The following is a 43,885-nucleotide window of genomic DNA, read 5'->3' as shown; positions in this document are numbered from 1 at the left end:
AGTACTGGACCTACCGGGAGTACTGGACCTACCGGGAGTACTGGTTCAATCGTTACAACAAACTCTATGTTCGCTAATAATACATCAGGTGGTTCTGTTTCAGTCGTATTAGGAGGAACAAACATTCCACTTGCAAATAACCAAAGTCTCGGTAATTTTACAGTTAACGCTTCAAATGACGTATTTACAATTCCTGTAACTGGAAGATATCATTTAACCTATCAAGTTAATACGACAACCGCTCTACTTGCTGGAACTAGACTACTATTAAACGCTTCTACGCCAATTCCTGGCTCTATTTTTTCTCCCACTTTATCCACTTCAAATTATAGTAATAACTTAATTACTAATTTAAATGCTGGTAATACAATCTCACTACAATTATTTGGTATATTATCCGTCGTGAATTTAGTTGGAGGCGGATCAACAGGTGCCTCTCTTACAATTATACGAATTGATTAAAAAAATGATTCATTCTTTTTATAATAACAATCTAAATACTCAATTGATAAATATTACGATAGTGATTAAGTAATAAAAATAAATTTTACTATATCCATAGTAGAAAACATCTATACTAAATTTTCCGTATATATATTATCAATTTACACTTCACCCATGTCGATGTTACATTAAAGATGAAGATTGTTTCTTCTTTACAGACCATCTCAATATGTATTTGAGGAACATCTCCAATCCTATACGCGAGAGCAATACTATATTGACACTCAATTGAGTGTCTTTTTTTATATTCAAAAAATAAAACCATCTCTTATAGATGGTTTTAACAATACATATTTACTTTTACTCTTTATATTATTGCCAGCTTATAAAGCTGGATAATAAATAGTCATACTTAACCGAGTTAATGTTCTTCCTGAATTAGTATAAGTATGCGGTCTATCCGCCTTAAAGCGAATTGAGTCTCCATTATTTAACGTATATTGACAATCATTTATGTCAATTGTCAATTTCCCTTCAAATACCGTTATAAACTCTTCTGTTCCTTCTTTATGCGCTTCTGAACTTAATTTCCCTTCTGTATCAATTTCAACCATATAGATTTCAAAATTCCTATCATCTTGGAAAGGAAATGAGGGATACACCTTATATCTCCCATTGTCTTCAGACAATACTTGAACATCATTTCGTAAAACTACTTTCGTATCAGGCTGTGGATTATTAATTAAAGAGGTAAATGATACTTTCAAACCATTAGCAATTTTCCATATTGTTGTTAGTGTCGGGCTTGAATCTCCTCTTTCTATCTGTCCAATCATTGTTTTACTTACACCTGTTAATTGAGAGACCTTTTCTAAACTTAATTTTTCTTTTTCACGTATTGATTTTAAATTTTTTGCCAGAATAAGTTGAATTTCTTCCATAAAAAACACTCCTACACTGTATACAATATAACGACCGTTATGTATAATAAAAAGCACACGTTATATTGTTCTTTTTGGTCATTATAACACACAAAAAATAGGGGGTTTTGAAATGCCTATATTTTCTTTTTTGTTATTTGTATTTATAAGTAGCTTCACACCTGGTCCCAACAATTTCTTAGCTATGACATACGCAAATCAACATGGATTAAAGAGAAGCATAAACTTTTGCTTCGGAGTAGCTTTTGGTTTTTTCATCCTCACTTCTTTATGTAGTTTTTTAAATATTGTATTAATTAATATTATCCCTTTAATTGAATTTCCTTTAAAAATTTTAGGTGTCGCGTATATGCTATATTTAGCCTTTAAAATAATTACTAGTAAAGGCGGTGCAGATCACAATGAAAAAAATAATAAAAACTTATTTACAGTGGGTATTTTCATTCAATTTGTTAATCCAAAAGGAATATTATTCGGACTCACAGTAGTCTCTACTTTTATACTCCCCTACTACAATTCATATTCAAGTTTTCTGCTTTTCTCATTATTTCTAGGTATAGTCGGTTTACTGAGTACATTTAGTTGGAGTTTATTTGGTTCAATATTCCAAAAATTATTAGTAAAACATAACCAATTATTCAACATGATTATGGCTGTTTTATTAGTTTTCAGTGCCGTTTCAATCGTTATACACTAATTCGATGCTCATTTTAGATTTTGTACTTTTTAATACCACTCTTTATCAATCAGACTACTTTATATACTAATCCATCCACATACCCTATGTGGTTTAAAACTTTTAAGAGGAAACCTTCTAACAATAGGTTTCCTTCCATATCATATTAAATAAGAAGCAGGTTAAATACGGAGGTGATTTTGATTAAGACTACTTTAATTTCTCATTTTTACAATGAAGAATATTTACTTCCATGGTGGTTAATGCACCATACAAAGCTATTTGATCATGGCATTCTTATTAATCGTGGATCCACTGATCGTTCAGTTGAAATCTGTAAAACATTCGCTCCTAATTGGGAAATACGAAACTCAAAATCACTCGAATTTGATGCTTATTTAGTTGATCAAGAAGTTATGGAAATTGAAAGAGAAATTCCAGGATGGAAAATGGTATTGAATACGACAGAATTCCTGTGCTGTTATAATAAAGAACAATTTTTTAAATCACTTAGCACTATGGGCGGCAATATGTTTTCAATAAGAATGATTATGATGATTGATGAACCGACTTATGGCTACACTAATCCAAGATATAGTTCTCCGCTTGTTAAACAACGTTATCACGGCATAATAATTCAACCTAATCCAAATCAACTATATCTTAACGGTAGATTAATTCACAATAATTCGCACGGGAACTATAGAGTCGGGAGACATGGTTCGCATTATCCTTATAGCATTTACATGGAACCTGCTTTTATTTTTAAATTTTTTTACAGTCCATGGAACGATCCAATGAAAAAACGAAAATTACAAATTGGGCCGACTCTTTCTCAACATAGTGTACGACGTGGATTAGGTTCTCATCACTTAACAACAATTGAAAAATTAGAAAAAAAATACAAATACTATGCAACCTTAACTACGGATCTCCGGTTATTCCCAGAATACCAAATTATATTTCCTGATCTTTGTCCTTAATGTCATGAATATTTAGTTTCGACATCTATCCGTTTTTTATTAACATACCAACTCCAACTAAATACTTTTCTCTAGTAGAAATCTGAGCTAGAACTCTTGCAGCACGCAAATTCCTCTTATTTAATCTCGTATCACTAGCCTATAATCTTTCATACCATTTCATTAAGCACTTGATGTTGGATCAGAAATAAAAAATGGTAATTCATTTGGAAAATTTTCAAATTCAGATTATATACCTTCTAAAACAAAGAATTCAAACAATAGAACCTAAACTAATGTTTTAAGTTATGGCTTTATTTTTTTATTATTCACTTTAAAATCTTTTTATAATAATATTGAAAAATACGGTATAATATAAATTACTGTGCTTTAGGAGGATTACAATGGCTGATAAGTATAAATTTTTCATTCTCATTGTTACCGCATTTTTTTCATTCTTTTCTTTAATAAAAGATTTTCGCAACACTTCAAAAAGTTTCTTTTGGGGTAGTTTTATCATTCTTACAAGCTTCATGATACTATTAATACATGCTCTAGATTTAACTCAAATACTTTTTTATCCAAAGCAAATTGCGCTTGAATTTATTACAATACCACGGAAATTATTTTTACCATCTGTCACTGAGGCCGCCAGTCTCCCTCCAACACTAAGATAATAATTTGATTAAGAGCTCTTTCTAAAAGCGCTCTCTTTTTTTTACATAAACATACCATATACAAAATCCAACCTTAACCACTTAATTACTTATAAGAACCTAACTTATAAAACGCATAATAATTATACTTATTTACTAGTATACAAGCCGTATCTCTTAGTAGAAGCACAGCATATTATACGATACAGGACAAAACTTTCAAAACACTTGTCCGAGTTAATTTTCAAAAAGGGGTGAACATAAATGCCTATCGTTAAACCTTTTATAGCTGGAAGACGATTTGTAAGTACAGCCGCAACAGGAACTGCTGCTGGTGCAGATTTAACTTTTGCTAACACAGACTTCACTGATGACACTGGTGCTGTAACAACATTCCCTGCTTCTTATGCCTTTTTAACACTTTATATTAATGGTGTTATTCAAACAGGTGATACTATTACTGGTGTAACTACTACAGCTGCTACTATTGTAGGAGGAGCAGTCCTAGATGGAGGCACTCCTATCGCAATTGAATTTACTATAACGTAAATTTAGTTTTCTTTTTAGAGGTTTCATTGAAAGAAACCTCTAATTTTAAAAATTCACATCAATTTTAGTAGCAACTACATAATACAGTGCACATACTAGATAGAATGATAGAATTTTATACTCACTCTCAAAAAGAGCACTTATCTATAGCGATCTTTTATATAGCGCAATAATTTTTCGCCTATTTGCTCTTGGAGAACCGACTAAGCAGTTAGTTAAATTAGCTAACTGCTTTTTCCATATAGTATTTATTATTATTCATAGCTTTATCCGTAATAGTAATGCTTGTGCACTATCTACTATAAATTTTCATATATTGTATTATGCTTGTCCAAAATGTGAAGTTAATACTCACGAAATCTAAATACAAGAAAGGAGTGAAAATATGCGCTCATCCATTTGTAAATTCGCTAATTTTAATTGTGAAGCACAAGCACCTAGTTCACTACCTGCCCTAGGTTTTGCCTTCAATGCTACTTCACCTCAATTTGCAACATTATTTACACCACTACTATTACCTAGTACAGGCCCAAATCCTAACATTACTGTCCCTGTAATTAATGATACAATTAGTACTGGAACTGGTATTAAAATTCAGGTAGCTGGTATTTATCAAATTAGCTATACATTAACGATTAGCCTTGATAACGTTCCATTAGCCCCGGAAGCAGCTCGCTTTTTCTTGACATTAAATTCATCGACTAATATTATTGCAGGATCCGGATCCGCAGTCCGTTCTAATATTATTGGAACTGGTGAAGTCGATGTATCAAGTGGGGTCATTCTAATTAACTTAAACCCTGGTGATTTAATTCAAATTGTCCCCGTTGAAGTAATAGGTACAGTAGATATTCGTTCTGCAGCGTTAACAGTTGTGCAAATTCGTTAATAAAGTGAAACTTTAATCAGCCCTCACCTAACTTCTTTGCTTCCGCTGAATTTTAAGGTGGGGGTCTTACTGTCCGGCAAATAGCAGGATAAAAACAAAAGACTTAGCTAATTAACATTTATTGTTCCTTATACACAATATCTTTTTATAGATTTGACACACATTTATATTAAACAAGCATATTTTATTGTATGACTATATAGTCATACAAATCTAAAGCGTTCATAAAAGCACACTTATATGTGTGCTTTATTTTTAATTAAAACCTACAACATTCTCACACAATATCCATATATTATCTTGATTCCTCTCTAAATGTATGGTTTGTCTCAGAGCGCTTTTAACAGCGCTCTTTTTATTTAAACTCCGATTTTTAAAGTTCGATTTTATGATTTACGTTATTATACACATGCCACGCTACTTTTGAAACAAGGTATACATCCAAAGACTGTAAGTGAACACTTCAGTTATAAAGATATGTTCATAACATTAAATCGCTATTCACATGTTTTGCCTGGAATGCAGGTGGATGCTGTTAAAATATGTAGTGAAAGACCATTTGGATAGTAATATTTGTAAATATAAAAAATGCGGTTTCTCCTCTCAAGAGAAACCGCAACATATCAATGCTTTTACTATATTTTAAACTGACTCGTATACAAATCAAAATAAAACCCTCTATCTTCCATGAGAGATTCATGATTCCCTCTTTCTAAAATATTTCCATCTTTTATAACAAGAATTTGATCTGCTTTTTCAATTGTTTTAAGTCGATGAGCGATCACAAAACTTGTGCGACCTCTCATTAAATTATTTAGTCCTGCTTGTATTTGTAATTCTGTTCTTGTATCAATATTTGATGTCGCTTCATCGAGAATTAATATATCTGCATCTGCTAAAATTGCTCGTGCAATCGCTAGAAGTTGTTTTTGCCCTTGACTTAAATTCGATCCTTCTGAAGCAATTTCTGTTTCATATTGATTTGGCAAATGCTTAATAAAAGAATGTGCAGATGCTGCCTTAGCTGCAGTGATAACTTCTTCATCAGTAGCATCTAAGCGTCCATAACGGATATTATCCATAATCGAACCAGCAAATAAATACGTATCCTGTAAAACTACTCCTATTTTACTTCGTAAAGAATTAATATCATAATCTTTTATATCTTTTCCATCAATATGAATTTGTCCTTGCTGTATATCGTAAAAGCGAGTTAACAAATTAATGATTGTTGTTTTCCCTGATCCAGTCGGACCAACTAAAGCAATTGTCTCTCCTGGCTGCGCTTTAAGACTCACTTCTTTTAAAATCGTTTTATTTTCTGCGTAGCCAAATGAAACATTCTCAAGTGCAACATGCCCTTGTAAATTTTGTACAACGAATGCGTCTTTTTTATTTTGAATTTCTGGTACCTCATCCATAATTTCAAAAACACGTTCTCCACCAGCAACTGCCGCTTGAATTGTATTCATTAAAGTCGCAAATTGACTTAGCGGTCTTGAGAATTGACGAGAATAATTAATAAAAGCCGCAATAACTCCTACTGTTGTCATTCCGTTTAAGACCATAACTGATCCAGTCCCAATGACAAGGCCCATACCTAAATTATTAATAAAGTTCATACTTGGAAAAATAAAAGCTGAAAATGTATCAGCCTTCGTAGCTGAAACTCTTAGCTGTTCATTAATTTTATTGAAATTTTGTACAGTTTCTTTTTCTTTTCCGTACAACGTTGTAACATCCGCACCTGTAATTGCTTCCTCAATAAATCCATTTAATTCACCTAAATCTTTTTGACGCTTCGCAAAGTTTTTACCACTATATGCAACTAGTTTTTTTGTAACGTAAAACATAATAGGTACTGTAATTAAAGTTACAATTGCTAAAATCCAATTTAAGGCGAACATTGCAATCGTTACACCTATAAAAGTTAATGCTGATGAAATAATTTGTACAACGCTTTGTGTCAAAGCTTGATTCAAATTATCTATATCATTTGTCACACGGCTCATTAAATCACCTTGAGAACGCACATCAAAGAACCGTAAAGAAAGCGTTTGGATTTTCTCAAAAATATCTTGTCGTATTTTTTGAATTGTTTTTAATGCAACGTTAATCATGACAAACGTTTGTAACCATGTTAAAAGTACAGTTACACCATAAATCGCGATAAGTAACATACACATTCTTGCTGTACCACTTAAATCTTTCGGTACAATATATTGATCTATAATGACTCCCATAAAATAGGGACCTAATAATCCAAGTAATGTAGTAACAACGACTAGAAATATAACAAACATAAGAGCAGCTTTTTGATAGCCCATATAGTTCCATACCCGCATTACAGTTCCTTGAGCATTTTTAGCTTTTCCCATCTTTGGGGTGTTTCGTCCACCTTTATTAGCAAATTGCCCTTGAAAATTACGCATGTTCTTCCCCACCTTCTTTATCTAAATTACCACCTTGGGAAAGATAAATTTCCTGATAAACCTCACTTTGTTCTAACAATTGTTCATGTGTACCATTGCCAACTAATTCACCATTATCTAATACAAGTATTTTATCCGCATCCATTATGGAAGAAATTTTAGACGCAATTAATAAAGTTGTTGTGCCTGTATATTTTGTTTTTAAAGCTATTTGAATATTAGCCTCTGATTTTGCATCAACTGCTGATGTAGAATCATCTAATATGAGAATCGGTGGCTTTCTCACAAGTGCCCTTGCAATTGATACACGTTGTTTTTGTCCACCTGATAGATTTGTCGCGCCTTGTGTTAAATTATATTGATAAGATTCTTCCAGCTTATTGATAAACTCAGTCGCACAAGCTGATGCAGCTGCTACTTCCAGCTCGTCATGTGTTGCATCTTCTTTACCATAACGTAAATTTTCTTCTATACTGCCTGAGAACAACAACGCCTTCTGAGGTACAAACCCTATTGAAGCACGGAGTTTTTGCAAATCATATTTTTTAACATCTATTCCATCTATACATATTTCACCATGATCCACATCATATAGACGTGGTAACAGTTTCGCTAAGGTAGATTTACCACTTCCAGTTGATCCAATAATCCCTACTTTTTCACCTTTTTGTATGCTAAACGAAATATCTTTTAAAACGTATTCATTATTTTTCGTATAGCTATAACTAACATTTTTAAATTCGATATTTCCTTCAATTTTCTCAGGTTCGATCGCATACGCTTCGCTTATAATATCAACCTCGGTATTTAACACTTGCTGTACACGATCCGCAGATGGAAAAGCTCGCGCGATTTGAATAAATACCATGCTAATCGACATAAGTGACATTAAAATGATATTCAAGTAATTAATAAATGCCAAAATCGCTCCTACTTGAAGCGTTCCATCGAATACTTTTTCTCCACCAATCCATAATGTTGCGACAATCCCGCCACTTACAACTAGCATAATGATTGGCATCATTAAAGAAATAAGTTGCACAGCTCGAATATTTATCTTCGTTAAATTTGTATTTACATTTCCAAATTGAGCGATTTCGTATTTTTGTCTTACATACGCTTTTATAACACGCACACCAGATAAATTTTCTTGTAGCTTTGTATTCACTTTGTCTAATGCCTCTTGCACCTTTTTAAATGTACCACTTGCTTTACTTGCAATTAAAATAATCGCAAGTAATAAAATCGGAACAACTACAAGTAATATTGGAAATAACTCTCGCGCTGTTACAAAAACAATAATTATACTTCCGATAAATAACAGTGGACCACGAACGAGAACACGTAATGTCATCGTCATTGCCGATTGAATGGAAGTGATATCATTTGTCACGATCGTTAATAATTTACCTGTTCCAAATGAGTCCCGATTATTACTAGAAAATGTTTCTATTTTCGCAAACACATCTTTTCGTATGTCTGTAGCGAAATTAACAGCTGCTTTTGTAGAATACATCATACACCCAAGCCCTCCAACTAAACCGAGTGCTGCTGCTCCTATCATAAGAAGCCCCATTTTTATTACATAATTTAAATCCCGATTTGCAATCCCAACATCAATGATATGTTGCATAATAGTCGGTTGAATTAAGTCCATCGCAACCTCAAGTACCATAAATAGCGGCCCAATAATAGCGAAGAACATGTATGGTTTTAAATACTGTAATAACTTACGAAATGATTTCATACATAATCTCCTTTTCCCATGAAATTACCACTGAATAATTCATATCCCTCCTTATTTAAGCTATATATTTTGTAATTTCTTTATTACTTCTATTATATTATGTAAATTAATATTTAACATTATTAAATGATAAGTATTAATGACTTTGTAGTCAATAAATGTGCTTTATATTATATAAATACAAAAACCGTATTCTTAATGAAAAGAATACGGTTTTTCATCTATATTTCTTCAATTGTAAAATGTAAAAACTCAGTCTCAAATCCCTTATTTTTAGAAGGACTACACGTGTAAAAACCTATTTTAACAGGCTCCTTCCCTATATCCTCCATTAAATGAGCGATTCTTATTTGTTCCCATTGATGGCCCTTTTTCACATATATTGTGTAATCACCGCTTTTTCGAATAATTCGAAAACGAAGTTGTTGCTTAGCTGCTTCAGTTGGATAATTTTGCGTTGACCAGTCAGAATATCCATTATTCGTTACGACAGCACCTAAGTGAGATGGCCCTTCAGGGATATATTCTAAAGATGTTTTTAGCCAACAGTTCTCCGAAATCATAACAAAAAGACCTGCTTGATCGAATTTTGAATTTGGATTCATACGTAACTGAACTTCAGCTTGAAAGTCTGTCATCATCTCATTATAAAATACATGACCATTCATTACTTCAAAACCATAATGTGTTTTAAGCCAAAAATCAGTTTCTGCTTTCGAACGGACAATAAACGCATGATTATCATTAATTTTATAGTATTCAGGTACATTCATTATAGTGAGTTGCTCAATATGTTCTGGTATATACGATATATTCATAGCTCCTCCATAATAAAGCATTTATATAGACATTTAAAACTCCGCTAATACTGGGAATTTATAACCTTTAAAATCTAACTCTTTATCACTTCGAACCATTAAATACTTGCTAGACTGTACTTCTGTAAACTGTACATCCTCAACCCCTAATTGATCCGGAGAAAAATAAAATTCGATTTCCGTAAACCTTTCATTGATTTCTCCACATAATTCATCTAAAACCGGAAGTACTGGCGCAAATACTCCAAATAATTTCAACTTTTCATTTTCTACTTCATAAACGATTAGAGCATCTAGTTTCTCTGAATAATACAATTTCTCATTCCATTCCGAATCATACATATTCAAATAAAATGAAGGATGGAAGTTTAAAGTTGAAAAACTATTTGAAAGTCTTTGGCTACTATCAATAGTTTCATGTATTAACTGTCTATTCTCTATATTATAGTAATCTAACTTTTTAAGTAGTGAATCGTTATTATTAATATTTTTATCATATGGTATAGTCATCAAATATTCCTGCACAACTTTAAATCCAAATGCTGTATATAGTTCAGGGTTTTCCGTAAACAATAATGCACATTCACATTTCTTATCGATTTCTTCTATCATTTTATCCATTAATTGTGTCATTAACCCTTGTCTACGGAAATTAGGGTGTGTCATTACTGATTGAATACCCGCCGCATTTATTTTTTCACCATTAATTAATAATGGGAGTGAAAATGCCGCAACATTTGCAATCACTTTATCTTCTTGTAAAAACGATAAAGCTTTATATGTATCATCCCAATATCCTTTATCCGAAAAATCATTCAATGTTTGAGTTTTAATTCCAAACACTTCTTCAAATAAAGGAAATAACTGCTCTCTTTTCGGTTCTTCTATTAGAATACTTGCCAATTTTTCAACATTCCCCATGTTGTACCTCCAAATGTTAAATTCCATTAAATTAGATATACTTATATGACCTACTCTTAAAAATAGAGGTCTTACCAATCAATATACTATCATAAAACATAAAAAAAAAGTCTAATTAATTTTATGTTTTGACTATTTGAAAATAAGTCGAATAAAACAATATTAAGATTTCTGGATATTAATTAGTTTATTATATAAAAATAGCGCCTTCTAATTAGCTTTTACTAATAGAAATACACTATTTATAATAAAATATTTTTATTCTTTTATCCCTTCAAGTCTTTCCTTCGTATTAATTTCTTCTCCACTTATACGCTTTTCAAAAGACTTTCTCCAACTACTTGAAAGTGCATTTACTTCTAATATTCTTTTTACCCCTTCAATATTTTGTTTTTCCTTATGCATGATACGATTAGCAAACGCTATTGAAACACCTTTCGGATCAGACTGTAGACTTTTTAATGTATCGACTGATGATACCCATCCTTCTTTTAATACACGAAAATAAAATCCTGTATATCCTGTTTCTTGAAAATATAGTGGTAACTTTGGAATATTATATTTTTTTGCTAATTTAAAACAAGGTTGCCTTGGTTGTGTTACCTGTACGATTGCCTCTCCGAGCTCAAACGTATCACCAATACAAACATCCTCTTCGCGCATACCACTAACTGTTATATTTTCTCCGAAAGCCCCATATACAAGATCTTGATTCAATTCTTTTTCCCAGTATGGATAGTGATCACCAGTATAAACACAAACTGCTTTATCTACTCCTCCATGATGAACTAAGTCCGCCTGTCCATCTCCATTAAATTTTACAAAGGATAAATATACCGGTTCCTTTACTTGTTTCTTATTTATGCCTGTATGAATTACTTTTCCGCCGTATATAACCTCTTTTGGTAATCCTATATTTAAAGATAATAATTGATATTCATTAGCCATTCTATTTCCTCCTTTAAAGGTGTTACATGTATTTTCTCTCGATTAATTTTTACAACCCTCTCTGTTACATAAAGATGATTATAAAACCTCTAAAATCATTGTTCAATTCAATTATTTATATAATAATGATAGGTATAACCTATCATTATACTTGAGGTGATTCCAATCGAATTACGACAACTTGAATACTTTTTAGCTGTTTCAAAAGAATTACATTTCACAAAAGCAGCTGAAAAATTAAATATTTCACAGCCTTCACTAAGTCAACAAATACGTGCATTAGAGCATGAAGTAGGAATGCCACTTTTCGATCGAATTGGTAAAAAAATATCATTAACTGAAGCAGGGAAGATTTTATTATCACATAGTAAAACCATTTTTCATGAAGTCGAACAAGCTCGTTCAGCTATTCAAGACCTAAACGGATTACAGCAAGGTTCCTTAACAATAGGGGCTTTGTTAACCGTCGTAAATTATTTACTACCAACAGCTATTTTAAATTTTAATAATTTATATCCTAATATAGAGCTTTCTGTATTAGGGCTTCGTACAGGAGATATTCGTGAAAAATTATTACAAAACGAACTAGATATTGGAATTACATTTCTCCCGGTGCAAGATAAAGAGATTATCTCCATCCCTCTATACAAAAGCAATCTTACATTGGTCGTGCCCGCTGGTCATCGATTAGCTGAACGTAATCATGTATCTATTGCTGAATTACAGAACTACCCTTTAATTCTTTTACCTAAAAATTTCTTTTTAACCGAACTAATTACATCTCATTGTCAAAAGTTAAACTTTAAACCAAGGCCAATTTTAGAAATTAGTACGATGGAATCTTTAATCCAAATGGTTTCCAAAGGAATGGGAATTACAGTGTTACCCAAACCATATATAGACTTTTTACAAAATAAAAACATTCAAGCTATTAAAATAGAAAACCCTACTCCAATAATTGAAATAGGGCTAATTTATAGAAAAGATAAATATATGTGTGCTGCAACTCGAGAATTTATTGAGCAACTAAAAATCACAGTACGTTCTTTCCAAAACTAAACAAAAGAGATTATCCTATGAAACCGTTTCACAACAATTTAGTAGAATAATCTCTTTTCAAAACAAAGTAAACATTATATTTAACTCTTATAAACTTTAATGTACCTTTTTAGATATTGGAATATATTTAGTAAAATATGCACCAACTAGCAATAATACAATTGAAAATAACCAAGTAAAAGCACCGCCAAAATGAAACCAATATGCAAACATATTTAAGATTGCAAGTGAAAAGAAGCAAATAGAAGTTACCGCACTTTTCAATCCTTTTATCCCAGACTTTTTTCTCTTTTGATAAGCAATATACATCGCAATGACAAGAAAAAAGATAAGAACAAATGGTAACATAACTTTTAGTATTGATAATCCCTCCAGTATAAATGCACTCTTTACATCACCATCTTATCCCATTTATCTTTTAGGTATCAATTCATTCTTATCTTCCTTCCAAAAGTCAGTATAAGTTTTATTTTTAAAGTTCACGTTCACCTCAGAAAACGGCATACTTCCTCCAACTTTCAATGAATACCAGTCGTTTAAAAGTGGTGATCCGAAACAAATCTTCATTGTACGATCATGTAAATCGAATAATACAGAATGTAAAGTTCCAAACCATTCTTCATAGTTATGCACAGTAAGTCCAGCAGGATATTCTTCTTCTACTAACTTTTTTAAAGACTCTATGCTTACTTGTTCACATCTATTTAAATGCTCATGTAAAAGGTGATATCTCTTTGTTGATTGTTCTAATTTCCTATTATTTAATTTCTGAATTGATGAACTAACTGCATGGTTTGTTGATACAATAAAAGCTTGTTTTTCACCATCAATCGTTATTGTGGATTTATGACCGTCAAATATTTCAATATATGCTGCATTTAAAGGATCAGCTATTATTAAATTAATATTACTAGCAATTGGGATTTCTTCTATTAGTAACTTAGCTTCCTGCACATTTTTACATTTCTCCAACAACAATCGAATTACCGCAAAACATTGTAAACCACTCACCATTGGCTTTCTTAAACCTGCAATATTTCCTACTGGTTGACCACATGATGAAAATGTAACAGCTAATCCATGCTCGTTTATCCCTTCCGTTCGGCCAAAATATTGAGTAGAAAAGCCACTATGTGCATACGCACCTTCAACATGAGTTGAACAAAAACGCATATCATCTATTACTGGTGACAAATCATAATTCCTTAATACATATGTGTGCTCTAAATCGGTCTTTTTAGGTAATACTGCACAATGACTACAACCTGCTTTCAATAGTGTTTGATAGTAATACATCATATTTTTTGAAGGGATTTTTAACACTTCACAAAACCCCTCAATTTCTTCATTTATGCCTGGACAATGTTTGTTTAGTATATTTCTCGATTCTGTCCAATGGTTATTAGATATTACATTTTCTTCGTGTATAAATTGCGGGATGAGATACGGATTTTGTTTCACGAATTCCCCTTGTTGCTTTCCAATCTCATAATAACTTCCTTTTAATGATGAAAAATACCCCTTTACTTGATACATCAAACTCCCCCTCACATTGGATATATCCATATCGTACCAAATGAATTTCATTCATCCTTGATGTTTTTTACTATCTTTCTTTAACACCATCCCATTTTAATATCTCCACTAATAATTATTTACTAGACAATTAAAGTTTTGTTAATATTGCTGTAATAGCTTTATTTCAAAATAAAGTAGTTTGGATATCAAATGAGCAAAATACTTTGTTAAACCCACTTATAAGCAATCATCTAATTCATGAAATCAAAAAACTTATTTATCAAAATAAAAGGAGAATTTATGTATGAGTAGTTGCAAACCAATTGATAAATTAACTATTGAGGACCTAAAACAAAACCCCATTTGGGAATGGGCAATAGATGAAGAGGAAAACGAAGAACATGACGAAACATGGGTAAAACCAGCGGCAACTACTAATTTTACAGAAGAATTAAACGGTTCAATCGTACTAGGCGAATTATTCTTACATAATGGTAAAAAATTCCCTATGATGTGTGAAATTGATATTGAAGGTGACGAGGCCGTAATTCGTTCTGTTGTTTATTATAAGGAAGCAAAAAATGAGTATATTGCTATAGAAGATATTGTGAAAACGGTCGAAATGCCGTTATCGATTATTATTAATCTTACAATTCATGCAGAATCCAAAACCTTACGCTTCACTGCACATAAAGTAGATATTTATAAAAATTCAATAACGACTAATTTTAATTAAAGTCGGCCGAAATAAAGAAAACAATTATGAAATACAAACTGGGGAGTCATTAACGATTCCCCAGTTTTTTAAACTATATTAAAGTATCCCCTTTTCCACTAAAGTCTCTGCGATTTGAACTGAATTCCAAGCCGCACCTTTTAATAGGTTATCGGAAACAATCCAGAGGTGGAATCCGTTTGGCGTATCAGGATCTTTACGTATTCTTCCGACAAATGTATCTATTTTCCCTTCTGCATATAATGGCATTGGATACAGCTGTTCACTAGGGTTATCCTGCAAAATAACACCTGGTGCATCCATTAGTATTCCCTTGATTTCCGCAACGCTTGCTTCTTTTTCCAGTTCTATATAAACCGATTCTGAATGCCCCGATACAACTGGAACACGTACACAAGTAGCTGCCATTTTCAAGTTTTCATCTTCTAATATTTTCTTCGTTTCTTGAATCATTTTGACTTCTTCAAAAGTAAAATCATTGTCTGTAAATATATCTACTTGAGGCAGTACATTAAATGCTATTGGATAATGTTTTTTATCTTTTTTCACCGGTAATATATCACTCTTCACTTCTTCACCTGCAAGTATAGACTTAGCCTGCTCTTGTAATTCATGAATCGCATGAATGCCAGAACCCGATACAGCTTGATATGTTGAAACGATAATTCTTTCTAAACCAAATGATTTTCGAATCGGCTGAAGTGCTGTTACCATCTGTAATGCTGAACAATTTGGAACTGCAATGATACCTTTATGCTGTTTTAAAGTGTGCGCATTCACTTCCGGAACAACGAGCGGTACACCTTGTGCCATTCGGTACTCACTTGTGTTATCAATTACAATCGCACCACTAGAAACTGCATGAGTTACAAATTGTCTAGATACTTCTCCCCCAGCGCTAAAAAAGGCAATATCTACACCTTCAAAGCTAGTTGTTTTTGCCTCTTGTATAATTATCTCTCGTCCTTTGAATCTTACTTTCTTACCAGCGGATCGTTTTGACGAAAGCAATGTAACTTCAACTATATTAAACTTCATTTCATTCTCTAACAGTTCAATAATTTTTTGCCCTACCGCACCTGTAGCCCCAACAACAGCTACATGATAGCCCTTTTTGATCATCTTTTCTCCTCCAATATCACCTGAATGAATATTTCTACAATTTCATTTTATACAGAATTTAATCATTTGGAAAATTAAAATACATGATATAATCATTCACAAATCATGATAATAAAAGAGGGATCGCTTATGGAAATGAGACATGTTAAAACATTTTGCGCCATTGTGAAGTATGGTAATTTTTCTAAAGCTGCGCACGCGCTAGGTTATGCGCAATCTACTGTTACAGCACATATGAAAGCTTTAGAGAACGATTTACATATTCCTCTTTTCGATCGGTTAGGGAAAAAAGTGCTACTTACAAAAGCAGGTCATCAATTTCATCCTTATGCATTAGAATTACTTTCAATATATGAAAAAGCGCAAGAAATCCCCCAAAATACAGATTATTTAGAAGGTACATTAAGTATTACATCTAATGAATCATTAGCGGTATACCGATTACCACAATTATTACGTACTTACAAACAGAAAAATCCGAAAGTAAATATCGTACTTGAAACAAACACAAATGAACAAGCATTACAAAAATTACGTGAAGGAGAAACAGACGTTGTCTTCATAATTGGAGAAAGTATAGAACATAATGATTTTATTACGCGTACTTTTAGTAATGAAACATTTGGATGGATTTTACCACCTTATTCCGCTGCACATACAAATCCATTCCAGTTATTACAGGAAACTCAGTTCATTTTTACAGAACAAAGTTGCGGCTATAGGACAATGGTAGATCGTTTTTTACGTCAAAGCGGAAATATTCCAGCTAAAACATTTGAAACTTCCAATGTTGAAGTCATTAAACAATCCGTCATGTGTGAGTTAGGCATTTCAATTCTTCCTTATATCGTTGTACAGGAAAGTTGTCAAAAAGAACAACTATGTTTTCAGCCTATCGAAACTCCATCCGTTATTCAAAGTCATGTAATCTATCATAAATCCAGATGGATTTCCCCGGTGTTACAGTCGTTTCTTTCCTTACTTGAACGAGATTAAGATATTAAGAAGTACATATAAAAAGAGTAATTGCCTAATAAGCAATTACTCTCTTACATTAATTAGTATATTATTTATTAGTCTGTCCGCCACCTGCAATTAATTTACTCCCTGAATATGTACCTTTGTTCATAAACACTTGATTAATTAATTCTTTTTGCTCAGCTTCCGACATTACTCCTTTTCCTTCTCCTAAATTCCCACTTTGTAATTTCCAAATCTTATTGTGATCCCCATCAACCTTTTCATATTTCCCTTGTTTCCATCGTTCTAAAATTTCTACATATGTACTTCCCTGTACAAGATCATTACTCTTTACAATATCAATTAAGCTTTCAATCCGCTCTTGTGTAATAAAAATATAACCCCACTTTTGATCAGCTTTCGCTTTTTGATGTGCCATTTCATGTAATGCTGTCTGTATGTTCTCATCTGTCCATTTAAAATTTTTATTAAAACCACTATTCGGCAATGAATAATTGCCATTTTCTAAAAGCTTTGCATCTTCTGCTTTTACGTTACTATCAGCTAGTACTTCTACTGCTGGAGCAGCTGGTGATGCCTTTTTCGCAGCTGGTTTACTATTATTTAAATAATGCAGCATACCATATGTTAAACCTACTCCGATTACCGCCATACCAGCTAGAATACCGATTATTTTAAATAGTGTTTTCATCGCGCTTGTTTCCTCCCAAATATCTCTGTTCTGACTACCTAATTATTTTTTATATAAAAACTGTTACTTCATTTAAAATATCGCATCCCATCCCCTATCATATTATTTATATATACTTTCTCATATTGTATTTCTTTTTCTTTAAAATTGAAAGATTATTCTGTTAAATATTGAAAGTATTCTACAAATTTTTCCTTTATATTTATAAAAAAGCAAAAAAAACAACGAGCGCGTTCTACAACGCTCGTTGTTTTTACTTTATGCACGATTTTCTTTTAACCACTTCGTAATAGCATCTAACCTCGAAACATCAAAACGTCTTTCTTCACACACGTTCAAATTTTTTGAGTTTCTCACTATTTCTAATTCATTATTTCTTACACTTTTCGCCTCAATTAATTTACAATACCCATCTGTAACAGTATTTAAATTTTCATAATAACGCTGAAACGATTTTGATATATGTAAATGTTTTTCAAAGTTTCTCCTTCTTTTCGTTTCATCATATACTTTCCGCTTTCTAAGTTCTTCATCGTTCGTATATAAATAAAAATATTGATCCGGAAAACCAATTTCCCTATTTAACATCTTTTCTTTATAAAAATTTTCTATTAAAGATAATGGCTGATTAAATATATCAAAATGAAAACACCAATTATAACTAAGTGGCTGAAATATATCACCATCGAGTATTACTAATTCATATTGCTCTGACTTCTGAACAGCTATATTCCAGCGCTCAACTTGTTTTTCAAAATACCATGTTCTATGTTCATTTTTTGGCCTTTCAAATAAAGAATTCACTTCAGGTATTATATAAGCACCATAATTCTTTTCTAATTCACGGCACGTGGTACTTTTACCAACAGCGCTTGCTCCCTCAAATGCTATTATCCCCATAGTTTCTCCCTCTTTCATTAACTAAAATTTCGTTGTTTCACTTTTCTTCCCCATAACTTTCTCCATAAAACAATTGAAGCAATAGCGAGCATGATTGTTGTAATGATACTACCTTCAATTCCAAACGTGCCTCCATGAAGGAATACGGGGCCATTTGTTGCAGGTTTAAATAACGGCGTTGAATATATGGTCATCCCGCTAACTGCAAAACCGTAGACGTTATATTGTGCCCAATTCCAAATGGAATGCCATGCGCAAATCCCCCACAGACTACTGTCTTTTAAAACGTAAAAAGCTGCAAATACACCAACTAATATTATATTCGATATTGAAAGAATTGTAATACCTGGATTAAGTAAATGAAGAAAACCAAATAAGAAAGACGTCACAACAATCCCAACCCATATACGACTTCTAACAGAAAGAACCGGGAATAACCAACCTCGTACAATAATTTCTTCTGTTGCCCCTTGTATTAAAAATGCGACTAAAGAACCTACAATACCCAATATAGCGGTTACTGTAATTTTTTGTATTTGTAATGTTACAACTCCTGCTAATAGGAGTAAAATTACTGGTATTGAAATGAAAACAAATCCTATTAATGCACCTCTCAAATATTTTCTTATCCATTGATTCCCCCAAAAACCAATGGATGAAAATGATCTTTTCTCTACAAATCTAATCCATAAAAACACAAAAAATATTGCGCCGCCAAACGTTAATATCATCTCAATGTCGCTATAAATCGCCTTCATAAAAGTTGTTTCTGCTTTCGGTAAAATCAGCATAAACAACATAAATAATTCACCTAAAGTTAAAAATATAATCGCGAGTATGACAGCAAAAACAGGATGAACTTTTCTTCTTCCTTCTTTTGCTGCTTCAATTATTTTAAATTGTTTATTTTGCAATATTCTATCCTCCTAATTATGGTACTCATCAGCAATATTAAAATAATATTTAGCCTTTTATTTAAACTTATTTTTTCATATAAATGATTTTTGTTTGGAATAAATTTAAATTAGGAATAATATATAAATAAAAGAGATGCCTTTGTGCCTTTACTATTATCACCCAGATTAGTCAGTGGTATTACCAGCACTTGCTATTTCCCACCATTTGTTGTAAGATAGTAATTAAGGTCAATTTAACACTATATTTTCTTTGCATATTATCAAGTATCAATCAGGGACATTTTGTACTCCTTATGGGTTTTTGATAATATGTGAACTTTTATTTTCATTCAAATAAGGCCGATCATATTGTAATTTTTCTACTTTTAGGAGGCATTACCATGACATTAACAGGTAAAGTAAAATGGTTTAACAGCGAAAAAGGTTTCGGTTTCATCGAAGTTGCAGACGGTAACGACGTATTCGTTCACTTCTCAGCTATCACTGGCGACGGCTTCAAGTCTCTTGACGAAGGTCAAGAAGTTAGCTTCGAAGTTGAAGAAGGTAACCGCGGACCTCAAGCTAAAAACGTTGTAAAGCTATAATTCAAACAATAAAAAGGTTGTTACCAGCAAGGTTAACAACCTTTTTAATATATAACTAAAATTTTTTACATAAAAGGAGTGGTTACATGTATCGCAATCGAAAGAACGATGTAGCAGAAGTACCACCAGAACAAACCCCTGTTTGGGAATGTGAATCAGAGGATTGTTTAGGATGGATGAGAAAGAACTTTTCATTTGAAGAAGAGCCTAAATGCCCTTTATGTAAAAGTAGCATGAAAAGCGGAGAACGTTTATTACCTAAATTAGGTTAATTTATAATAAAAAAAACCTCTTTTAATTAAGAGGTTTTTTTTATTATAAATTTATGTCCTCAATATCAGTTCGCACTATAGAATACAATAATGCATCGTGTTGCTTATTTCCTTGATGAATATATCCGCGCAATAGACCTTCTTTTTGAAAGCCGATTTTAGATAACATTCTACAAGAAGTAACATTTTCAGGATATGTAATAGCTCCAATTCTAAACAAACCCAAATCTTTAAACCCATAATCAATAATTTCTCGAGCCGCTTCTGACGCATAACCATTTCCCCAATAACGAGGATGCAGGTCATATCCAATCTCAGATCGTTTACTCCATAATTGTAAATTGTTTAGTCCAATTGTTCCTATTAAAACGTTCGTTTCTTTTAACACAATTCCCCATCGTATTGCCTTTTTCTCAAAGTAATTTTTCGAAAAAGATTCGATCATACGTGAAGCTTGTCCAAACTCCGTAAAAGAATTCATACCGTAATAACACGTTACTTCATCCAATGAAAAGATTTCATATATTTTTTGACAATAAGATTGTTCTATTTCAACTAAACGTAAGCGTTCTGTTTCTAATATAGGAAATGCCATAGGATCACTCCTTTCTCTCTACTCATTCATTATATCAGAAAAAATATTTATAATTACTAAAGTCCTTATTGTTCCATAAATCAAACATTTCTAATGACGCATTCCCTCTTTATTCTATATACACGAATTGGATACCTTCTGATTACTACTCAAACATTACGCTATAATTTCCATAAATCGAATTTCAAATTATCAAGAACTGTAAAAAAATTGTTTCTTCATTTTCTCCTTCCAAACAACCACCCTACCCCATACATTTATGGTAAAATATAGTTAATATATTATTTTATTGTGGAGGTGTAAATTTCCTATGTATATATTCATCGGCTTATCCCTCTTACTCATATTACTTATTTTTTTATTCGCAAAAAAATTCACACCAAACTCTTTCATGATGACTAACTTTAAAGGCAATAGCTTTAAGACATTTTCAATCGGTATTTTAATCGCTGCCATACTCTCACTTTCATATGGAACTTATCATGCAGTAACATATCAACCTAGTTATTTAGATATTAAATTAAAAAATCAAAACTACACTGTTTTCGGTAATGTAGGCGAATTCGGTTATTTCTCCGAAGAATTATTAAAAAAAGATACAGAAGTTCAACTATATTTCGTCTCTTGGAAAAAAATGCAGTTAAAAAATCCGGTAATACTTATAGAATATCCTTCAGGAAAACAAGAAACATGGAAGCCAAATATCGTATTAATACCGATAAGTAAATTACAAGAAAAACATGATATAAAAGATATTTATCAACTATCACCGTATTCATTTAAAGAATCTGGAGAAATAACATTAACAATAAAAGAAAACAATGTAAAAAACAATAAAATTTCCATTCAAATAAAATAAAATAAATAAAAACTGTTCCTTCATTTTGCTGAAGGAACAGTTTTTATTTATTCTACAGTATTATTTATTTAATGTAGCCATTATTTCATTGGCAATATTCTTTCCATTTCCAATACACGCACCAATTCCAACACCGTAATATGAGGCACCAGCTAAATATACATTTGGATAAAGATTTGTCATTTTTTCTTGCAATGCTTGAACCGCTTGATTATGTTCTAAATGATATTTCGGCATTAAATCTTTCCAATTTGTAACTTCAACTACTTCTGGTTCACCTTTAATTCCGAGACTCTTTTCAATATCATATAAAGCTACTCGTACTAATTCTTCTTCACTGTAATCCTTGATTGTTTCATATACCGGATTGGTACTCTTATAAAACATTCTAACTAATAATTTTTGTTTACCCGATGTATGTTTCCACTTTCGACTTGTCCATGTACAAGCATCACAATGTAAATCACTGTTTTCCGTTACAATAAACCCCGTACCGTCAGCTGGTAGTTGTTCATCTAGTATGTCAAATCCTAAATAAATACTAATAAGAGATGAGTTTTTAAATGTATTAAACTGCTCATTTAACTCATTAGACTGTAATAAAGTTTGCGCTATATCATGTGGAGCTGCTAAAACAACATAATCTGCTTGTATTGTTTCATGATTTGCAAAAGAAATCTCATATCGATCTTCTTGTTTACTTACAGCCGTCGTTATAGCACCTTTTTTTACGACAGTTTCAGTCAGCACTTCTTCTAAGCGATTAATTATCGTAGATAGTCCACCTTTAAATGATACGAATTTTTTATTTCCTGCTGATTGAAATTGTTTTTTATTCTCTTCAAAACCTTTAATAATACTTCCATACTTATTTTTATAATCCAGTAAATACGGTAATGTAGATGCCATTGTAAGCTCATTCAATTTACCAGAATATACGCCTGAAAGCACAGGAGCAATTTGTCTTTCCACTAACTCTTTCCCTAAAAAGCTTTCTAAAAATAGAGCAAGTGATGTATCTTTCGTAAACTCTTTATTTTTCGTTATGAAATCTTTTAAAGCTACGATTTTCCCCTTCGTTGAGACTAGCGTACTGCTAAACAACGACCGGGCACTCATCGGTATCCCAAATATAGTATCAGAAGGAATTGGATGTAACATGTTTTCAGAATATATGTAAGAAATACCCGTTTCATTATATACCATTTCATTTTCTAAATTTAAATCTTTTACAAGTGGCATAACGTGTTCATTACGAGCAACGATTGAATCCGCCCCTGACTCCATAATGAAATCCTTTTCTTCCACACTATGGATTTTACCACCTAAATACTCTTCTTTCTCAATAAGAATTAAATTTAAATCGATATTATAATCCTTTTTTAATTTTTCTAAATAAAACATAGTAGAAAGTCCCGTTATACCTCCACCGATAACAACAACTGTTTTCATATGTGCTGCGCTCCTAACCGATACAATTAATAATTCCTTTTTATTATAACCAAAAGTCCTTATATTCGACTAGCAAGTTGCGCATTCTGTAAGAAATTAGACAATATATTTTAATATATTTTCAAATTACCTAATAAAAAAGAACTATAACATTTACAAACCCCGTCATAGTTCTCTTTATTTTAAAAACATAAAGTAATTGATTAATTTGTCTAGTTCTTGACTCAATGCCAATACTTTTTCATGTTGAATTCCATAATCCGATACTAAATATAAAAGTTCTTCTTTTTTTATTTCAATTACTTTTTCCAATTTCGCTAGTTCCATGTCGTTTTACATCTCTCCAAAAATAAAATGTATGTATTTCAGTATAGCCTACTTACATAATTAGTAAAAGTAAAATACGCATGTAAAATCTTACATATTTGAAAAAATAATATACTACTAACAAAAAAGAAACTAGATTAAACTTCCTTTTACAGATCATTAACGTTCATTAAGAATTAATAACATAACGGAATTTTTCTAATGTGATATCTTTATAATTTGGAGCTCTCTGTATATGATTAAAATAACTATATGAGAATTTAAATACATGACCAAAATCCCAATCGAATTCACTATAGTCTTTTATCCAAAATATATTTTCAGTTGGTAAAATATTTGCACGTTTAGATTGAATTAAAGGTAATCGATCTATAGGTGAGTGTAAAGTTATTTCCGTATTCAGCTTGAGCTTTTGGCTAGCTCTTAGTACGTATACTAGTTTTAACAGCGGACGTATCCCTCGTTGAAATATATCTATATGTCCTAAATCGTACATTATATTAATTGCGTGGGAGTATGTAAGCAAATGCCCAATTAAATCATGATGTGATTCCGCTCGATAAATACTATTAAATTTCGATAACTCATTTAAAACGAATCGAGATACTTGTGTTGGATTACTCAATTCACTTTGTATCTCATCTTCAAACCTTAATTGTTTTACTTCTTTCGTCGTATAACCAATCCACGATCTACCTGGAATTGTTTTTCGAAATGATAAAATAAGAGTAGTAATCCCTTCAATTGCTTGATTATCACCCCATTTTTGTAGCTCTTTCATAGCTAATAAACTCAATGACGCATAAATGACGTTATGCCCCACCCAATGAAGTTCATCAATCGTTTGTTCTAAAGATTTTATAATCATATTCTCCGCAATTTGAAAATTCATTTCTTTTTTATCATCAATCATCTCACCAATTTTTTTCTTGCTTAGCATCATCCTTGTTTGCGAATACATATTACGAGCTGTTTCTTCATCAATATTATTATCTTTCATAAAAAAATAACTAGCAATTGCAGCTGCTCCAAAATGCGCATGCCAAATATCATTTGTTTCTTTTTTACATTGAGAAATAATTGAAAGGCCGCCTTTTAAAATACTATTGTTTTCCATTTTCTTCCTCCCCTAATAAAAATCACTATATTTTCATCCTAAAGATGGTGTCAGGACAAATAAAATGTGATTCGATTCATCACTTTTATTCAAAAATCGATGCTTCACATTCGGTGGAATACGTACAACATCGCCTTCTTCTAAAAAATATTCTTTTCCCTCCAATTCCACATACACTTCCCCTTTCATAATAACAGCAATCTCTTCCTTATCTTCATGGGAATAATGGCTTTCTGTTGTGTTTGCTTGTTTATTTAAATCCATCATTAGCATTTCAATACGTGCTTTCATAAAATCAGGTGTTAATACATCATATACAATGTGATCATTGTTTTCCCGATATACTTTTTTTCGATCTTTTTTCTTAGAAATGAGTGAATCTGTATCAATATCGTTAATAAAAAGTGTAAACAGCGGTACATTTAATGCTTTTGCAATTAATTCCAAAACATTTAAAGAAGGATTAGCATGTCCTCTTTCAATTTGGCTAATTAACGACGTACTAATCCCTGCATAACCAGCGAATTCACGAATTGTCATATTATTTTTCTTACGATAACTTAATACCGTTTGTCCAAGCCTATCATGTATCACAGTAAAACTTCCTTTCGTCCATCATAATGCATGTTTCGTTGTCTTTGTGCTGACATACTAAACAAAGGCAAATAACCCTTCCCTATTATCTCCGGGACTTATATACTTACTTTTGTACATTATATCGTATTAAGTTTATTATAATAAACATTCTATCGGAGGGACAAACTTTGAAATCACCTATTCTTTCATATTGCATCTTATTTTTTGGTGTATTCGCCTTATCAACTTCAGCTATTTTTGTAAAATTGGCAGATGCTCCTGCGACAATCATTGCTTTTTACCGATTATTCTTTGCCACACTAATTCTGTTACCGTTATTACTATTTAATAAAAATAGTCGAAATGAGCTAAAAACTTTAACGAAAAAACAATGGGCACTTGGATTCGTATCTGGGCTATTTTTAGCTGCACATTATGTACTATGGTTTGAATCATTACAATATACTTCTGTAGCAAGCTCTACAGTTATCGTAACGTTACAACCTTTGTTCTCAATGATTGGTGGTTATTTTTTATTTAAGGAGAGATTTACGAAAGGAGCAGTTATTGGTTGCCTCATCGCTATTTCAGGTAGTATCATCATTGGCTGGCAAGATTTCCAAATTAGTGGAGAAGCTTTATATGGAGATATTTTAGCACTTATCGCTGCCGGTATCATTACTGCTTATTTTTTCATTAGCCAACACGTTCGTAAAGATTTGTCACTTATACCATATTCGGTAATTAGTTATGGAAGTAGTGCTGGCTTTCTTGGCATATTTGCTTTCACACAACAAGAATCTTTCATCCATTACTCTACACAAACTTGGTTGTGCTTTATTGGATTAGCTTTCATCGCTACAATTTTAGGACAAACCATTTTTAATTGGTTATTAAAATGGATAAGTGCTACTGTAATTTCAATGAGTATTTTAGGTGAAACAATTGGCACTTGTATACTAGCGTACTTTATATTACATGAGACCATTTCTTTACAACAAGGACTAGGAATTACCGTTATTTTTATTGGTTTAGTATTATTTTTAATACAGCCAAATTCTAATAAAAAAGCATGACAGTATACTGTCATGCTTTTAACTACTAATTATGTACAATTAAACCATCCGGTCTAAAACGACTCATCATAATTTCATTAATAAACTTTCCGTGAGCTTTCAAATTCCCTATCTTTACTCCCTCTTCTACAAATCCAAATTTTTCATATAAAGCTTTTCCTTTTGGATTCGTTTCTAACACACCTAGTTCTACTCTCTCTAACATTAACCAATTATCAGCCAAATCAAGCATCTTCGTAAGAAGTGCTTTCCCAATTCCTTTATTATGATATTCACTATCAACCCCAATGAATAAATCGCCTGAATGAGATCTTCGGCCCGGACTTTGTGTTAAACCTACAAATCCAACAATTTCTCCATCATATTCTGCAACAAATTCAAATTGATTTGGTGCTAAATTTCGAATTCTATTTTCCATAGCTTCTACACGCATGCTAGGTAAGAAAACCATATACGGTAAAACGTCATCCTGCATACATATACGATGAATTGCTCTAGCATCTTGTATTTCTACTGCTCTAACATTGATCTCCATCTTTCTCTCCTCCATATAAATAACAATATATTTGTGTGTATTCTAGAAACGTTCATGAATGACCTTCTCGTCCGTATTTCTTTATGTCATTTTTACATAATTATTTCGATATAATACTTAATTTCCAAAAAGATTATAATAACTATATCTATATGGTTAACTTTTCACTTTATTATATAAATTAAGCAAATTTTCGATCAGAATACCATTTAGTTTCATGCCGACTATATCACAATTTTCTATTTCAATATTTTTCAGATTACTATTACTTATGGTGCTACCTTCCAAATCACATTTATCGAATAAAATAGGTTCCTTCTCATCTCCGAGACTTGTATTTTTAAATTGCACTCCACCTAAAGTCACCAAATTAAATTTACTACCAGAAAGATTTAAATCTGCATATGATGACCATCTAAAATTTATATTTCTAAACTTTGATTGACTTACATTACAATTACTCATATTCGTATTCATTATATTGCTACCAACAAATGAACTGTTTTTTAAATTCACTTGATAATACTCTGTATTTGCTAAATTACAGTTTTCGTATTGACTATTTTTCATATCTTTATTTGTAACTACACTCTCTTTATTTGAGCTTGTTTTTATTCTTTTCACGTAACAATACTCATCTTCCGATTCAAAAATCATTTGGTAGCCCATCTTTTTATAAAAGTGATGATTATTAATTTGTCTACTAGATGTTTCGAGATCCCAAATCTTTATGTTTGGATATTCCTTTTCTATTAATTTCATAACATGTGATCCAATGCCTTTTCCTTGATAAACAGGATTTACAAAAATACGATCAATTCGACCGTACGACTTACCAGAAATCGTAACTATTATCCCTCCGATTATTTCTTTATCCATTACAACTTTGAAAGAATCCAATTCTTCAATGGAATATTCCATCATTTCAACTGAAGAATATCCTGGCGGTTGAATGTTATAATCAATGACATCATCTTGGCCGTATAGCCATTGTTTTGCTTCTGCATCAAATGTTCTTTTCATTATTTCTGTTAATTTCTCAGCATCTAAAATTGTAGCTTTTTCTATAGATATCATTGTTGTTTTCCCCTTCATTATTACAAACCAATAATTTTTGTGAATGCCATAATTATCAATTCACTTTTGTTTTTAATGCTTTTCCCATTATTACATATGGAACATCATTTTTACTTGGATGAAATGGCTCCAATACATTTATCCAATCTAATCTTTCATATAACGAACGTGCTTTTTCATTGTTTATTTGTGTTGTTAAAACACTCGTTCTATTTGAAACTCCTTCTAGTAATTTATTATGTAATTTCGTTCCAAGACCTTTATTTTGATATTGTGGGTGAACTGCTAACTCTACAAATTCAAAACAATCTTGCAACCATTCGTCTACTTGCTCTAGATGTAACGCTTCTCTCATTAATTGATTATAGTACTGTCCCTCCATTGAGCGATAACCATAAGTAAAACCAACTACTTCATTTTCATCATTTATTGCTACTATACCTTTAAAACCTGTATATTCTATATGCCTATTCATTCGCTTGATCATTTCATTGAAATTTGTTTTCTCAAATACTTTACAATACAAATTTGCCATATTCCCAATTAGGATCTCCTCTTTTACAATGCTTACAAATTTCACTTTACTCCCCCCTATTAAAACATTTATATCCTTTTTAAAAACTAAGAAAATTAACACTAATCACTCTCTTTACTATTAAACTACAAATCACCCTATATTTTCCACAGTTACTTAGTATTAATGAATAATAAAAAGAGACCATGTAATATAAACATGTTCTCTTCTTTTATTCATTTTTAATTTTATCCCGCTATTTGCCTGGCAGTAAGACCCCCACCTCAAAATTCAGCGAAAGCAAAGAAGTTAGGTGGGGGATCAATTGCCCGTAAAATCCCGATTGGTGAGGGCTGAACCCCCCCACTGATTAAAGTTTCACTTTATATAATTAAAAATTAGATATTACTTAAGCCACTCGTTGCAAGTATTACTTAACTGCTGTAAATCTTCTATAAATTTACTCGCATCATATCCATCACAAACCGAATGATGTACTTGCAATGAAACTGGTAGCATAACCTTGTTTCCTTCGTTAAAATATTTCCCACAAGTTATAATTGGCAATAGAAAATTTTCATCATTATTAATATTAAGATTAAATCCAGTAAAACTAGTCCAAGGTATGCTAGAAATCGGAAATACATTAGGCGGAATATTTTCTTTCGTGAAAAGACCATGAACACTAGCATAGTATCTCATATCATCTTCATACTTTTTATAGAAAGTGCGGAAATCACTTGAATAATCCGTCCATATACTTGAAAAAGACTTATCATCTTTATGAAAGATTGTATAACTCGGTATCATTTCCTCCCAATAGCCTAAAACTCCTTCATCGTTAAAACATGTTCGAAATTTTTTATGATTATTTACTACTCTAGAAATTAAATATATAAAAACGGGATAAAATTTTATTCCCTTTTGATATACTTCCTCTAATAACATCGTGATATCAACATTCACAGTCATACTAAATGTACATTTCAACTTTAAATAATGCCCAAAATACCGCTCTCTATTCCAATCTTCTCTATCAATTACATGAAACTTCATTCTAATAGCCTCCTAAAATTTTCTTTTTATTTTAGAAGGCTAATTCCCTTGCTCTCACCATACTTGTTCACTCCTAACAGTTTACAATTCACCCTAATTATTCATTTAATTATATAACATATGTAAGAATCAATTCACATATTTCTGGAAATCCATCCACATACTATAGATAAATCAAATGAAATTTGGAGGATACATACATGAATAACAAAAATATGAATAAAAAAGAACATGTTACTGAAAACACTACATCTATTCAAAATAATAATACTGCAAATCTTACTATCGAAGAACAAGCAATGAACGGCTTATATGGAATGCCCGAAACAACAATTGAAGATGCTGATCACGCTGCAGCTGATGATTTGACTTCAAAAAATTAATTAACTACATTGAAAAAAGCCAAGGAAAATATCCTTGGCTTTTTTAACTATGCATCCACCTTTTGTATTTCTTCACTCTTTCTTGAAAGTTTACCTGGCCAAAAAGCAAATCGGCCTAAAACTACTGTAATCGCGGGTACAAGTAACGGTCTTACGATAAACGTATCTAGTAATACGCCAATTGCAGTTACAATACCAAATTGAACTAATACTTGAATTGGAAGTGTACCTAACACTGCAAAAGTTCCTGCTAAAATTAAACCAGCCGATGTAATAACACTACCTGTTTGTATTACACCATTTTTTACTGCATCCAAGTGATTTTGTGTCTTTCTGTTTTTCCATATTTCTGAAACCATAAAGATATTATAATCTTCACCTAAAGCAACTAAAAATACGAATGCGTACAACGGTATCGCACCTTGAATGGCCGGCGCACCCATACCGTAATGAAGTAATATCCATCCTGCTCCTAACGCTGAGAAGAATGATAAAACGACAGTTACAATTAAATAAATCATCGCAACAACCGATCGTAAGTAGACAAGTAATAGTAAAGCGATAATGCTAATCATTACTGGAATAATTACTGATTCATCACGTTCCGTAATTTGCTTTGTATCATATAATGAAGCTGTTTCCCCACCAATCCATAATTGATCTTTAGCATTACTAATCCCAGCATCTTTTAATACTTTTTCTATACTACTTTTCAATTTAGGAATTTGATCTAACGCTTCAATTGAGTATGGATTTTCCGCTAAAGAAACTTCATACATTTGTATTTGCTTATTTTCTTTTCCCTCTTTTGGCTCTTTCACTGTATTTACGAAAGAAAATTTCTCTAGTTCTTGTTTAATAGGAAGCTCTTTGCCTTTCGTATCAACAACAACTTTTATTGGTGCTAGTTCACCAGCTGAGAAATGATCACTAATTAACGTAAACCCTTCACGAGAAGGCATATCCTTTGGAAACGACTCTAATAAGTCATATGTGTATTGAATACGTGGTACGAATGAAGCCAATCCGCCTAATACAAATACAGTTAGCATAATTATTGTCCACGGTCTTCGTACTACAATATCTCCAAGTTTTTTACTAAAGGAGCCTTTTGATTTTTCAACTTTTACAGCCCTCTTTTTCTTTCTTGCAAACTCCTCATTCATTGAAGTTGTTCTCGGTATAAACGGGAAAAATGCAATCCTACCGAATATTAATAATAGTGCTGGTAAAATCGTTAAAGCAGCGATTCCCATTATAAATACAGCAACACTAAATGGTACTGCAAATCGATGAAAGGCTCCATAATGAGCAAGTAGTAATGTTCCTAATCCAAGTACAACAGTTAATGCACTCATTATAATTGCACCGCCAGAAGCTTTGATCGCAAGTTGTAATGCTTTATATTTACTTTCTTCTTCTAACAAGTACTCTCTATATCTCGAAATTAAAAATAGACAATAGTCCGTTCCAGCGCCAAACAATAATACTGTCATAATTGATATCGCTTGGGCATCTACTTTAATCCATCCGTGATCAGCTAAAAAACCGAGTGTAGGACTAATAATACCGTATGCAAAGCCAACAACAAGTATAGGTAAAATCGCTAAAATTGGTGAACGATACAGTAAAATTAACAAAACTAACACTAGTAGTACAGTAGCCACTAACAATTTCACATCTGCTTGACTAAATAAACTAACTGCATCCGTTTGAATACCTACAGGTCCTGATAATCGAACATGTAAACCAGATTCACTTATTTTTTGTTTAAATGGATCTTCATCCACCTTACTATTCACTATTTTTCTAAACTCTTCAAGATTTCCTTTTAATATATCTGTACCAGCAGATTTATTAAAAAATACCGGTGTAACAAATGATGTACCATCTTTTGATGCACTTTTTGATAATACTTGCTCTGGGATTGTATCAAATGGTGGTAACGTTGATTGTTCTTTTAAAGGACTAGCTTTTAACTCCTTATAAACATCTTGTATGAGTTTATAATCCTGTGACTGTAATCCACCATCTCTATACCATACTACTAACAACGGATTCCCTGCATTATTCGGAAACTCTTTTTTCATAAGCGCTTCCGCTTGCTGTGACATAGCTGTTTCAGGTAAATTTTTCGGATTCGGTTCTTTCGTACTGTTTACTTGTGGTAACGTAAATGAAAGTAATAATGTAATAAGAATCCACACCGATAAAGTGATCCACTGCGTATTTCTCCCTGCTACAAGCCTCCCTAACATATGTAACGGGTGCTTTTTCATAAAAACCCACCTTCCTTTTTTCCTCCATTATTAATTATATATACTGGTCGGTTAATTAATCAAGAATGATTGAAAATTATGTTATAATTATCTCAATCATAAATGTCAGGAGCGAATGTATTTGGAACAAAAACAACGTCCTCTCGGAAGGCCGCGTCAAAATAAAAATACAAAATCTACAAAAGAAACCATTTTAGAAGTAGCAACCCGCTTATTTCTTACACAAAATTATCAAGTCGTTTCTATGGATGAGGTCGCAAAAGTTTGTGGTGTTACGAAAGCAACTGTCTACTATTACTATTCAACAAAAGCCGATTTATTTACTGCTACTATGATCAAAATGATGGTACGTATACGTGAGAATATGTTTCAAATACTCTCTACAAACAAAACGTTAGAAGAAAGATTATTAGACTTCGCTAAAGTTTACTTACACGCAACGATGGATATTGATATGAAAAATTTTATGAAAGATGCAAAACTGTCGTTATCTGAAGAACAATTGAAAGAATTAAAAAATGCTGAAGATAATATGTATGAAGTACTAGAAAAAGCACTCGATAATGCGATGCACATCGGCGAAATCCCGAAAGGAAACGCTAAATTTGCGGCTCATGCTTTCGTATCTTTATTATCAATTGGGAATTTTAAAGATGAAAATCACAATCCTATTCTTGCAAATATAGATGAATTATCACAAGAAATCGTTTCTTTTTATTGGAACGGATTAGGTCATTCATATTAAACTGATTTGCTTTAATAAAAGAGCATGTTTGAATTTTTTCAAACATGCTCTTTTATCATTTAAGTGTTTTATTTATATACCTTTAGCATCCATTATTAAAAAATTATTATCTTTACCTTTTACAAATTTTGAAGTTGAATCTTTATATTCCGCTTACTTAATCCCCCATGGTAACAAACTACAGATTCAATATGTAAATTTAAATACTTCTTCAAAGACTGCCGTGCTTCCATAATATTTAAAGTTGTTGGGGCATGAATTCCTCCTAACACTCCATTCACACTATACATCGAGTCTCCAGCGACAAGAATTTTGCTTTGTTTCAAATATAAACTAATATGACCCGGAGTATGCCCTGGAGTATGAAGAATTAGTATTCCACCGCAATACGGAAGTTCTTGCCCGTCAATCACAGTATCACTCACTTTTCCTTTTGGTCGGTTCTCTATATTTCCGTCCTTCAATAAAGGTAAATCCCCCTCGATATATGGCTTATCTAGTTCGTGCGCATAAACTTTAATATTACTTCGACAGCGCTGCAACAACTCCGGAAGACTACCTATATGATCAATATCCTGATGCGTCAAAATCACGACTTTTAACTTATCAAATGATACCCCAACCTTTTCCATCTCTACTTGTATATCTTCAATTTGTCCTGGGAAACCCGTATCTATTAATACTACCATTTCATCATCCCATAAAAGAATTGGATGAATAACAAATTCTTGAAATTCAAGTTGTAACATTTCTATCCCTTTAGCAATCTCCATACAGCCACTCTCCTTTATGTTGAAGTTTGAAAATATGTACGAGTAAACTGAAAATATAAAGTGAAACTTTAATCAGTGGGGGTTTTACTGCCCGGCAAATAGCGTGATAAAGCTCCTCTATCTTATAATATGTTTTGTCATACCAATAGAGAATGCCTCAAACCCTATAGATTCATAGTAAGATTGCAATTTTTCTACACACATAAGTTGTGGAATAACCTTGTTTTGTTCACAGTGCTGGATTAATCGTTCCACTATTTCTTTTCCGATGCCACTAGACTGATATTTTGGCAATACACCAACTCCACAAATAATGCCTGTTATGACTCCATCTGATATGACACGCCCCATCCCTACTAACCTCTTATCATCAAAAACATAAATTGCATACCAACTTTGCTTACACATTCGTTCTAACTCGTTAACCGTTAATTTAAGAGAATTCCATCCTAAAGATTCGTATAAGGATAATAATCCATTAAAATCTGTAGGATGTTCACTTGTGTAGCGTATACTATTTTCCATGTAAATACTCCCTATTCTCTGGCTTGTTTATATTTCATAAAATTCCCTTTACACAAATCTGATTGATGTAAAAATAACTAGAACAAACTTCAATAAGAAAGATAGAATTCCTTCTCAATATAAAGTAAAAAGAAGTTATCTCACTTAAGATAACTTCTTTTATATAAGACTCTCATTATATTATCAACCAAAAAATATACAACTGCATACGATTAGCACAAACAAAACTAATAAACCATTTGAGAAATAACCCATAGAATACTACCCCTTTATTTCATTATGTAAAAGATTTTATCATAAAATTATTTACAACATAATAACCGAAAAAGACATTGTATTCATTAGTTATATATGTTAAGTAATATTTTATTTTCGGGTATATTCTGCTTAACTTAAACCACTTCCCATTCCCTTATACTTAAGTTCTGGTAACTTCAGAACAATACATAAAGAAGACCTCAACTTATTGACGTCTTCTTTTCAACTACACTAATAGCTAATTCACGTTTTTTTTCGAATATATATAGACCCTTCACTAACAGAGACATATATGAAATGTATTCCCACTACATAAACATCTATAATCTGATTATCAACATCCTTATAACCTTTAAATCTCATCCTCGGTTATTCTAATAGCTCTCTTGTTCGAAAAGATATTTTTAAAAATTCCTACTCCCACAATTAATAAACCTATACCAACTAATTTATTTATTTGTAATGGAATGCTCTCCATTCCAAATAATCCAAATGTATCAATACATAACGCAACGACCAATTGAGTAATAAGACTAATTAGCACCGTATATGCTGGACCTAAACTCTTTATTGCACCCATTATACAAATAATTAACCCGATGCCAAACAGTCCACTTACATAAAACAAATAATTTGCAGTATACACTTTAATGCTAATACTGTTTTCTGTAATGATATAAAATAGAATAGAACTAATGAGACCTATTCCAAGGACACATGTAGTCGTTAACCACTGTCCTACATTTTCATTTACTTTTGCATTAAAAACAGATTGTAAGCTAATTAATATTCCTGCTAATATAGCTAAACTAAATCCAATCAAAATCTTCCTCTCCCTTTCATTGCTCATATATATTATCTTTAGCGACTTCCTTCATTCTAGAAAAATCTTTAATGACAATAACTCCATTACTTTTTTCAATTAATTTTTCATTATAAAATCTTTGTAATACCCGAATTACGTGCCTATAACTTACCCCTATAAAGCCTGCAATACTCGTTACCGATGTCGTATCCAAATCCCCTTTGTACATATTTCCGTTACTATCTGTTGAAATTGAAAGTAAATAACTAGCTACACGTACTTCTACAGGATAAAGTAAATTAAGAGCAGTAAAACGAGTCGATATTTTTAACGTGTTCGCAATGTTTTCAAGTAAGAATTTCATAAATATAGGATCATGTAATAACTTGTTTCTAATAACCGTATTAGAAATGGAAATCGCTACAACATCTGAACAAGCTTCAACGACATTATGTGCTTTGCTATTTTGAATTAATTCAATATCACCAACAATTGCGAGTGGATTAATAAAGCGAAGGATTAGTTTCTTCCCTTCAGGTGTAATCGTATAAACTTTTACTTTACCTTTAACAACAAAATATAAACGATTCATTTCGTCATCTATATTGCAAATAAGCTCGCCTTTTTCAAAATGATTTAATTGAAAATATGCTGTATCTATTTTGGAAAAAATCTCGAGCGTTTTATTGATTTTCAAATAATGCGTAATTAAACTTGATCTATTCTCCATATTCATTTCCTCCTTTCATTTACATATTAAATACAACAATACCTATAATCATTACTATTGTTCCCACAATATGATATCTCTCCATCTGTATCTTTTTTATATGAAACAGTCCTTTCATTTCAATAACTGTTGCCGTTAACAATTGAGCAACCATTAGTGTGCCAGCTGTCAATGTAACTCCTAGTGAATATATCGCCATAGTTTCTGCACAAATAATGAATCCACCAAATGCACCCGCTACTAAATATATTTTTTTTACACTCTTTAAATCCGTTACTTTCTCTTCTTTCTTTAACAAAAATACAGTTGTTGCAATAATGAATCCAATTAAATGGGTTATAATACTCGTCGACCATATACCGATATGTGAACTAAGTTTCGCATTAAAGGTTCCTTGAAGTGTTATAAATATCCCCGCAAAAACAGCAAATAGAATACCTTTCAAAAAATCATCTCCTCATCCTTTATTTCTGACTTAATTAAAAACCATCATCCTATAATGGCAAAAGGACAAATGTCACATCACTATGAAAATAACTTGGAATGAAAAAAAACACACCTCAAAAATACGAGATGTGTTTTATAATTATTTATATATAATGTTTTATAAATAAAAATTACGCTACATTAAAAGATTTCTTTTTCATAACAAATTTTGCAAATAAGAAACGTACAAGCGGTCCCATAATAATTAATTGTAATGGATATGCCATTATGAAATTTTTAATAAAAATCGAAAAATAAATTGAAACAAATGAATCTCCTTGTAGTCCACCATGTAAATGCATCATAGCCATACCGAAAAATGACATAAAGAACACCATTCCGATTACCATAGTTGTCGCCATTGCAACGATAATATTTATTTTCTTAGATTTATCAAATGGCAACATGAATACAATTTTTTTCGCACAAGGTCCAACTATACTTATTTCAATTAATAGCGCAATAATAAAGCCAATTAATAGTTCTAATGCAATCTCTTTAATATAAATTGGTCCTCCTGTTTCATTCATTAGTAAATTGGAAAACGTCATTACGATAACCATTCCAAAGCACATCATCATGCCAAATTGGAAGTTTTCCTTTCTTGTTGTTGGCAAATTTCATCATCCTCTCTCTTTGAGTCTTTGTCATTATATCGACATTGGAAACCCCTTCGTAAGTGAACATTTTGTGAACAAATTTAAAACGTTTTCATATATTTTCTTTACTTTCAACTCAAATTCTCACTTTTACTTATAAAGGTTTTATATATTTCAATGTTGAATTACTAAATTTAACATTGCATTACACTATTACTAGGAGGATAACCATGAATGAAGCAGAATTTTACGCATATCACATCATAACAAGGAAAAGAATGCATATCAGACAAATGATTCCTTTTAACAAAAATCAACACAATACTCTATATCACTTCTTTTTTGAAAGAGAACAATTAAATGCTAATGGTGAAGATGGCATACAAATTTTAAATAATCACTATAAAAATGACGAATTACATATAAATAATGAAAGTGCTAAAGTAGTTATGAGTTATATGGATCAAACAATTAGAGCAGTTAGAGAAACAATTGTAGAAATGGTTAGACTACAAGAATTCCCTGAATACCCTTCCAGGTTATCTTGTTTATACGCTTCAAAAAGCTATGAAGATGCTTTAAAATGGAAAGCATTATTTGATTCTTACAATCGAGAAGTTTTACAGATTGTTAAACTACGAGTAATCGGAAGTTCTTTTGAAGGTGACGGTAATCTTTTACCGAAAGAAGATGGTATTCCTTTTTCTCAAAAAATCGAACAAGCTAGAGAGTATTGGAAAGGAAATATTAGAAATGAGCTTCCTGAGCTACTGATTAATGGAGAAATTGAAGTGGTGGAAATTATTGATGACTTTTCCTCAATTCATATTTAATTTCTAACTAAATCATATAGGATGGAGATTACAATGAAGAAAAAAGTGTACTTCAATCATGATGGCGGCGTAGATGATTTAATTTCATTATTTTTATTACTTCAAATGGAAAACGTTGAACTTACCGGTGTATCTGTTATCCCAGCAGACTGTTATTTAGAACCCGCAATGTCTGCAAGTCGTAAAATTATTGATCGCTTCAGCAAAGATAATATTGCAGTAGCCGCTTCAAACTCTCGTGGGCAAAACCCGTTTCCGAAAGACTGGCGGATGCATGCATTTTATGTAGATGCTTTACCAATTTTAAATGAGTCTGGAAAAGTTGTAACACCCATGGCAGCAAAGCCTGCACATCACCATTTAATAGAAACACTTCTACAAACGGAAGGAAAAACAACTTTATTATTTACCGGGCCCCTAACTGACCTTGCTCGTGCATTATATGAAACTCCCATCATCGAAGATAAAATTGAACGTCTCGTTTGGATGGGTGGTACATTTCTTACAGCAGGCAATGTACATGAACCAGAGCATGATGGAACAGCTGAGTGGAATTCGTTTTGGGACCCTGAAGCAGTAGCTCGTGTATGGGATGCAAAAATTAAAATCGACTTAGTGACACTAGAAAGTACAAACCAAGTTCCGTTAACTATAGACATACGTGAACAGTGGGCAAAAGAGAGAAAGTATATTGGTGTTGATTTCCTTGGTCAATGTTATGCAATGGTCCCCCCTCTCGTTCACTTCTCAACGAACTCTACTTATTATTTATGGGATGTACTAACTACCGCGCTTGTCGGAAACACTAGCCTTGCAAAAACTGAAACGATTAATAGTATCGTTCATACATATGGACCTAGCCAGGGGCGTACAGAGGAAACTGCTGATGGACGACCTGTAAATGTCGTTTATGATGTAAAACGTGATGTATTCTTTGAATATATTACTGAATTAGCAAAGAAAGCTTCTACTTGAACCACTATCTATACGAAAAATAAATAGAATAAAATCACTTCAGACGATGAACCCCTATATTTAGAATTTAGTTGAAACTACAGATTTAACTATTGAAAAGAGTATTGAATTAAATTTCAATACTCTTTTTGTGCAATTTAATTATATTGGATTAATGTAGTGTCTTATTGATTATTCATTTCATAACCATTGACAAAATACGTTATTGTTTCTAACTCATCTTCATTTAATTCTCTATCTAGTTCTTGTTTATACGCTGCCTTTATCTTCTCTTCATCACCTTTATGAGCTTCTGTATAAGTTCCTACTGTTTTTAACATACGAATCTCTTGTAAAAACTCCTCTCGATTTATCGCTTCCCCATGAGAGAGAATATATGTCTTAGCATCAAATTTCTCTAATTCATCTATCAATTTAAACGTTCTTTTCGTCGTATAGTTCCACTTCGAAGAAAAAATATCTGCATATATACAGTCTCCTAAAAATAATATCTTTTCTTCTTTCACGTAAATAACAACTGAATCATGTGCATGATCTCCGCCCACATGTTTTAACACGCATGTCACCTCACCAAGATCTAATTCCATTTGATCCTGGAACGTTAAGGCCGGAGGAATAATGTTAATATTTCTCGCTTTTTCTTCAAACTCTTTCTTGATGCAATCCGCACAAAATTTAATTTCAGTACCCTCTTTTACGCGTGCATCCAAAGCTTCATCTGTCCATTCATAAGAAACAAGTGTACGCATCTCTTTTTTCGTTTCAGAATGTGCAATAGACAATGCATCTTGTAGTACAGGCAATCCAAAAATATGATCCCAATGCCAATGGGTTAGTGCTACGAAATCTGGATTCGATACATTTTGTTCTTTTAACATTTCTAAAAATAATTGTGCATGTTCTTCTGAATTCCCTGCATCGATCATTAACGTTTTTTCTTTTCCAACAACCATTCCTAATATAGGTCTATCTGTTTCAGAAACAGGTGTCATATACCAAAATGAGTTTCCTATTTTTTTAATTTGTTGCATAACCAATTCCCCTTTTCATTTCCTCACTTAAGTTTAATATATAGATTATAACGAATCACTACTTTTTTCTCTATACTCAAACACAATTACTTGGACTAATCTAACTTTTCTTTTCGTAAGCTAAAAATAAGGGAATAGAATCGGAGTGTGATACTATGGAACGTTTATGGATCCCAATGATTGTAACATTTTTTTCGTTCGGTGGATTACTATTAGGCGGTGCTGTTGGAGTAGCAACACGCCAACTCATTGAAGAAAAGATGCATCGTTTATACGCATTATGTGGCGGTATTTTGTTTGGGTTATTGTCACTTGAAATTATTCCTGAAACATTTTCAAGCTATGAAATGATTGGACCTATACTTGGTATAGCTATCGGTATTTTAGTTATGGGCTTATTAGATAACTATTGTCACCATCCAATGATACATAAAAAAGATCAACAAGCATGGCAAACCTTTCTTTTTCTCTCTTTCGCTATATTTATTCATAATATACCGAGTGGATTTGCGTTAGGTACAGCTTTTATAAATCATAATGACTCTGCCATTCCCTTTTTAATAGCAATCGTCGTTCACCATATTCCAGAAGGATTAGCTTTAATTATTCCATTTCTTTTTACAAAACATAAATATATTTCCTTTTTATTAACGACTTTATTACTTTCTCTTATTCTCGGTACTGGCACAGTTTTTGGCATTTTGATGGAAGGAAAAGCTCTTCACCTGCAAGGCCTCATTATGGGAAGTGCTATTGGTTCACTTGGATATGTCACAATTCATGAAATGCTTTGGAAAGCTAAGAAACAGCTCTCTTTCCTTACATTTCTAATGTGGGCAACTAGTGGTTTTTTACTAATAACAGTGTTCACTTTATTCGCTGGTCATCATTAAAGTTGCTAAAGTGAAACTTTTGTTCCTCCCACACTGATTCTTGGATTACAAATAACCAGATAAATTTTCTTATTTGTATATTTTCCCTTTTTATCCAAAACATAATGTTATCTACCTATTATAAGGAGGAACAATTATGTTTGGGAAAACAGCCGGTGAAGCATTAGTTGATTTATTAATTGACTGGGGAGTAGAACACATATACGGTATGCCTGGAGATTCCATCAATTCTATCATTGAAGCTTTAAGAAAAAAACAAGATCAAATTAAATTCATTCAAGTTCGCCATGAAGAAGCTGGTGCATTAGCAGCGGCTGCCTATGCAAAATTAACAGGAAAACTTGGCGTTTGTATGGCAATTGCAGGGCCTGGTGCTATTCATTTATTAAATGGTTTATATGATGCGAAACTCGATAAAGCCCCTGTTCTAGCAATTTCAGGTCAAGTAGAAACCGATTTACTTGGAACGGACTTTTTCCAAGAAGTAAATTTAGAAAGAATGTTTGATGATGTTGCGGTTTATAACCAGCGTATTATGTCAGCAGAGCAACTACCTGCCGTAGTGAATCAAGCAATTCGAATGGCTTATACGAAAAAAGGTGTATCCGTTCTTACTATTCCAGATGATGTCCCAAAATTCGAAGTGAAAAATGGTGCCCGTGTTACAAATACTTCTTTTACTTTGCCTGAGTTGTTTCCACAAAAAGAAGATTTAGATGCAGCGAAACTCGCAATAAATGAAGCGAAAAAGCCTGTGATTTTAGCTGGAAAAGGAACAAAACATGCGAGAGAATCTTTACTTGCATTGGCAGAACATATTGGTGCTCCAATCGTACTTACATTACCAGCTAAAGGAATTATTCCTGATGAACACCCTCTTTGTATTGGTGGATTAGGATTAATTGGAACGAAACCTTCTTATGAAGCAATGAAGCATGCAGATACTTTAATTATGGTCGGTACTTCTTATCCGTTCACCGGCTTCTTACCTGAAAAAGCAAAAACAATTCATATCGATACAGATCCTGCCCAAATCGGGAAACGTTATGCGACAGATATTGGTTTAGCTGGTGATGCTGATAAAACATTACGATGGTTAATTGAAAATGTTGAAGAACACACAGACCATTCCTTCTTAGAACATCACCAAGAAATGATGAAAAAGTGGGAAGAAAAATTACACGATCAAGAAGAAGACTCTTCCATTCCAATTAAACCACAACGCGTTATGCATGCTCTGCAGCAAGTAGCACATGATGACGCAATTCTATCAGTCGATGTCGGAAATGTAACAGTATGGACCGCAAGACACTTCCGTATGACAAACCAGCAATTTGTCATTTCTAGCTGGCTCGCAACACTTGGCTGCGGTTTACCTGGTGCACTTGCTGGAAAAATTGCTTTCCCGGATAAACAAGTATTTGCAGTTTGTGGTGATGGTGGATTTGGAATGACGATGAATGACTTCGTAACAGCTGTAAAATATAAATTACCAATCGTTGTCGTCGTATTAAACAATAATAAAATTGCGATGATTAAATTTGAACAAGAAGTTATGGGTAATATCGAATTCGAAACAGACTTAACGAACCCAGATTTCGCAAAATATGCAGAGGCGTGTGGAGGTATTGGATACCGTGTTGAGAATTTAGATGAGCTACTTCCCGCTTTCGAAAATGCAGTAAAACAAAATAAACCGTGTATTATTGATGTAGTTGTAGATGCTAACGAAGCACCAATGCCAGCAAAAATCACATTTGGTCAAGCCGCTGGTTATACGAAGCATATGATAAAAGAATTATTTGAAGAAGGTAAGATTGATTTACCTCCACTTTAAACGAAAAAAGATAGCTGAAAACAATTTGTCTTCAGCTATCTTTTTTTATTTTTGTATCTCTTTATAAAAAGAAAAGTCATTCATAGTTGGTTGTACTTGTTTCTCTACTTGCAATTCTTTACTCTCCTTCTCTGTCCTTCTCACATTTCCTAGCTTAATCGCATCTTGCATGCTATTACTAATTAGGTTTCCAGCTAAGATTGTCATACTATAAAAAGCAATCGGTATAAGTACAATCCATGTATGAGTAGTTAAGTGCCGGAAGTTTTGACCAATTAATCCTGTCCATTCTTTTGTTACACTATCTGGATCCATTCCACTGAAGGTTATTGTTCCACCAAAAAATAATTGCAACAAACCAAGGTGTAAAAGAAGTAATAAAGTACTCACAAATTGTTGTGCTACTAATAAAAGAAATGATGGTAACATATGAGGCCATATATGGCGCTTCAACCTCTGCCATTTACTCCCGCCAAGCACAGTGGCTGCCAACATAAATTCTTCTTTCTTAATACGTTTAACTTCTTGCGCTACATACAACATAACTGTTGGTACAGCAAGACATGTAAGAACTATAATTTGAAATGTCACCCACAAATACAACGGCACAACTTCCGCTCCACTATCAAACGTTAAAACTTCATTTAACATAAAATAAGAAATCATAACCATTGGTACAATACTAAAAGGATCAAAAAAGGATGAGATAACCGGAAAAGATCGCTTACCATACATACCAAGAAGTAAACCAATCCCTCCTCCAACTATAACTCGTAAAGTTGCTAT

The 43,885-nt window shown here is 32.4% G+C and carries 49 protein-coding genes (1 of these 49 running past the window's edge); 19 read left to right on the top strand and 30 right to left on the bottom strand.

Going from position 1 to position 43,885, the window contains the following annotated elements; genetic code table 11:
- On the top strand, nucleotides 1–462 hold a 462-nt coding region (locus BM089_RS31005; protein WP_254791354.1), incomplete at its 5' end, for a BclA C-terminal domain-containing protein.
- Between the two features lie 365 nt (nucleotides 463–827).
- Here BM089_RS31005 and BM089_RS07920 read toward each other — a convergent pair.
- Entirely contained in the window at nucleotides 828–1,442 is a 615-nt protein-coding gene (locus BM089_RS07920; protein WP_130813712.1) for a helix-turn-helix domain-containing protein, read from the bottom strand.
- A 55-nt stretch (nucleotides 1,443–1,497) separates the two neighbouring features.
- Between BM089_RS07920 and BM089_RS07915 the strand changes: the two genes are divergently transcribed.
- From BM089_RS07915 to exsF, 5 genes are all read left to right on the top strand, one after another.
- Nucleotides 1,498–2,082, top strand: a complete 585-nt coding sequence (locus BM089_RS07915; protein WP_090976550.1) for a LysE family transporter — start codon at nucleotides 1,498–1,500, stop codon at nucleotides 2,080–2,082.
- Nucleotides 2,083–2,261: 179 nt separating this feature from the next.
- Nucleotides 2,262–3,044 (top strand): glycosyltransferase family 2 protein, encoded by a 783-nt coding sequence (locus BM089_RS07910; RefSeq protein WP_000598282.1) that lies wholly within the window; start codon nucleotides 2,262–2,264, stop codon nucleotides 3,042–3,044.
- Between the two features lie 383 nt (nucleotides 3,045–3,427).
- The gene (locus tag BM089_RS07905; RefSeq protein ID WP_000774116.1) at nucleotides 3,428–3,700 is read left to right on the top strand and encodes a hypothetical protein; all 273 of its coding nucleotides are present in this window, start codon (nucleotides 3,428–3,430) and stop codon (nucleotides 3,698–3,700) included.
- Between the two features lie 243 nt (nucleotides 3,701–3,943).
- Nucleotides 3,944–4,228 carry a DUF4183 domain-containing protein gene (locus BM089_RS07900; protein WP_001123247.1) on the top strand — a complete coding sequence of 95 codons (285 nt, stop codon included), beginning with the start codon at nucleotides 3,944–3,946 and terminating at the stop codon, nucleotides 4,226–4,228.
- A gap of 385 nt (nucleotides 4,229–4,613) precedes the next feature.
- Nucleotides 4,614–5,117 carry an exosporium protein ExsF gene (exsF, locus tag BM089_RS07895; protein ID WP_090976548.1) on the top strand — a complete coding sequence of 168 codons (504 nt, stop codon included), beginning with the start codon at nucleotides 4,614–4,616 and terminating at the stop codon, nucleotides 5,115–5,117.
- A 635-nt stretch (nucleotides 5,118–5,752) separates the two neighbouring features.
- On the opposite strand, the gene BM089_RS07885 is transcribed toward exsF, so the two are convergent.
- The 5 genes from BM089_RS07885 to BM089_RS07865 all read right to left on the bottom strand — a co-directional run bounded on the left by BM089_RS07885 (nucleotide 5,753) and on the right by BM089_RS07865 (nucleotide 11,983).
- Complete coding sequence (locus BM089_RS07885) at nucleotides 5,753–7,549, bottom strand: ABC transporter ATP-binding protein (protein WP_016081661.1); 1,797 nt, start codon at nucleotides 7,547–7,549, stop codon at nucleotides 5,753–5,755.
- Nucleotides 7,542–9,296 (bottom strand): ABC transporter ATP-binding protein, encoded by a 1,755-nt coding sequence (locus tag BM089_RS07880; RefSeq protein ID WP_090976546.1) that lies wholly within the window; start codon nucleotides 9,294–9,296, stop codon nucleotides 7,542–7,544. Before BM089_RS07880 ends, BM089_RS07885 begins: the two co-directional genes overlap by 8 nt.
- Before the next feature lie 221 nt (nucleotides 9,297–9,517).
- Nucleotides 9,518–10,114: a DUF1349 domain-containing protein gene (locus BM089_RS07875; RefSeq protein WP_090976545.1), complete on the bottom strand. Its 597-nt coding sequence runs from the start codon at nucleotides 10,112–10,114 to the stop codon at nucleotides 9,518–9,520.
- A gap of 33 nt (nucleotides 10,115–10,147) precedes the next feature.
- Complete coding sequence (locus BM089_RS07870) at nucleotides 10,148–11,035, bottom strand: GNAT family N-acetyltransferase (RefSeq protein WP_090976543.1); 888 nt, start codon at nucleotides 11,033–11,035, stop codon at nucleotides 10,148–10,150.
- 258 nt (nucleotides 11,036–11,293) lie between these two features.
- Nucleotides 11,294–11,983, bottom strand: a complete 690-nt coding sequence (locus BM089_RS07865) for an MOSC domain-containing protein (RefSeq protein ID WP_001262982.1) — start codon at nucleotides 11,981–11,983, stop codon at nucleotides 11,294–11,296.
- Between the two features lie 156 nt (nucleotides 11,984–12,139).
- Between BM089_RS07865 and BM089_RS07860 the strand changes: the two genes are divergently transcribed.
- On the top strand, nucleotides 12,140–13,042 hold the full coding sequence (locus tag BM089_RS07860) for a LysR family transcriptional regulator (protein ID WP_090976541.1): 903 nt from the start codon (nucleotides 12,140–12,142) through the stop codon (nucleotides 13,040–13,042).
- Between the two features lie 96 nt (nucleotides 13,043–13,138).
- On the opposite strand, the gene BM089_RS07855 is transcribed toward BM089_RS07860, so the two are convergent.
- Nucleotides 13,139–13,390, bottom strand: coding sequence for a hypothetical protein (locus tag BM089_RS07855; RefSeq protein WP_000936604.1), 252 nt, complete (start codon nucleotides 13,388–13,390; stop codon nucleotides 13,139–13,141).
- 63 nt (nucleotides 13,391–13,453) lie between these two features.
- Nucleotides 13,454–14,578, bottom strand: coding sequence for a C45 family autoproteolytic acyltransferase/hydrolase (locus BM089_RS07850; protein WP_090976539.1), 1,125 nt, complete (start codon nucleotides 14,576–14,578; stop codon nucleotides 13,454–13,456).
- A gap of 286 nt (nucleotides 14,579–14,864) precedes the next feature.
- Here BM089_RS07850 and BM089_RS07845 point away from each other — a divergent pair, with 286 nt between their 5' ends.
- Nucleotides 14,865–15,296, top strand: a complete 432-nt coding sequence (locus BM089_RS07845) for a hypothetical protein (protein ID WP_090976537.1) — start codon at nucleotides 14,865–14,867, stop codon at nucleotides 15,294–15,296.
- 78 nt (nucleotides 15,297–15,374) lie between these two features.
- On the opposite strand, the gene BM089_RS07840 is transcribed toward BM089_RS07845, so the two are convergent.
- Nucleotides 15,375–16,418: an aspartate-semialdehyde dehydrogenase gene (locus BM089_RS07840; RefSeq protein ID WP_000591708.1), complete on the bottom strand. Its 1,044-nt coding sequence runs from the start codon at nucleotides 16,416–16,418 to the stop codon at nucleotides 15,375–15,377.
- A 129-nt stretch (nucleotides 16,419–16,547) separates the two neighbouring features.
- Between BM089_RS07840 and BM089_RS07835 the strand changes: the two genes are divergently transcribed.
- Entirely contained in the window at nucleotides 16,548–17,414 is an 867-nt protein-coding gene (locus BM089_RS07835) for a LysR family transcriptional regulator (RefSeq protein ID WP_090976533.1), read from the top strand.
- Between the two features lie 70 nt (nucleotides 17,415–17,484).
- On the opposite strand, the gene BM089_RS07830 is transcribed toward BM089_RS07835, so the two are convergent.
- The 3 genes from BM089_RS07830 to BM089_RS07820 form a co-directional block, all read right to left on the bottom strand.
- Nucleotides 17,485–18,090 carry a PRK06770 family protein gene (locus tag BM089_RS07830; protein ID WP_053564524.1) on the bottom strand — a complete coding sequence of 202 codons (606 nt, stop codon included), beginning with the start codon at nucleotides 18,088–18,090 and terminating at the stop codon, nucleotides 17,485–17,487.
- A gap of 258 nt (nucleotides 18,091–18,348) precedes the next feature.
- Nucleotides 18,349–19,008 carry a DEAD/DEAH box helicase family protein gene (locus tag BM089_RS07825; protein ID WP_139213228.1) on the bottom strand — a complete coding sequence of 220 codons (660 nt, stop codon included), beginning with the start codon at nucleotides 19,006–19,008 and terminating at the stop codon, nucleotides 18,349–18,351.
- The gene (locus BM089_RS07820) at nucleotides 19,008–19,904 is read right to left on the bottom strand and encodes a CPBP family intramembrane glutamic endopeptidase (protein WP_090976529.1); all 897 of its coding nucleotides are present in this window, start codon (nucleotides 19,902–19,904) and stop codon (nucleotides 19,008–19,010) included. Before BM089_RS07820 ends, BM089_RS07825 begins: the two co-directional genes overlap by 1 nt.
- Nucleotides 19,905–20,287: 383 nt before the next feature.
- Here BM089_RS07820 and cspD point away from each other — a divergent pair, with 383 nt between their 5' ends.
- Both cspD and BM089_RS07810 read left to right on the top strand, forming a co-directional pair.
- Nucleotides 20,288–20,491, top strand: a complete 204-nt coding sequence (gene cspD / locus BM089_RS07815) for a cold-shock protein CspD (RefSeq protein WP_000176366.1) — start codon at nucleotides 20,288–20,290, stop codon at nucleotides 20,489–20,491.
- 86 nt (nucleotides 20,492–20,577) lie between these two features.
- Nucleotides 20,578–20,763 (top strand): cold-shock protein, encoded by a 186-nt coding sequence (locus tag BM089_RS07810; RefSeq protein WP_000286203.1) that lies wholly within the window; start codon nucleotides 20,578–20,580, stop codon nucleotides 20,761–20,763.
- A 43-nt stretch (nucleotides 20,764–20,806) separates the two neighbouring features.
- On the opposite strand, the gene BM089_RS07805 is transcribed toward BM089_RS07810, so the two are convergent.
- Nucleotides 20,807–21,358, bottom strand: coding sequence for a GNAT family N-acetyltransferase (locus BM089_RS07805; protein WP_000885398.1), 552 nt, complete (start codon nucleotides 21,356–21,358; stop codon nucleotides 20,807–20,809).
- Between the two features lie 310 nt (nucleotides 21,359–21,668).
- Here BM089_RS07805 and BM089_RS07800 point away from each other — a divergent pair, with 310 nt between their 5' ends.
- Nucleotides 21,669–22,217: a hypothetical protein gene (locus BM089_RS07800; RefSeq protein WP_000275232.1), complete on the top strand. Its 549-nt coding sequence runs from the start codon at nucleotides 21,669–21,671 to the stop codon at nucleotides 22,215–22,217.
- A 60-nt stretch (nucleotides 22,218–22,277) separates the two neighbouring features.
- Here the strand turns inward: BM089_RS07800 and BM089_RS07795 are convergent, their stop codons facing one another.
- The 4 genes from BM089_RS07795 to BM089_RS07780 form a co-directional block, all read right to left on the bottom strand.
- Nucleotides 22,278–23,669: a protoporphyrinogen oxidase gene (locus BM089_RS07795; RefSeq protein WP_061661081.1), complete on the bottom strand. Its 1,392-nt coding sequence runs from the start codon at nucleotides 23,667–23,669 to the stop codon at nucleotides 22,278–22,280.
- A 177-nt stretch (nucleotides 23,670–23,846) separates the two neighbouring features.
- Nucleotides 23,847–23,996, bottom strand: a complete 150-nt coding sequence (locus BM089_RS07790; RefSeq protein WP_000417698.1) for an aspartyl-phosphate phosphatase Spo0E family protein — start codon at nucleotides 23,994–23,996, stop codon at nucleotides 23,847–23,849.
- Between the two features lie 169 nt (nucleotides 23,997–24,165).
- Nucleotides 24,166–25,113: a hypothetical protein gene (locus BM089_RS07785; RefSeq protein WP_090976527.1), complete on the bottom strand. Its 948-nt coding sequence runs from the start codon at nucleotides 25,111–25,113 to the stop codon at nucleotides 24,166–24,168.
- A gap of 33 nt (nucleotides 25,114–25,146) precedes the next feature.
- On the bottom strand, nucleotides 25,147–25,707 hold the full coding sequence (locus BM089_RS07780; RefSeq protein ID WP_090976525.1) for a helix-turn-helix domain-containing protein: 561 nt from the start codon (nucleotides 25,705–25,707) through the stop codon (nucleotides 25,147–25,149).
- A 170-nt stretch (nucleotides 25,708–25,877) separates the two neighbouring features.
- Here BM089_RS07780 and BM089_RS07775 point away from each other — a divergent pair, with 170 nt between their 5' ends.
- Nucleotides 25,878–26,765, top strand: coding sequence for a DMT family transporter (locus BM089_RS07775; protein WP_000841797.1), 888 nt, complete (start codon nucleotides 25,878–25,880; stop codon nucleotides 26,763–26,765).
- Between the two features lie 25 nt (nucleotides 26,766–26,790).
- Here BM089_RS07775 and BM089_RS07770 read toward each other — a convergent pair whose 3' ends face one another.
- The 4 genes from BM089_RS07770 to catA all read right to left on the bottom strand — a co-directional run bounded on the left by BM089_RS07770 (nucleotide 26,791) and on the right by catA (nucleotide 29,947).
- On the bottom strand, nucleotides 26,791–27,300 hold the full coding sequence (locus tag BM089_RS07770) for a GNAT family N-acetyltransferase (protein ID WP_090976523.1): 510 nt from the start codon (nucleotides 27,298–27,300) through the stop codon (nucleotides 26,791–26,793).
- Nucleotides 27,301–27,456: 156 nt separating this feature from the next.
- On the bottom strand, nucleotides 27,457–28,395 hold the full coding sequence (locus BM089_RS07765) for a GNAT family N-acetyltransferase (RefSeq protein ID WP_025118050.1): 939 nt from the start codon (nucleotides 28,393–28,395) through the stop codon (nucleotides 27,457–27,459).
- A 37-nt stretch (nucleotides 28,396–28,432) separates the two neighbouring features.
- Nucleotides 28,433–28,957 (bottom strand): GNAT family N-acetyltransferase, encoded by a 525-nt coding sequence (locus tag BM089_RS07760; RefSeq protein WP_090976521.1) that lies wholly within the window; start codon nucleotides 28,955–28,957, stop codon nucleotides 28,433–28,435.
- A 339-nt stretch (nucleotides 28,958–29,296) separates the two neighbouring features.
- A complete protein-coding gene (gene catA / locus BM089_RS07755) occupies nucleotides 29,297–29,947 on the bottom strand; it encodes a type A chloramphenicol O-acetyltransferase (RefSeq protein ID WP_090976519.1) in 651 nt (216 codons plus the stop codon).
- Between the two features lie 200 nt (nucleotides 29,948–30,147).
- Here catA and BM089_RS07750 point away from each other — a divergent pair, with 200 nt between their 5' ends.
- Nucleotides 30,148–30,330 carry a DUF4021 domain-containing protein gene (locus tag BM089_RS07750; RefSeq protein WP_053564536.1) on the top strand — a complete coding sequence of 61 codons (183 nt, stop codon included), beginning with the start codon at nucleotides 30,148–30,150 and terminating at the stop codon, nucleotides 30,328–30,330.
- A gap of 47 nt (nucleotides 30,331–30,377) precedes the next feature.
- On the opposite strand, the gene BM089_RS07745 is transcribed toward BM089_RS07750, so the two are convergent.
- Complete coding sequence (locus BM089_RS07745) at nucleotides 30,378–32,609, bottom strand: MMPL family transporter (RefSeq protein ID WP_071730178.1); 2,232 nt, start codon at nucleotides 32,607–32,609, stop codon at nucleotides 30,378–30,380.
- Between the two features lie 121 nt (nucleotides 32,610–32,730).
- On the opposite strand from BM089_RS07745, the gene BM089_RS07740 reads away from it, so the two are divergent.
- Nucleotides 32,731–33,354, top strand: coding sequence for a TetR/AcrR family transcriptional regulator (locus BM089_RS07740; RefSeq protein ID WP_139213227.1), 624 nt, complete (start codon nucleotides 32,731–32,733; stop codon nucleotides 33,352–33,354).
- A 119-nt stretch (nucleotides 33,355–33,473) separates the two neighbouring features.
- Here the strand turns inward: BM089_RS07740 and BM089_RS07735 are convergent, their stop codons facing one another.
- From BM089_RS07735 to BM089_RS07710, 6 genes are all read right to left on the bottom strand, one after another.
- On the bottom strand, nucleotides 33,474–34,127 hold the full coding sequence (locus BM089_RS07735) for an MBL fold metallo-hydrolase (RefSeq protein ID WP_090976515.1): 654 nt from the start codon (nucleotides 34,125–34,127) through the stop codon (nucleotides 33,474–33,476).
- Nucleotides 34,128–34,244: 117 nt separating this feature from the next.
- On the bottom strand, nucleotides 34,245–34,652 hold the full coding sequence (locus tag BM089_RS07730) for a GNAT family N-acetyltransferase (RefSeq protein WP_044584445.1): 408 nt from the start codon (nucleotides 34,650–34,652) through the stop codon (nucleotides 34,245–34,247).
- Nucleotides 34,653–35,262: 610 nt separating this feature from the next.
- Nucleotides 35,263–35,733, bottom strand: coding sequence for a DMT family transporter (locus BM089_RS07725; RefSeq protein WP_061667012.1), 471 nt, complete (start codon nucleotides 35,731–35,733; stop codon nucleotides 35,263–35,265).
- Nucleotides 35,734–35,749: 16 nt separating this feature from the next.
- Complete coding sequence (locus BM089_RS07720) at nucleotides 35,750–36,445, bottom strand: Crp/Fnr family transcriptional regulator (protein WP_000431606.1); 696 nt, start codon at nucleotides 36,443–36,445, stop codon at nucleotides 35,750–35,752.
- Nucleotides 36,446–36,464: 19 nt separating this feature from the next.
- Complete coding sequence (locus BM089_RS07715; protein WP_000676258.1) at nucleotides 36,465–36,890, bottom strand: DMT family transporter; 426 nt, start codon at nucleotides 36,888–36,890, stop codon at nucleotides 36,465–36,467.
- Nucleotides 36,891–37,062: 172 nt separating this feature from the next.
- On the bottom strand, nucleotides 37,063–37,548 hold the full coding sequence (locus BM089_RS07710; RefSeq protein ID WP_065228808.1) for a DUF2798 domain-containing protein: 486 nt from the start codon (nucleotides 37,546–37,548) through the stop codon (nucleotides 37,063–37,065).
- Nucleotides 37,549–37,760: 212 nt separating this feature from the next.
- Here BM089_RS07710 and BM089_RS07705 point away from each other — a divergent pair, with 212 nt between their 5' ends.
- Together BM089_RS07705 and BM089_RS07700 are read left to right on the top strand one after the other, a co-directional pair.
- On the top strand, nucleotides 37,761–38,363 hold the full coding sequence (locus BM089_RS07705; RefSeq protein WP_090976513.1) for a DUF2441 domain-containing protein: 603 nt from the start codon (nucleotides 37,761–37,763) through the stop codon (nucleotides 38,361–38,363).
- Nucleotides 38,364–38,384: 21 nt separating this feature from the next.
- Nucleotides 38,385–39,338 (top strand): nucleoside hydrolase, encoded by a 954-nt coding sequence (locus BM089_RS07700; protein WP_072938365.1) that lies wholly within the window; start codon nucleotides 38,385–38,387, stop codon nucleotides 39,336–39,338.
- 164 nt (nucleotides 39,339–39,502) lie between these two features.
- Here the strand turns inward: BM089_RS07700 and BM089_RS07695 are convergent, their stop codons facing one another.
- Nucleotides 39,503–40,369, bottom strand: a complete 867-nt coding sequence (locus BM089_RS07695; protein WP_090976511.1) for an MBL fold metallo-hydrolase — start codon at nucleotides 40,367–40,369, stop codon at nucleotides 39,503–39,505.
- A gap of 155 nt (nucleotides 40,370–40,524) precedes the next feature.
- Here BM089_RS07695 and BM089_RS07690 point away from each other — a divergent pair, with 155 nt between their 5' ends.
- Together BM089_RS07690 and BM089_RS07685 are read left to right on the top strand one after the other, a co-directional pair.
- Complete coding sequence (locus tag BM089_RS07690; protein ID WP_000440615.1) at nucleotides 40,525–41,262, top strand: ZIP family metal transporter; 738 nt, start codon at nucleotides 40,525–40,527, stop codon at nucleotides 41,260–41,262.
- A 136-nt stretch (nucleotides 41,263–41,398) separates the two neighbouring features.
- Nucleotides 41,399–43,099, top strand: a complete 1,701-nt coding sequence (locus tag BM089_RS07685) for a pyruvate oxidase (RefSeq protein ID WP_000467249.1) — start codon at nucleotides 41,399–41,401, stop codon at nucleotides 43,097–43,099.
- A 45-nt stretch (nucleotides 43,100–43,144) separates the two neighbouring features.
- Here BM089_RS07685 and BM089_RS07680 read toward each other — a convergent pair whose 3' ends face one another.
- On the bottom strand, nucleotides 43,145–43,885 hold the 3' portion of the coding sequence (locus BM089_RS07680) for an ABC transporter permease subunit (protein WP_090976508.1). Its footprint extends 264 nt past the window's final position; the window shows 741 of its 1,005 coding nt (coding positions 265–1,005); its start codon lies off the right edge, out of view; it ends in the stop codon at nucleotides 43,145–43,147.

This window comes from Bacillus sp. 5mfcol3.1, assembly GCF_900114335.1.
GTDB classification, from domain to species: Bacteria; Bacillota; Bacilli; order Bacillales; family Bacillaceae_G; genus Bacillus_A; species Bacillus_A thuringiensis_S.
This window is presented reverse-complemented; position numbering and strand designations above follow the sequence as displayed.

Coding starts and splice junctions, on each gene's coding strand:
- BM089_RS07770 (WP_090976523.1), bottom strand. CDS start 27,300: ATGGAGATCAATGTTAGAGCAGTAGAAATACAAGATGCTAGAGCAATT.
- BM089_RS07790 (WP_000417698.1), bottom strand. CDS start 23,996: ATGGAACTAGCGAAATTGGAAAAAGTAATTGAAATAAAAAAAGAAGAA.
- cspD (WP_000176366.1), top strand. CDS start 20,288: ATGACATTAACAGGTAAAGTAAAATGGTTTAACAGCGAAAAAGGTTTC.
- BM089_RS07845 (WP_090976537.1), top strand. CDS start 14,865: ATGAGTAGTTGCAAACCAATTGATAAATTAACTATTGAGGACCTAAAA.
- BM089_RS07700 (WP_072938365.1), top strand. CDS start 38,385: ATGGAGATTACAATGAAGAAAAAAGTGTACTTCAATCATGATGGCGGC.
- BM089_RS07865 (WP_001262982.1), bottom strand. CDS start 11,983: ATGGCTAATGAATATCAATTATTATCTTTAAATATAGGATTACCAAAA.
- BM089_RS07835 (WP_090976533.1), top strand. CDS start 16,548: ATGGAAATGAGACATGTTAAAACATTTTGCGCCATTGTGAAGTATGGT.
- BM089_RS07735 (WP_090976515.1), bottom strand. CDS start 34,127: ATGGAGATTGCTAAAGGGATAGAAATGTTACAACTTGAATTTCAAGAA.
- BM089_RS07885 (WP_016081661.1), bottom strand. CDS start 7,549: ATGCGTAATTTTCAAGGGCAATTTGCTAATAAAGGTGGACGAAACACC.
- BM089_RS07905 (WP_000774116.1), top strand. CDS start 3,428: ATGGCTGATAAGTATAAATTTTTCATTCTCATTGTTACCGCATTTTTT.
- BM089_RS07705 (WP_090976513.1), top strand. CDS start 37,761: ATGAATGAAGCAGAATTTTACGCATATCACATCATAACAAGGAAAAGA.
- BM089_RS07745 (WP_071730178.1), bottom strand. CDS start 32,609: ATGAAAAAGCACCCGTTACATATGTTAGGGAGGCTTGTAGCAGGGAGA.
- exsF (WP_090976548.1), top strand. CDS start 4,614: ATGCGCTCATCCATTTGTAAATTCGCTAATTTTAATTGTGAAGCACAA.
- BM089_RS07800 (WP_000275232.1), top strand. CDS start 21,669: ATGTATATATTCATCGGCTTATCCCTCTTACTCATATTACTTATTTTT.
- catA (WP_090976519.1), bottom strand. CDS start 29,947: ATGAAGTTTCATGTAATTGATAGAGAAGATTGGAATAGAGAGCGGTAT.
- BM089_RS07900 (WP_001123247.1), top strand. CDS start 3,944: ATGCCTATCGTTAAACCTTTTATAGCTGGAAGACGATTTGTAAGTACA.
- BM089_RS07855 (WP_000936604.1), bottom strand. CDS start 13,390: ATGTTACCATTTGTTCTTATCTTTTTTCTTGTCATTGCGATGTATATT.
- BM089_RS07695 (WP_090976511.1), bottom strand. CDS start 40,369: ATGCAACAAATTAAAAAAATAGGAAACTCATTTTGGTATATGACACCT.
- BM089_RS07785 (WP_090976527.1), bottom strand. CDS start 25,113: ATGGAAAACAATAGTATTTTAAAAGGCGGCCTTTCAATTATTTCTCAA.
- BM089_RS07840 (WP_000591708.1), bottom strand. CDS start 16,418: ATGATCAAAAAGGGCTATCATGTAGCTGTTGTTGGGGCTACAGGTGCG.
- BM089_RS07805 (WP_000885398.1), bottom strand. CDS start 21,358: ATGGCATTTCCTATATTAGAAACAGAACGCTTACGTTTAGTTGAAATA.
- BM089_RS07810 (WP_000286203.1), top strand. CDS start 20,578: ATGTATCGCAATCGAAAGAACGATGTAGCAGAAGTACCACCAGAACAA.
- BM089_RS07720 (WP_000431606.1), bottom strand. CDS start 36,445: ATGGAGAATAGATCAAGTTTAATTACGCATTATTTGAAAATCAATAAA.
- BM089_RS07915 (WP_090976550.1), top strand. CDS start 1,498: ATGCCTATATTTTCTTTTTTGTTATTTGTATTTATAAGTAGCTTCACA.
- BM089_RS07870 (WP_090976543.1), bottom strand. CDS start 11,035: ATGGGGAATGTTGAAAAATTGGCAAGTATTCTAATAGAAGAACCGAAA.
- BM089_RS07730 (WP_044584445.1), bottom strand. CDS start 34,652: ATGGAAAATAGTATACGCTACACAAGTGAACATCCTACAGATTTTAAT.
- BM089_RS07825 (WP_139213228.1), bottom strand. CDS start 19,008: ATGAAAGAGGGAGAAACTATGGGGATAATAGCATTTGAGGGAGCAAGC.
- BM089_RS07850 (WP_090976539.1), bottom strand. CDS start 14,578: ATGTATCAAGTAAAGGGGTATTTTTCATCATTAAAAGGAAGTTATTAT.
- BM089_RS07830 (WP_053564524.1), bottom strand. CDS start 18,090: ATGAAAACACTATTTAAAATAATCGGTATTCTAGCTGGTATGGCGGTA.
- BM089_RS07795 (WP_061661081.1), bottom strand. CDS start 23,669: ATGAAAACAGTTGTTGTTATCGGTGGAGGTATAACGGGACTTTCTACT.
- BM089_RS07685 (WP_000467249.1), top strand. CDS start 41,399: ATGTTTGGGAAAACAGCCGGTGAAGCATTAGTTGATTTATTAATTGAC.
- BM089_RS07690 (WP_000440615.1), top strand. CDS start 40,525: ATGGAACGTTTATGGATCCCAATGATTGTAACATTTTTTTCGTTCGGT.
- BM089_RS07880 (WP_090976546.1), bottom strand. CDS start 9,296: ATGAAATCATTTCGTAAGTTATTACAGTATTTAAAACCATACATGTTC.
- BM089_RS07875 (WP_090976545.1), bottom strand. CDS start 10,114: ATGAATATATCGTATATACCAGAACATATTGAGCAACTCACTATAATG.
- BM089_RS07765 (WP_025118050.1), bottom strand. CDS start 28,395: ATGAAGGGGAAAACAACAATGATATCTATAGAAAAAGCTACAATTTTA.
- BM089_RS07750 (WP_053564536.1), top strand. CDS start 30,148: ATGAATAACAAAAATATGAATAAAAAAGAACATGTTACTGAAAACACT.